The sequence below is a fragment of the Streptomyces lothianensis genome, from assembly GCF_047779955.1.
GTDB lineage: Bacteria > Actinomycetota > Actinomycetes > Streptomycetales > Streptomycetaceae > Streptomyces.
The window spans coordinates 1-56,240 of the sequence record NZ_JBLMKT010000015.1 but is presented as its reverse complement, the minus strand read 5'-3'; the positions used below and the strand labels follow the sequence as shown (position 1 = coordinate 56,240).

At 69.6% G+C, this 56,240-nt stretch carries 52 protein-coding genes (1 of these 52 running past the window's edge); 25 read left to right on the top strand and 27 right to left on the bottom strand.

What is annotated here, in order from left to right:
- A protein-coding gene (locus tag ACLF6P_RS02490; protein WP_415947690.1) for an inositol-3-phosphate synthase crosses the window boundary here: on the bottom strand, positions 1–161 show its beginning. Its footprint begins 922 nt before the window's first position; 161 of the gene's 1,083 nt are visible here — the first part of the coding sequence; its start codon is at positions 159–161; its stop codon lies off the left edge, out of view.
- A gap of 45 nt (positions 162–206) precedes the next feature.
- The gene (locus ACLF6P_RS02485) at positions 207–884 is read right to left on the bottom strand and encodes a PadR family transcriptional regulator (protein WP_415947689.1); all 678 of its coding nucleotides are present in this window, start codon (positions 882–884) and stop codon (positions 207–209) included.
- A gap of 534 nt (positions 885–1,418) precedes the next feature.
- Here ACLF6P_RS02485 and ACLF6P_RS02480 point away from each other — a divergent pair.
- Together ACLF6P_RS02480 and ACLF6P_RS02475 are read left to right on the top strand one after the other, a co-directional pair.
- Positions 1,419–3,875 (top strand): transglycosylase domain-containing protein, encoded by a 2,457-nt coding sequence (locus ACLF6P_RS02480; protein ID WP_415947687.1) that lies wholly within the window; start codon positions 1,419–1,421, stop codon positions 3,873–3,875.
- Between the two features lie 139 nt (positions 3,876–4,014).
- Complete coding sequence (locus ACLF6P_RS02475) at positions 4,015–5,574, top strand: glycosyltransferase family 87 protein (protein WP_415947686.1); 1,560 nt, start codon at positions 4,015–4,017, stop codon at positions 5,572–5,574.
- 77 nt (positions 5,575–5,651) lie between these two features.
- Here the strand turns inward: ACLF6P_RS02475 and ACLF6P_RS02470 are convergent, their stop codons facing one another.
- The 3 genes from ACLF6P_RS02470 to ACLF6P_RS02460 form a co-directional block, all read right to left on the bottom strand.
- Positions 5,652–6,683, bottom strand: coding sequence for an alanine racemase (locus ACLF6P_RS02470; RefSeq protein WP_415947685.1), 1,032 nt, complete (start codon positions 6,681–6,683; stop codon positions 5,652–5,654).
- Positions 6,684–6,780: 97 nt separating this feature from the next.
- Positions 6,781–7,902: a lipid II:glycine glycyltransferase FemX gene (locus tag ACLF6P_RS02465; protein ID WP_415947684.1), complete on the bottom strand. Its 1,122-nt coding sequence runs from the start codon at positions 7,900–7,902 to the stop codon at positions 6,781–6,783.
- A gap of 198 nt (positions 7,903–8,100) precedes the next feature.
- A complete protein-coding gene (locus ACLF6P_RS02460) occupies positions 8,101–8,418 on the bottom strand; it encodes a hypothetical protein (RefSeq protein ID WP_415947682.1) in 318 nt (105 codons plus the stop codon).
- Between the two features lie 281 nt (positions 8,419–8,699).
- Between ACLF6P_RS02460 and rpsF the strand changes: the two genes are divergently transcribed.
- The 4 genes from rpsF to rplI all read left to right on the top strand — a co-directional run bounded on the left by rpsF (position 8,700) and on the right by rplI (position 10,420).
- The gene (gene rpsF / locus ACLF6P_RS02455; protein WP_028804085.1) at positions 8,700–8,990 is read left to right on the top strand and encodes a 30S ribosomal protein S6; all 291 of its coding nucleotides are present in this window, start codon (positions 8,700–8,702) and stop codon (positions 8,988–8,990) included.
- A 73-nt stretch (positions 8,991–9,063) separates the two neighbouring features.
- Positions 9,064–9,660 carry a single-stranded DNA-binding protein gene (locus ACLF6P_RS02450; protein WP_415947680.1) on the top strand — a complete coding sequence of 199 codons (597 nt, stop codon included), beginning with the start codon at positions 9,064–9,066 and terminating at the stop codon, positions 9,658–9,660.
- Between the two features lie 58 nt (positions 9,661–9,718).
- Positions 9,719–9,955, top strand: coding sequence for a 30S ribosomal protein S18 (gene rpsR / locus ACLF6P_RS02445; RefSeq protein ID WP_006381652.1), 237 nt, complete (start codon positions 9,719–9,721; stop codon positions 9,953–9,955).
- Between the two features lie 18 nt (positions 9,956–9,973).
- Positions 9,974–10,420, top strand: a complete 447-nt coding sequence (rplI, locus tag ACLF6P_RS02440; RefSeq protein WP_415947679.1) for a 50S ribosomal protein L9 — start codon at positions 9,974–9,976, stop codon at positions 10,418–10,420.
- A gap of 187 nt (positions 10,421–10,607) precedes the next feature.
- Here the strand turns inward: rplI and ACLF6P_RS02435 are convergent, their stop codons facing one another.
- Complete coding sequence (locus tag ACLF6P_RS02435; RefSeq protein ID WP_415947678.1) at positions 10,608–11,945, bottom strand: MATE family efflux transporter; 1,338 nt, start codon at positions 11,943–11,945, stop codon at positions 10,608–10,610.
- A gap of 424 nt (positions 11,946–12,369) precedes the next feature.
- On the opposite strand from ACLF6P_RS02435, the gene dnaB reads away from it, so the two are divergent.
- The gene (dnaB, locus tag ACLF6P_RS02430; protein ID WP_415947677.1) at positions 12,370–13,845 is read left to right on the top strand and encodes a replicative DNA helicase; all 1,476 of its coding nucleotides are present in this window, start codon (positions 12,370–12,372) and stop codon (positions 13,843–13,845) included.
- 204 nt (positions 13,846–14,049) lie between these two features.
- Here the strand turns inward: dnaB and ACLF6P_RS02425 are convergent, their stop codons facing one another.
- Positions 14,050–14,388, bottom strand: coding sequence for an HAD family hydrolase (locus ACLF6P_RS02425; RefSeq protein ID WP_415947676.1), 339 nt, complete (start codon positions 14,386–14,388; stop codon positions 14,050–14,052).
- 249 nt (positions 14,389–14,637) lie between these two features.
- Here ACLF6P_RS02425 and ACLF6P_RS02420 point away from each other — a divergent pair, with 249 nt between their 5' ends.
- Entirely contained in the window at positions 14,638–15,234 is a 597-nt protein-coding gene (locus ACLF6P_RS02420) for a hypothetical protein (protein ID WP_415947674.1), read from the top strand.
- A 94-nt stretch (positions 15,235–15,328) separates the two neighbouring features.
- Here ACLF6P_RS02420 and ACLF6P_RS02415 read toward each other — a convergent pair whose 3' ends face one another.
- Entirely contained in the window at positions 15,329–16,297 is a 969-nt protein-coding gene (locus tag ACLF6P_RS02415) for a helix-turn-helix domain-containing protein (protein WP_415947672.1), read from the bottom strand.
- A gap of 128 nt (positions 16,298–16,425) precedes the next feature.
- Between ACLF6P_RS02415 and ACLF6P_RS02410 the strand changes: the two genes are divergently transcribed.
- The 5 genes from ACLF6P_RS02410 to ACLF6P_RS02390 all read left to right on the top strand — a co-directional run bounded on the left by ACLF6P_RS02410 (position 16,426) and on the right by ACLF6P_RS02390 (position 20,472).
- Entirely contained in the window at positions 16,426–17,463 is a 1,038-nt protein-coding gene (locus ACLF6P_RS02410) for a saccharopine dehydrogenase family protein (protein ID WP_415947670.1), read from the top strand.
- A gap of 236 nt (positions 17,464–17,699) precedes the next feature.
- Complete coding sequence (locus ACLF6P_RS02405) at positions 17,700–18,035, top strand: hypothetical protein (RefSeq protein WP_415947669.1); 336 nt, start codon at positions 17,700–17,702, stop codon at positions 18,033–18,035.
- A gap of 58 nt (positions 18,036–18,093) precedes the next feature.
- On the top strand, positions 18,094–18,396 hold the full coding sequence (locus ACLF6P_RS02400; protein ID WP_415947843.1) for a hypothetical protein: 303 nt from the start codon (positions 18,094–18,096) through the stop codon (positions 18,394–18,396).
- A gap of 39 nt (positions 18,397–18,435) precedes the next feature.
- On the top strand, positions 18,436–18,876 hold the full coding sequence (locus ACLF6P_RS02395; RefSeq protein WP_415947667.1) for a hypothetical protein: 441 nt from the start codon (positions 18,436–18,438) through the stop codon (positions 18,874–18,876).
- A 189-nt stretch (positions 18,877–19,065) separates the two neighbouring features.
- Complete coding sequence (locus ACLF6P_RS02390) at positions 19,066–20,472, top strand: serine hydrolase domain-containing protein (protein WP_415947665.1); 1,407 nt, start codon at positions 19,066–19,068, stop codon at positions 20,470–20,472.
- Positions 20,473–20,572: 100 nt separating this feature from the next.
- Here ACLF6P_RS02390 and ACLF6P_RS02385 read toward each other — a convergent pair whose 3' ends face one another.
- The 8 genes from ACLF6P_RS02385 to ACLF6P_RS02350 all read right to left on the bottom strand — a co-directional run bounded on the left by ACLF6P_RS02385 (position 20,573) and on the right by ACLF6P_RS02350 (position 26,489).
- On the bottom strand, positions 20,573–21,025 hold the full coding sequence (locus ACLF6P_RS02385; RefSeq protein WP_415947663.1) for a GNAT family N-acetyltransferase: 453 nt from the start codon (positions 21,023–21,025) through the stop codon (positions 20,573–20,575).
- Between the two features lie 59 nt (positions 21,026–21,084).
- Positions 21,085–21,954: a GNAT family N-acetyltransferase gene (locus ACLF6P_RS02380; RefSeq protein WP_415947661.1), complete on the bottom strand. Its 870-nt coding sequence runs from the start codon at positions 21,952–21,954 to the stop codon at positions 21,085–21,087.
- Positions 21,955–21,959: 5 nt separating this feature from the next.
- On the bottom strand, positions 21,960–22,529 hold the full coding sequence (locus tag ACLF6P_RS02375) for a DUF2269 domain-containing protein (protein ID WP_415947660.1): 570 nt from the start codon (positions 22,527–22,529) through the stop codon (positions 21,960–21,962).
- A gap of 185 nt (positions 22,530–22,714) precedes the next feature.
- Complete coding sequence (locus tag ACLF6P_RS02370; protein ID WP_415947658.1) at positions 22,715–23,197, bottom strand: NUDIX domain-containing protein; 483 nt, start codon at positions 23,195–23,197, stop codon at positions 22,715–22,717.
- Positions 23,198–23,266: 69 nt separating this feature from the next.
- Positions 23,267–24,172 carry a LysR family transcriptional regulator gene (locus tag ACLF6P_RS02365; protein WP_415947657.1) on the bottom strand — a complete coding sequence of 302 codons (906 nt, stop codon included), beginning with the start codon at positions 24,170–24,172 and terminating at the stop codon, positions 23,267–23,269.
- A 221-nt stretch (positions 24,173–24,393) separates the two neighbouring features.
- Positions 24,394–25,572 (bottom strand): cystathionine gamma-lyase, encoded by a 1,179-nt coding sequence (locus ACLF6P_RS02360; protein ID WP_415947656.1) that lies wholly within the window; start codon positions 25,570–25,572, stop codon positions 24,394–24,396.
- Complete coding sequence (locus tag ACLF6P_RS02355) at positions 25,569–26,012, bottom strand: low molecular weight protein-tyrosine-phosphatase (protein WP_415947654.1); 444 nt, start codon at positions 26,010–26,012, stop codon at positions 25,569–25,571. The genes ACLF6P_RS02360 and ACLF6P_RS02355 overlap by 4 nt, the downstream gene beginning before the upstream one ends.
- A 99-nt stretch (positions 26,013–26,111) precedes the next feature.
- Entirely contained in the window at positions 26,112–26,489 is a 378-nt protein-coding gene (locus ACLF6P_RS02350; RefSeq protein WP_415947652.1) for a phage holin family protein, read from the bottom strand.
- A 94-nt stretch (positions 26,490–26,583) separates the two neighbouring features.
- On the opposite strand from ACLF6P_RS02350, the gene ACLF6P_RS02345 reads away from it, so the two are divergent.
- The 4 genes from ACLF6P_RS02345 (at position 26,584) to ACLF6P_RS02330 (ending at position 29,030) form a co-directional block, all read left to right on the top strand.
- Positions 26,584–26,901 carry a cupin domain-containing protein gene (locus ACLF6P_RS02345; protein WP_415947651.1) on the top strand — a complete coding sequence of 106 codons (318 nt, stop codon included), beginning with the start codon at positions 26,584–26,586 and terminating at the stop codon, positions 26,899–26,901.
- Positions 26,902–27,127: 226 nt separating this feature from the next.
- Positions 27,128–27,343 carry a DUF5326 family protein gene (locus ACLF6P_RS02340; protein WP_415947649.1) on the top strand — a complete coding sequence of 72 codons (216 nt, stop codon included), beginning with the start codon at positions 27,128–27,130 and terminating at the stop codon, positions 27,341–27,343.
- Positions 27,344–27,697: 354 nt separating this feature from the next.
- Positions 27,698–28,423 carry an IclR family transcriptional regulator gene (locus ACLF6P_RS02335; RefSeq protein WP_415947841.1) on the top strand — a complete coding sequence of 242 codons (726 nt, stop codon included), beginning with the start codon at positions 27,698–27,700 and terminating at the stop codon, positions 28,421–28,423.
- A 175-nt stretch (positions 28,424–28,598) separates the two neighbouring features.
- Positions 28,599–29,030 (top strand): SsgA family sporulation/cell division regulator, encoded by a 432-nt coding sequence (locus ACLF6P_RS02330; RefSeq protein ID WP_415947648.1) that lies wholly within the window; start codon positions 28,599–28,601, stop codon positions 29,028–29,030.
- 21 nt (positions 29,031–29,051) lie between these two features.
- Here ACLF6P_RS02330 and ACLF6P_RS02325 read toward each other — a convergent pair whose 3' ends face one another.
- Positions 29,052–30,485: a YibE/F family protein gene (locus tag ACLF6P_RS02325; RefSeq protein ID WP_415947839.1), complete on the bottom strand. Its 1,434-nt coding sequence runs from the start codon at positions 30,483–30,485 to the stop codon at positions 29,052–29,054.
- A gap of 207 nt (positions 30,486–30,692) precedes the next feature.
- On the opposite strand from ACLF6P_RS02325, the gene thiC reads away from it, so the two are divergent.
- Positions 30,693–32,489, top strand: a complete 1,797-nt coding sequence (thiC, locus tag ACLF6P_RS02320; protein WP_415947647.1) for a phosphomethylpyrimidine synthase ThiC — start codon at positions 30,693–30,695, stop codon at positions 32,487–32,489.
- Between the two features lie 209 nt (positions 32,490–32,698).
- Here thiC and ACLF6P_RS02315 read toward each other — a convergent pair whose 3' ends face one another.
- The 3 genes from ACLF6P_RS02315 to ACLF6P_RS02305 all read right to left on the bottom strand — a co-directional run bounded on the left by ACLF6P_RS02315 (position 32,699) and on the right by ACLF6P_RS02305 (position 36,676).
- The gene (locus tag ACLF6P_RS02315; RefSeq protein WP_415947645.1) at positions 32,699–33,631 is read right to left on the bottom strand and encodes a hypothetical protein; all 933 of its coding nucleotides are present in this window, start codon (positions 33,629–33,631) and stop codon (positions 32,699–32,701) included.
- A 184-nt stretch (positions 33,632–33,815) separates the two neighbouring features.
- Positions 33,816–34,826 carry a metallophosphoesterase gene (locus tag ACLF6P_RS02310; protein WP_415947837.1) on the bottom strand — a complete coding sequence of 337 codons (1,011 nt, stop codon included), beginning with the start codon at positions 34,824–34,826 and terminating at the stop codon, positions 33,816–33,818.
- A 737-nt stretch (positions 34,827–35,563) separates the two neighbouring features.
- Positions 35,564–36,676, bottom strand: a complete 1,113-nt coding sequence (locus ACLF6P_RS02305) for a LacI family DNA-binding transcriptional regulator (protein ID WP_415947643.1) — start codon at positions 36,674–36,676, stop codon at positions 35,564–35,566.
- Between the two features lie 476 nt (positions 36,677–37,152).
- On the opposite strand from ACLF6P_RS02305, the gene hisC reads away from it, so the two are divergent.
- Positions 37,153–38,235, top strand: a complete 1,083-nt coding sequence (gene hisC, locus ACLF6P_RS02300) for a histidinol-phosphate transaminase (protein ID WP_415947641.1) — start codon at positions 37,153–37,155, stop codon at positions 38,233–38,235.
- A 34-nt stretch (positions 38,236–38,269) separates the two neighbouring features.
- Here hisC and ACLF6P_RS02295 read toward each other — a convergent pair whose 3' ends face one another.
- A complete protein-coding gene (locus tag ACLF6P_RS02295; protein WP_415947639.1) occupies positions 38,270–38,644 on the bottom strand; it encodes a cyclophilin-like fold protein in 375 nt (124 codons plus the stop codon).
- Between the two features lie 249 nt (positions 38,645–38,893).
- On the opposite strand from ACLF6P_RS02295, the gene ACLF6P_RS02290 reads away from it, so the two are divergent.
- From ACLF6P_RS02290 to ACLF6P_RS02270, 5 genes are all read left to right on the top strand, one after another.
- On the top strand, positions 38,894–40,402 hold the full coding sequence (locus ACLF6P_RS02290; RefSeq protein WP_415947638.1) for a cytochrome ubiquinol oxidase subunit I: 1,509 nt from the start codon (positions 38,894–38,896) through the stop codon (positions 40,400–40,402).
- A gap of 15 nt (positions 40,403–40,417) precedes the next feature.
- Positions 40,418–41,422, top strand: coding sequence for a cytochrome d ubiquinol oxidase subunit II (cydB, locus tag ACLF6P_RS02285; protein WP_415947637.1), 1,005 nt, complete (start codon positions 40,418–40,420; stop codon positions 41,420–41,422).
- Positions 41,423–41,506: 84 nt separating this feature from the next.
- A complete protein-coding gene (gene cydD, locus ACLF6P_RS02280) occupies positions 41,507–45,019 on the top strand; it encodes a thiol reductant ABC exporter subunit CydD (RefSeq protein WP_415947635.1) in 3,513 nt (1,170 codons plus the stop codon).
- 58 nt (positions 45,020–45,077) lie between these two features.
- Complete coding sequence (locus tag ACLF6P_RS02275; RefSeq protein ID WP_415947634.1) at positions 45,078–46,934, top strand: sensor histidine kinase; 1,857 nt, start codon at positions 45,078–45,080, stop codon at positions 46,932–46,934.
- Positions 46,935–47,240: 306 nt separating this feature from the next.
- Positions 47,241–48,308, top strand: coding sequence for a M23 family metallopeptidase (locus ACLF6P_RS02270; RefSeq protein ID WP_415947632.1), 1,068 nt, complete (start codon positions 47,241–47,243; stop codon positions 48,306–48,308).
- A gap of 21 nt (positions 48,309–48,329) precedes the next feature.
- Here ACLF6P_RS02270 and ACLF6P_RS02265 read toward each other — a convergent pair whose 3' ends face one another.
- Entirely contained in the window at positions 48,330–49,211 is an 882-nt protein-coding gene (locus tag ACLF6P_RS02265) for an HAD hydrolase family protein (RefSeq protein WP_415947630.1), read from the bottom strand.
- Between the two features lie 180 nt (positions 49,212–49,391).
- On the opposite strand from ACLF6P_RS02265, the gene ACLF6P_RS02260 reads away from it, so the two are divergent.
- Positions 49,392–50,237 (top strand): hypothetical protein, encoded by an 846-nt coding sequence (locus ACLF6P_RS02260; protein WP_415947629.1) that lies wholly within the window; start codon positions 49,392–49,394, stop codon positions 50,235–50,237.
- 89 nt (positions 50,238–50,326) lie between these two features.
- Here ACLF6P_RS02260 and ACLF6P_RS02255 read toward each other — a convergent pair whose 3' ends face one another.
- The 5 genes from ACLF6P_RS02255 to ACLF6P_RS02235 all read right to left on the bottom strand — a co-directional run bounded on the left by ACLF6P_RS02255 (position 50,327) and on the right by ACLF6P_RS02235 (position 55,876).
- Positions 50,327–51,238, bottom strand: a complete 912-nt coding sequence (locus ACLF6P_RS02255) for an LLM class flavin-dependent oxidoreductase (protein WP_415947628.1) — start codon at positions 51,236–51,238, stop codon at positions 50,327–50,329.
- Between the two features lie 56 nt (positions 51,239–51,294).
- Entirely contained in the window at positions 51,295–51,852 is a 558-nt protein-coding gene (locus ACLF6P_RS02250; RefSeq protein ID WP_415947626.1) for an RNA 2'-phosphotransferase, read from the bottom strand.
- A gap of 177 nt (positions 51,853–52,029) precedes the next feature.
- Positions 52,030–52,968: a MerR family transcriptional regulator gene (locus ACLF6P_RS02245; protein ID WP_415947624.1), complete on the bottom strand. Its 939-nt coding sequence runs from the start codon at positions 52,966–52,968 to the stop codon at positions 52,030–52,032.
- 44 nt (positions 52,969–53,012) lie between these two features.
- Entirely contained in the window at positions 53,013–54,893 is a 1,881-nt protein-coding gene (locus ACLF6P_RS02240) for an SDR family oxidoreductase (RefSeq protein WP_415947835.1), read from the bottom strand.
- 140 nt (positions 54,894–55,033) lie between these two features.
- The gene (locus tag ACLF6P_RS02235; protein WP_415947622.1) at positions 55,034–55,876 is read right to left on the bottom strand and encodes a M24 family metallopeptidase; all 843 of its coding nucleotides are present in this window, start codon (positions 55,874–55,876) and stop codon (positions 55,034–55,036) included.
- Between the last annotated feature and the right edge of the window lie 364 nt (positions 55,877–56,240).

The following is a 56,240-nucleotide window of genomic DNA, read 5'->3' as shown; positions in this document are numbered from 1 at the left end:
GCGACGAACTCCACGTCACCGACGTGGTAGTCGCCGAACTGCACGTGCATCAGACCCGGGACTTTGGTGTCCTTGTCGGCGTCCTTGTAGTACTCGACGCCCTGCACCAGCGAGGCGGCGCAGTTGCCCACGCCGACGATGGCTACGCGAACCGAACCCATTCCGGTTGCTCCCTGTGTGTACGAGGTGAGACCCACTTGCGGGTCTCACTTGGTGGTGTCGTCGGACGGATCCGGCCGGGTACTGCCCCCGTGCCGGGGCAGGCCGCCCGTCTCTCCTGATGTGTCCTGCTGAGCGCTGCTCCCGGGCGCGGACCTGCGGTCCCGCCCCGCTCGCTCGCTCTCGATGAGCTCGTTCAGCCAGCGCACTTCGCGCTCCACGGACTCCATGCCGTGCCGCTGCAGCTCGAGTGTGTAGTCGTCGAGACGCTCGCGGGTGCGGGCGAACGAGGCGCGCATCTTTTCCAGACGCTCCTCGAGCCGGCTGCGGCGCCCTTCCAGGACGCGCATGCGTACATCCCGTTCCGTCTGTCCGAAGAAGGCGAAGCGGGCGGCGAAGGTCTCGTCTTCGTACGCATCCGGGCCGGTCTGCGAGAGCAGTTCCTCGAAGCGTTCCTTGCCGTCCGCCGTGAGCCTGTAGACGATCTTGGCTCGGCGGCCGGTGAGGGACGCCGCGAGGGCGTCCTCCGGAGTGCTGCCCGGTTCCTCGATCAACCAGCCGTTCGCGACCAGCGTCTTGAGGCAGGGGTACAGCGTCCCGTAGCTGAAAGCCCGGAACACCCCCAGCGAGGTATTGAGTCGTTTACGCAGCTCATAGCCGTGCATCGGGGATTCCCTGAGCAGCCCGAGGATGGCGAACTCGAGGATGCCGGAGCGTCTGCTCACACCTCGCCACCTCCGCACATTCCGGGTCCCGACGGACTGTCTATGCCGTGCTGATGTATCGACTCGATACATCAGCACGATAGAACGACCCCTCGGATGCGACAAGAGGGGGGTGGGTGAACGGCGTCACATCACCGATTCGCCGTAGGTAACTTGCCTGTTTTGGGGTGAACTTCAGGTCCTGGCAGGTTTTGACGGTGCGTAGTCTGTGCGCCATGCATCTCACCGAGAGCCACGAGACCCCGGGGGGTCCGGTGACGCCGGAGGGCGTCGTGGCACCGGATGCTGTGCGGAGCAGCCCGGGGAGGGGCCCATCCGTACTTCGGGGGGACTGGAACTCACCTGCCGCCTTCAGGCGTGGGACGCCACGCCTGCCCGAGGAGTAGTCGTTCGATGAGCGAGCACCGTCGCAAACCTCCGCAGTCACACGGTGGTGGACGTGCAGCGGCACGGCGCGGCACCACCGGTTCATCCGGCCGCCGCGCAGCGCCACGGTCAGGTTCTTCCTCCCGCGGGCATTCCGCCTCGCCGGGTATGCCGGACACCTCCGGTGCTCAGGGCCGTCCGAGGGGCGGTCGCGCCGAGGTGCGCCGTGCCGCGCAGCGCTCGGCGGGTGCGGGCGGCGGACGGCGCCGGGTACCCGAGGGCCGTGGTCGCGGTCGCGGACGTCAGGAGCCGGTCAAGAAGCGGTGGCTGGACTACCCGCGTGCGGGCAAGCACGGGCTGCGGCGCTTCGTGCCCTCGTGGAAGCAGGTGACAGGCTGCTTCATCGGCTTCTTCGGGCTCATCTTCGCGGCCGCCGGCATCGCGTACGCATGGGTGGACATCCCCGAGGTCGACAAGGTCAAGGACAACGAGAGCAACGTCTTCTACTGGGACGACGGCAAGACGCAGATGGCGTCGACCGGTGGCACGACCAACCGTCAGATCGTCGGCATCGAGAAGATCCCCAAGCACATGCGGAACGCCGTGATCTCCGCCGAGAACGACACGTTCTACGAGGACAGCGGCATCGATCCGATGGGCATCACCCGCGCCGTGTTCAACATGGCCACGGGCGGCGAGACGCAGGGTGGCTCGACCATCACCCAGCAGTTCGTGAAGAACACCTACCTCGACCAGAGCCAGACCATCTCGCGGAAGGTCAAGGAACTCTTCATCTCGCTCAAGGTCGACACCAAGATGTCGAAGAACGAGATCCTGGCTGGCTACCTCAACGCGGCCTGCTACGGACGCAACGCCTGCGGTATCCAGGCCGCATCGCAGGCCTACTTCGGCAAGGACTCCCTCGACCTGACCCTCGGCGAGAGCGCCTTCCTGTCGGCGGTCCTCAAGGGGCCGAACCTGTACAACCCCGACGGCGGAGTCGGCACCACGCCGCAGGCCAACCGGAAGCGCGCCGTGGAGCGCTGGAACTGGACTCTCGACCGGATGGTCGAGACCGGCAATCTGAGCCAGAAGGAGCGGGACGAGGTCGGGGAGTTCCCGAAGCTGGTGAAGCGGAAGTCGACCTTCGACGGACAGGTCGGCTACCTCGTCGACATAGCGAAGAAGGAAGCCGCCGACAAGCTGGGCATGTCGCCCGATGAGCTCGACAAGGGCGGCTACAAGATCTACACGACCTTCAGCAAGAAGAAGGTCCAGGCCATGGAGAAGGCGGTCGCCAAGACCCGCAAGGAGCAGGGCAAGCGCTTCGACGACAAGGTCCAGTTCGGCGGCGCCTCCATCGAACCGCAGAGCGGCAAGATCAAGGCGGTGTACGGCGGGGCCGGCTACAACAAGGGCTACTACGTCAACAACGCCAAGGGCACGCGGGTGCCGGTCGGTTCGACCTGGAAGCCGATCGTGCTGGCCTCCGCCATGGAGTACGGGACGTACAAGAGCAACGGCGAGGGCATCTCCCCGAAGAGCCTCTACAACGGTGATGACAACAGCATCATCTTTGACCAGAACGGCGACCCGATGCCCAACGGCAAGGGCGGGCCGTTCCGGCAGCAGAACGAGGCCGATAACGTGAAGTACGGGATGGTCACGCTGAAGTACGCGATGCAGCTGTCCATCAACGTCCCCTTCGCGCAACTCGGTGTCGACGTCGGTCTCGACAACACCCGCAAGACGGCCTTGGCCCTCGGTGTCCCCGAGAGCAGCTTCGACACCGGCAATATGAACAACGTGTCGTTCTCGCTCGGAACCTCCACTCCGGACGCTCTCTCCCTGTCGAGCGTGTACGCCACCTTCGCGGCCTCAGGGAAGCGCTACGAGCCCTACTCCGTCACCAAGGTCATGAAGAACGGCGCGGAGCTGGGCGGCTTCGAGAAGCCCACGGCCAAGGAGGCGCTCGACCCGGAGATCGCCGATGCGGTGACCGACGTCCTGGAGAACGTCGTCGAGAATGGCACGGCCAAGCGCGTCAACGACGTGGGCTTCCCGTCCGCCGGCAAGACCGGTACCACCGATGACAACATCTCGGCCTGGTACGTCGGATACACGCCCGAGCTCTCCACGGCGATCGGCGTGTTCCGCTCCAACCCGGAGACGCACGAGCTCATGCCTATCACCGGCAACAAGAGCGATTCGATCCACGGTGGTGAGGTGCCCGCGCAGGTCTGGGAGGACTACATGCGCGTGGCCACCAAGGGCGAGGAGCACAGCGACTTCCCGGAAGCCACCGACGTCGGCAAGATTGTCGGCAAGCCCAGCCCCTCGCCGACGCCCTCGCCGTCGCCGAGCGAGGAGGAACCCGAGCCCACCCCCTCGCAGCCGGAGGTCACGCCTTCGCGCCCGGCGAAGCCGTCCAAGTCCTGCTCGCAGTGGGATCCGGCCTGCTGGGACGACGGCGGCAACAACGGCGGCGGTGACGGCGGCGGCGACAGCAGCGGTACGGATATCGGCGGGACGACCGGAGGCGAATCCTCACCGGCGCCCACGGAGACGGAGTCGAATACCGGCGGAAACGGCAACGGCAACGGAAACAACGGCGGCTGGTTCTGAGAACCATCGGCCGACCGCGCGGTGTGTTTCACGTGAAACACACCGAGGTCGCCCGTTTCACGTGAAACATCGGGCCGCCACACCTCAGGGTGTGGCGGCCCCCACGGTTTCCACCGCCTCGTACGGCAGGATGAGCTCCATGACATACCCGCGCACGAGCACGCGCCAGGAACCCAGCGAGGAGCCGGTGGCGCCGACGCGGCAGGATGAGGTCGCCGCCGCCGGGAGCGAGCTGATCGGCGGTCCGCTCGGCCGCAGAGCCCTGCTCGGGACCCACTGGTGGACGCCGGTGCGCATCATCGCCCTGGTCGCCATCGGGATGTTCGCACTCGGCATGGTGCAGAAGCTGCCCTGCTACAACGGCGGCTGGTTCTTCGGGGCGGGCTCGCAGTACACGCATGCCTGCTACTCGGACATCCCGCACCTGTTCCAGGGGCGCGGATTCGCGGCGGACCTCGTGCCGTACTTCGATGCGATCCCGAGTGAGATCTCGGGTGGCATGGATTACCTGGAGTACCCGGTGCTGACCGGGGTGTTCATGGAGGTCGCCTCCTGGATCACCGGTGTCCCCACCGATGCCTCCGACACCCTCCAGTACCGCGAGCAGGTCTACTGGCTGGTCAACGCCGGGATGCTGATGGTCTGCGCCGTCGTCATCGCCGTCTGTGTCGCCCGCACCCACCGTCGCAGGCCCTGGGACGGGCTGCTCGTGGCGCTCGCCCCCGCGGGTGCGCTCACCGCGACGATCAACTGGGACCTCCTGGCGATCGCGCTGACCGCTGCCGCGATGCTGATGTGGTCGCGCTCGCGCCCGCTGGCCTTCGGCGTGCTGCTGGGTCTTGCGACCGCCGCGAAGCTCTATCCGGCGCTCCTGCTCGGGCCGCTGTTGCTGCTGTGCTGGCGGGCTGGGCGCTGGCGGGAGTTCTCTCTGGCCCTGACGGGTGCCGTGGGCGCCTGGCTGGCGGTGAATCTGCCGGTGATGATCGGAGCCTTCGACGGCTGGTCGAAGTTCTACAGGTTCAGCCAGGAGCGCGGTACGGACTTCGGCTCGTTCTGGCTGATCCTGCAGCAGCGGATGACCACGCCGCTGAGCACCGAAACCGTGAACACGCTGGCCGTGCTCCTCATGCTGGTCTGCTGCGGTCTGATCGCCGCACTCACCCTGGCGGCGCCGCGCAGGCCGCGCTTCGCGCAGCTGGCCTTCCTCGTGGTCGCGGCGTTCATCCTCACCAACAAGGTCTACTCGCCGCAGTACGTGTTGTGGCTGATCCCGCTGGCCGCGCTGGCCCGGCCGCGCTGGCGCGACTTCCTGGTCTGGCAGGCCTGCGAGGTCATGTACTTCCTCGGGATCTGGATGTACCTCGCGTACACGACCAGCGGCGACAAGCACCAGGGCCTGCCGCAGGATGGCTATCAGCTGGCCATCCTGGTCCATCTGCTGGGCACGATGTACCTGTGCGCCGTCGTCGTCCGCGACATCCTGCTGCCCGAGCGCGATCCCGTACGGCAGGACGGCTCGGACGACCCTTCCGGCGGGGTCCTGGACCGTGCCCCCGATGCCTACGCCCTCGGCCGTGCCGCGCACCCGCCGCGGCATGCGGCGCAGGCCGAGGACGGGACGTATGTGCAGTGGGGCGTGGAGCACGAGAAGAAGGTGTCGGCCGGACCCGTGGAGGACAGCACACCCAGCTCACCCTGAGAGAAGGGTGGAGACGGCGAAGGGGCGGCCCACAACCTGAGTTGTGGGCCGCCCCTTCGCTGTACGGGACCGAGAGCTCAGCGGTCGACGAGCCGGTCGTACTGCGTGGTGGTGTGCCGCAGATGGGCCACCAGCTCCTCGCCGACCTTGGGTTCCGTGGAATCGCCCGGGACGAAGAGGATCGAGACCTGCATATGCGGCGGCTCGGCGAACCAGCGCTGCTTGCCCGCCCAGACGAAGGGCGAGAGGTTCCGGTTGACGGTCGCCAGGCCCGCACGGGCCACGCCCTTGGCGCGCGGCATCATCCCGTGCATCGCCTTGGGTGCTTCGAGGCCCACACCGTGCGACGTACCGCCGGCGACGACCACCAGCCAGCCGTCGGAGGCCGCCTTCTGCTGGCGGTAACCGAAGCGGTCGCCCTTGACCACGGGCGTGACGTCCAGGACCGAGCCGCGGTACTCCGTGGCCTCGTGGTCGCCGAGCCACAGCCGGGTGCCGATCCGGGCGCGGAAGCGGGTCTGCGGGAACTGCTGCTGCAGCCGGGCCAGTTCCTGCGCGGACAGGTGGCTCACGAACATCGTGTGCAGCGGGAGGCGTGCGGCGCGCAGTCGGTCCATCCAGCCGATGACCTCCTCGACGGCATCGGAGCCGTCGGTGCGGTCGAGCGGCAGGTGGATGCCGAAGCCTTCCAGGCGGACGTCCTCGATCGCCGCGTGCAGCTGGCCGAGGTCCTGCTCGCTGACGCCGTGCCGCTTCATCGAGCTCATCACCTCGATGACCACACGCGCGCCCACCAGGCCGTACACCCCCTCGACCGAGGAGACGGATCGGATGACGCGGTCCGGCAGCGGCACCGGCTCCTCACCGCGGCGGAACGGGGTGAGGACGAGCAGGTCGCCGCCGAACCAGTCCTTGATCCGGGCGGCCTCGTATGTGGTGCCGACGGCGAGCATGTCCGCGCCGATGCGGGTGGCCTCCTCGACGAGCCGCTCATGGCCGAAGCCGTACCCGTTGCCCTTGCAGACGGGGATGAGGCCCGGGAACTCTTCGAGCACCTGCTTGTGGTGTGCACGCCAGCGGGCGGTGTCGACGTAGAGCGTGAGCGCCATGGCCGGACCCGGAACCTTTCTCGTGTCTGCGGATATCAGAGATATGAAAGCTAATTGTGCTCGCTCGGACGTTCTGATGCCGATGCGATACGGGAAATCAGCGGCGCGACATGTACATGTCGAGAGCCTTGTGCAGGAGCTTGTTCAGCGGGAAGTCCCACTCGCCGATGTACTCGACGGCCTCACCGCCCGTGCCGACCTTGAACTGGATCAGGCCGAAGAGATGATCGGTCTCGTCGAGCGAGTCGGAGATGCCGCGCAGGTCGTAGACGCTGGCGCCGAGCGCGTAGGCATCGCGGAGCATCCGCCACTGCATCGCGTTCGAGGGCCGGACCTCGCGGCCGATGTTGTCGGAGGCGCCATAGGAGTACCAGACGTGCCCGCCGACCACGAGCATCGTCGCGGCAGCCAGGTTCACCCCGTTGTGCCGGGCGAAGTACAGCCGCATCCGGTTGGGGTCCTCGGAGTTGAGGGCCCGCCACTGCTGCTGGAAGTAACTGAGCGGACGAGGACGGAACTTGTCGCGAACCGCCGTGATCTCGTACAGGCGCTGCCACTCGGCGAGATCCTCGTAACCGCCCTGGACGACCTCGACGCCTGCCTTGTCGGCCTTCTTGATGTTCCGGCGCCACAGCTGGTTGAAGCCCTTCTGGACCTCGTCGAGCGAGCGGCCGGCGAGCGGCACCTGGAAGACGTACCGGGGCTGCACATCACCGAAGCCGGCGCCGCCGTCCTCGCCCTGCTGCCAGCCCATCCGGCGGAGCTTGTCGGAGACCTCGAAGGCGCGCGGCTCGATGTGGGTGGCCTCGACATCGCGCAGGCGCTTGACGTCAGGGTTCTGGATACCGGCCTTGATCGCGGGAGCGTCCCACTTCCGGATCACGACCGGCGGGCCCATCTTCACGGAGAAGGCGCCCTGCTGCTTGAGATGGGCGAGCATGGGCTTGAGCCACTCGTCCAGATTCGGGGCGTACCAGTTGATCACCGGGCCCTCGGGGAGGTACGCGAGGTAACGCTTGACCTTGGGGAGCTGGCGATACAGAACAAGACCCGCGCCGACGAGTTCGCCGGTGCGGTCGTCGAACCAGCCGAGGTTCTCCGCGCGCCACTCGCTCTTCACATCAGCCCACGCCGGGACCTGGCAGTGGCTCGCCGAAGGCAGGCTCTGAATATATGCCAGATGCTGCTCTCGGCTGATGGTCCTCAGGGTCAGGCTCATGCGTGGCGCTCCTCGGCTGGTGTGTCCCCCCGGTCGAGGGGTTCCGGCTCTCGCGCCGAAGCCTACTGCGCCGCCCCCGCGCCCCGAATGGGCGCATGGAAGCTCGGCCCTCCGGTGCGCACACCGCAGGGCCGAACCCGGGGCAGGGGCGTACAGCAGGCCGGGAGCAGCCGCGGGGCGGCTCAGCCGAGAGTGGGCTCAGCCGCCGATCACGCCGCCGAAGAGGCCTCCGTGGGCCATGCCCAGGAAGAAGCCGACCGCCGAGGCACCGAGCCCGATGATCAGCGCCGTCCGCTCGCGGGTCGTCTCCGAGATGAACTGCCCGTAGCCGCCCGTCAGGATCCCGATGAGACCCGCCCAGGAGCTGAGCAGGTGGAGGTTGTGGAACATCGCCGAGACGAAAGCCGTGATGCCGAGCACCAGGGTCACCGCAAGCAGCGTGTCCTGGAGCGGATGGGGCTTGCCGTCCGTCGCGAAGAGCGAGGTCGCGGTCTTGGGTCGCATTGCCTGTGCCATGGGAGGCACCTCCTGGCATGAGCGGCGCGCATCGTAGCGCTGGGGACACCCGATGTGTACAGATTGCGGCTCCTTGGCACCGGATTTCAACCGGAAGCCATCAGGCAGGTACTCTGTAACGTCTGCAGCGGCGTCTGCCCAGTTCGACTGGGCCTCCACGGCCGGCCTCCCGCCCAGGCGGGACCCGATTGTCAGTGGCGACCGATACCGTTGCGAACGCATCGCAACCCTCCTGCCACGGAACGACCGTGGCCGCTGAGTCCAAAGGAGGTGGGTTACACATGCGTCACTACGAAGTGATGGTCATCCTCGACCCCGATCTCGAAGAGCGTGCCGTTTCGCCGCTGATCGAGAACTTCCTCTCCGTTGTCCGTGAGGCCAACGGCAAGGTGGAGAAGGTCGACACCTGGGGCCGTCGTCGTCTCGCGTACGAGATCAAGAAGAAGCCCGAGGGCATCTACTCGGTCATCGACCTGCAGGCCGAGCCTGCGGTCGTCAAGGAGCTCGACCGCCAGATGAACCTGAACGAGTCGGTCCTCCGGACCAAGGTCCTCCGCCCCGAGACCCACTGAACCCCCGGTTCAGCGGTATCGGGATCTGAGTAGCAGCAAGCAGCCAGCAGCAACCCGCCGAGAGGTATCCCCCATGGCAGGCGAGACCGTCATCACGGTCATCGGCAATCTCGTCGATGACCCCGAGCTGCGCTTCACCCCCTCCGGTGCGGCGGTCGCGAAGTTCCGTGTCGCGTCCACTCCCCGCACCTTCGACCGCCAGACGAACGAGTGGAAGGACGGCGACAGCCTGTTCCTGACCTGCTCGGTCTGGCGTCAGGCGGCGGAGAACGTCGCGGAGTCGCTCCAGCGAGGCATGCGCGTCATCGTGCAGGGCCGGCTGAAGCAGCGGTCCTACGAGGACCGCGAGGGCATCAAGCGCACGGTCTACGAGCTCGACGTCGACGAGGTCGGCGCCAGCCTCCGCAATGCCACCGCCAAGGTCACCAAGACCAGCGGCGGCGCCCGTCAGGGCGGTGGCGGTTACGGCGGCGGTGGCGGCGGCCAGCAGGGCGGCGGCTGGGGCGGTGGCCCCGGCGGTGGTCAGCAGCAGGGCGGCGGAGCTCCCTCCGACGACCCCTGGGCGACCAGCGCGCCGGCCGGCGGTGGCCAGCAGGGCGGCGGCGGTGGCGGCTGGGGCGGAGGCTCCGGCGGCAACAGCGGCGGCTACTCGGACGAGCCCCCCTTCTAGGCCTCGCGGCCCGGGGTGGGGCTTACCCCACACTTCTTGATCACACAGGAGAAACACCATGGCGAAGCCGCCTGTGCGCAAGCCTAAGAAGAAGGTCTGCGCTTTCTGCAAGGACAAGGTCCAGTACGTGGACTACAAGGACACGAACATGCTGCGGAAGTTCATTTCCGACCGCGGCAAGATCCGTGCCCGCCGCGTGACCGGCAACTGCACGCAGCACCAGCGTGACGTCGCCACGGCCGTCAAGAACAGCCGTGAGATGGCGCTGCTGCCCTACACGTCCACCGCGCGATAAGGGAAGGGTGACTGAAACATGAAGATCATCCTCACCCATGAGGTCTCCGGCCTCGGCGCCGCCGGCGACGTCGTCGACGTCAAGGACGGCTACGCTCGCAACTACCTGATCCCGCGGAAGTTCGCTATCCGCTGGACCAAGGGCGGCGAGAAGGACGTCGAGCAGATCCGTCGTGCTCGCAAGATCCACGAGATCCAGACCATCGAGCAGGCCAACCAGATCAAGGGCCAGCTCGAGGCCGTCAAGGTTCGCCTTGCCACCCGCTCCGGCGACGCCGGTCGTCTCTTCGGCGCCGTGACCGCGGCCGACATCGCCACGGCGATCGAGGCTGCCGGTGGCCCGAAGGTCGACAAGCGTCGTGTCGAGCTGGGCGCGCCGATCAAGGTGCTCGGCGCCCACGAGGCGTCCGTGCGTCTGCACCCCGAGGTCGCCGCCAAGGTGAGCATCGAGGTCGTCGCCGCGTAAGCGCAGCGCTGGCTTTCAGCGTCAAAGGGGCCGTACCCGTCTCGGGTACGGCCCCTTTGTGTTTGTGCCGGCCCGGTCCTTTGGAGCGGGTGTTTCACGTGAAACATGACCGGCTGGGTGGCGACAGCGGACCGGCGTGGAGCGCAGGACGCGGCGTGCGGGGCCGGACTCCGCGTGGCGGCCGGATTCAGCGTGTCGCGCCCGTGACGATCCAGCGGCCCGAGCGGGTACGGAGCCACAGGGTGAGCATGCGGACGGTCATCATCAGCGTCATGGCCAGCCACAGCGCCGTCAGGCCGCCGTCGAGGACGGGCACGAGCAGGGCGACCGGGGCGAAGGCGGCCAGCGTGGCGAGCATGGCCCAGGCCAGATACGGACCGTCGCCCGCGCCCATCAGGACCCCGTCCAGGATGAAGACGATCCCGGAGACCGGCTGGGAGACGGCGACCACGACCAGCGCGGGCAGCGCGACGTCATGCACGGCGGTGTCGCCGGTGAACAGGGGGAGGATCAGCGGGCTGGCCGCCACCACCAGGACCCCGAGCACCACACCCGAGGCGATCCCCCACTGCACCATCCGACGGCAGGCCCCGCGCGCGCCCTCCTCGTCGCCCGCCCCCAGATACCGGCCGATGATGGCCTGGCCGGCGATGGCGATGGCGTCGAGGGCGAAGGCCAGCAGGCTCCACAGGGAGAGCACGATCTGGTGCGCGGCGATTTCGGCGTCCCCGAGCCGCGCGGCCACCGCCGTGGCGATCATCAGGATCGCGCGCAGCGAGAGCGTACGGACCAGGAGCGGGGCACCCGCCTGGGCGCAGGCGCGGATCCCGGCGGCATCGGGCCGCAGCGAGGCATGGTGCCGCCGGGCCCCGCGCACCACGACCAGGAGATAGACGGCGGCCATCGCCCACTGGGCGAGGACGGTGCCCCAGGCGGAACCGGCGATGCCGAGGCCGGCGCCGTAGACCAGGCCCGCGTTGAGGGCCGCGTTGGCCGTGAAGCCGCCGATGGCCACGTACAGCGGGGTTCTGGTGTCCTGGAGCCCGCGGAGAACGCCGGTCGCGGCGAGGACGACGAGCATCGCGGGGATACCGAGCGCGGAGATGCGCAGATAAGCGACGGCATGGGGCGTCGCGGTCCCGGAGGCGCCGATGAGGTCGACGATCGTGGGGGCGGTGGGCAGGATGACGGCGAGGGTGGCCGCGCCCAGCAGTATCGCGAGCCAGATGCCGTCCATGCCCTGGCGGATAGCAGCCGGGAGGTCGCCCGCGCCGACCCTGCGGGCGACGGCCGCCGTGGTGGCGTAGGCGAGGAAGACAAACACGCTCACGGCGGTGAGTAGCAGGCTCGAGGCGACGGCCAGACCGGCGAGCTGGGCGGTGCCGAGATGCCCGACGATGGCGCTGTCGGCCATCACGAAGAGCGGCTCGGCGACGAGTGCGCCGAAGGCCGGGACGGCGAGCGCGATGATCTCGCGGTCGTGCGCCCGGCGGACCGCCTTGGGTGTCGGGGGAGCCTGTGTCATGGGCATCAATCTAATCTTCCACAGGTAAGAGACGCAAGCGATCAGTGACTATTACTCGACCGTGCGGACGGTGGACGGTGGTGCGCCGTTTGCGCTGATCTTGGGCCGACCGGGGAAGTTTTTCCCATGCACAGCGGGTGGATAAGGAACCTGCAGGTCAGATGGTGTTTGTGGTGGAGCCTGAGGGCTTGTTCACAGCGCTGTCCACCGGGCCGTGCACAGGATTGGCCGAGTTCTCCACAGCCTGGGGGCCACTATCCACAGAGCCTGTGGATAACCAGATTGGCTGACGGTGCCCGGAGCCCTAACGTGGTCCGGCGCACCGTCCCGCCGGAAGCGGAGTCGGGCCATCGATTTGTCAGTGTCGTGCCGTAGGAATGAGGGCATGGCGAGGTCCGCTCGGCGGACGGGAGGAGGTGGCCCGGTGAGTATCTCCGAGCCTTTGGACGACCCCTGGGCCGACAGCGGTCCGGGGGATCGTCTGCCCGTCTCCCGGCAGCGCGCGGGCCGTGGCCAGGGCCGCGAGGAGCAGCACGAGCGGGGCCGCGACGGTGGGTCCTGGGAAGGCGGTTCGGCCTTCGAGCGAGTGCCTCCGCAGGACGTCGACGCCGAACAGTCCGTGCTCGGTGGCATGCTCCTGTCCAAGGATGCGATCGCCGATGTCGTCGAGGTCATCAAGGGCCACGACTTCTACCGGCCCGCCCACGAGACGATCTTCTCGGCCATCCTCGACCTGTATGCCAAGGGCGAGCCGGCCGACCCGATCACGGTCGCCGCCGAACTGGTCAAGCGCGGCGAGATCACCAAGGTCGGCGGTGCCCCGTATCTGCACACGCTCGTACAGACCGTGCCGACCGCGGCCAATGCCGAGTACTACGCGGAGATCGTCCACGAGCGCGCGGTGCTGCGCCGCCTGGTCGAGGCCGGCACCAGGATCACCCAGATGGGATACGCGGCCGACGGCGATGTCGACGAGATCGTCAACGGCGCGCAGGCCGAGATCTACGCGGTCACCGAACAGCGCACCAGCGAGGACTACCTTCCCCTCGGCGACATCATGGAGGGCGCGCTCGACGAGATCGAGGCGATCGGCTCCCGCAGCGGCGAGATGACCGGTGTGCCGACCGGCTTCTCCGATTTCGATTCCCTCACCAACGGTCTGCACCCGGGCCAGATGATCGTCATCGCGGCCCGTCCCGCCATGGGTAAGTCCACGCTCGCCCTGGACTTCGCGCGTGCCGCCTCGATCAAGAACAACCTGCCCAGCGTCATCTTCTCGCTGGAAATGGGCCGCAACGAGATCGCGATGCGTCTGCTGTCCGCCGAGGCGCGGGTGGCGCTGCACCATATGCGCTCCGGCACGATGACCGACGAGGACTGGACGCGGCTCGCGCGCCGGATGCCCGAGGTCTCCGCGGCACCGCTCTACATCGACGACTCGCCGAACCTGTCGATGATGGAGATCCGCGCGAAGTGCCGTCGGCTCAAACAGCGCAACGACATCCGGCTCGTGATCATCGACTATCTGCAGCTGATGCAGTCCGGAGGCTCCAAGCGCGCCGAATCCCGGCAGCAGGAAGTCTCGGACATGTCGCGAAACCTCAAGCTCCTCGCCAAGGAGCTCGAGGTCCCGGTGATCGCGCTCTCGCAGCTGAACCGTGGCCCGGAGCAGCGTACGGACAAGAAGCCGATGGTCTCCGACCTGCGCGAATCCGGCTCGATCGAGCAGGACGCCGATATGGTCATCCTGCTGCACCGTGAGGACGCCTACGAGAAGGAGTCCCCACGCGCGGGCGAGGCGGACATCATCGTCGGCAAGCACCGAAACGGCCCGACCGCGACGATCACTGTGGCCTTCCAGGGTCACTACTCGCGCTTCGTGGACATGGCCCAGACCTGATCCGGGCTTGATGTGGGATCCCAGATCCCGTGTCCTTTTCCCACCGGTGATGTCCACCGCGTGGCCAATAGGACAGGGGACTGGGATTCATGGTTCCTGCCGCACTGAGCCTGTCGGATTCTTACCGCTTATCGTTCGTGCTGTCGGATTCTCATTGCGTCGCACGCTGAGCGGTGGCGTTTGCCCCTTACGTAGGGTTTGATCTCATTTTTGGGATCCGGTTCTCGCGGTACCTGTCAAGGTCGTACGCGATGCCCACGTGGCGTCCTGGCTCCCCCTGGACACATACGCGCCGAGTACAGAGGTATCGAGATCCTTGAGGGACTCCAATACCTGACTGGCAATCGCAAAGTGCGGATCGCAGCGATCAGCGGTCTCGGGAACGGCGACGACCGTCATCTGGGCTGACACGCCAGCGAGGACGCCGTTGAGCGAGTCCTCGATCACGATGCATTCGTCGGGTGACGCGCCGAGGGCGGCGGCTGCGCGGAGATAGGCGCCCGGGTGGGGCTTGCCGTGTTCGTCGTCTTCGGCCGAAAACACGGCATCGAAAGATCAGTCAAGGCCGGTGCTCGCGAGCGCATGTCGAGTCACCGACTCCGGTGAAGATGACACGACGGCCATCGCCCTCTCAGGCGAGCTGGTTCACAGGACAGGGAAGCGTCGGCGCACGACCACACCCACCGCCTTCGGAGGCCAAGTCATCCAGGCCGTCCACGATCTTGAACGCGCGACGGGGGGCCCGTGAGGCCCTGGGTGACGCAGCCTGACAACGTCGTCGACAATCACCCCATGGATGTCACCGAGCTGCTCGAATCGGCTTCCCTTCTGGTCCCGGAAGAGATCGCTACCGAAAACGACGTCACAGTGCGAGACGTCTGGGACTACCTCGCCCATGACGAATGGCAGATCGCCCTGAGCCTGCTGGAGGAGCTCGGGGACGGGCATCCACTGCCCTTGTCGTTCTGGGAGCAGCTGGCTGAGGCAGCTGAGCAACTCCTTCTTGAGCGGAGCGCAGCTTGGTGCCACTGGCGGTGTTCTGAGATTCGAAACGGGATGGTCCGGGCGGATCTGACACTTCGTCCGGCCGCAGAAGCACGACGCAGGACACCGATCGCTGGCCACGGTGTTTTGCGGCCCATGTGGGACATCGGGAACCTCTCACCCGCTGGGGGTGCTTCGGTGAGCATTGCCGGGCTCTGGGTCGAGGGCATGCCCTTTCTGGAGCCCGGCGGCCGGGCCACTGTTCGCCTCGCGCCTCTCACACCGTCTCATTGGAAGCACGTCGAAGCCGGTCAAAGGATCAACATGCATGAGGACCGGACCGTGGCCGGCACTGCAGTCGTGCTTGAGGTTTGTCTTCCTGCCGCCACCATGTCCACGGGCTGACGTCGACTGTCTGACAGTGGCCAGTTGAAATTCCCCATCGGAGGCCAGTAGGTGGGGAGCTAACTGGCCGCCGATGGCTACTGACCGTGAAGTGTCAGCTTCCGTGATGCGGGCTTGGGACTGGCTCTTGGGGGCGGAAGGTGCGGCGGTAGGTGTCGGGCGGGACGCCGACGCTGCGGTGGAAGTGGCGGCGCAGGGTGGTGGCGGTGCCCATGCCGGTGGCCGTGGCGATGGTGTCGACGGTGGCGTTGGTGGTTTCCAGGAGTTGTTGGGCGTGGCGGATGCGCTGGGTGTGGAGCCACTGCAGTGGTGTGGTGCCGGTGAGGTGTTTGAAGTGGCGGGCGAGGTGGCGTGAGCTCATGCGGGCCTGGCGGGCCAGGTCCTCCACGGTGAGCGGTTGGTCCAGTCGTTCCAGCGCCCAGGGGAAGAGTCCGCCCAGGGGGTGGTTGCCGGGCTCGGGCAGGGGGGTGGCGATGAACTGGGCCTGGCCGCCGTCGCGGTGGGGCGGGATGACCAGACGGCGGGCGATCTTGTTGGCGTTGGCCGAGCCGTGGTCGAGGCGGACCAGGTGCAGGCACAGGTCCATGGCGGCGGCCTTGCCCGCGGAGGTGAGGACGTCGCCGTTGTCGACGTAGAGGACGTCCGGATCCACGGTGGCCGCCGGGTGGCGTCGGGCCAGTTCCTGGGTGTGGGCCCAGTGGGTGGTGGCGCGCCTGCCGTCGAGCAGTCCGGCCGCGCCCAGGACGAACGCGCCCGTGCACAGCGAGGCCACGCGGGCGCCGGCCTCGTGGGCGGTGCGTACCGCCTGGACCAGGTCGCTGGGTGGTTCACGGTCGGTGTCGGCCCAGCCGGGGACGATCACCGTGTCGGCGTGCGCGAGATGGTCGAGTCCGTGGTCGGGCGCCAGGCGGAAACGGTCGACGTGTACCGGACCGCTTCCGCAGACGGAGAAGTCGTACCAGGGGTCCACGATGTGGGTCAGATCGGCGCCGAAGATCTCGATCGCCACGGACAGTTCGTAGTGGAGCATGCCGTCGGTGACGGCCAGCGCGACGGTAGGCATGTCCGAAACTGTACGTGTCATGTCGTTTCCGACGCTCGTGCGGGGTGCTGCCACGAGGACAGGATGTGCGTGTCAGGCCGCGGCGGATCGACATCGCGGCGGGTGTTCCAGTGCACGGGGGCAGTCTCATGGGGTCAGGTCAGCAGGTGGCGGTGTTCGGCGCGTACGGTCACACCGGGCGGTTCGTGGTCGCGGAGCTGGCCGCGCGCGGATACGTCCCGGTGTCCTCCGGGCGCAACGCCCGGGCGCTGCGGGAGCTGGCCCAGGAGCACGGCCTTGAGGCCCGGGTGGCGTCGGCCGAGGATGCGGCGTCGCTGGACCGGGCCCTGGCGGGCGCGGTGGCGGTCATCAACTGCGCGGGCCCCTTCGCGACGACCACCGGTCCCGTGATCGAGGCCGCGCTCCGTGCGAAGATCCCGTACCTGGACGTGGCCGCCGAGCTTGAGGCCAACCTCGACACCTTCGCCCACTACCAGGAGCGAGCCCGGGAAGCGGGAGCGGTGATCGTCCCGGCCATGGCCTTCTTCGGCGGCCTCGGCGACCTGCTGGCCACCGCAGCGATGGGCGCCTGGACCGCAGCCGACGAGGCCCACATCGCCTACGCGCTCAGCAGCTGGCACCCCACCGCCGGCACCCGCCTGTCCGGTGCCGTCTCCCGCGAGCGCCGCGGCGACGTCCGCCTGCGCTACAACGGCGGCCAGTGGGAGCGCCGCACCGACGCCGCGCCCGCCCTTCAGTGGACCTTCCCGGAACCGATGGGAGTCCGGGAGGTGATCGGCGAGTTCACGATGGCGGACGTCGTCACCGTTCCCCAGCACCTGTCCATCCCCGACGTGACCACCTACATGACCGTTGAGGCGGTCCGTGATGTCGCCGCCCCCCACACACCGGCCCCGACCGCCGCCGACCGGAGCGGGCGCTCGGACCAGACCTTCCTCGTCGACGCCGTCGTACGCTCCGGCGGAGTCGCACGCCGGGCCACGGCCAGCGGCCAGGACATCTACGCCGTCACCGCACCTCTCGTCGCCGAGGCCCTCGAACGCGTCCTGACCGGCCGCACCAAGACTGTCGGCGTCGCCTCCGCCGGCGAGATCTTCGACGCACCGGACTTCCTGCACGCACTCGCCCCGTACATCGCACTCGACCTCCACCCGCAAGATGCCTGACCGCGACGCTCCACGACACAAGACCATTTCCGGATTGGAAGCCGACTCCCCCCACGACTTCTGAGCGCACGCACGTACGCACTCCCGGAGATTCGCCGAGTCTCCGCTACGATTACCGAGAGTCACATTCCAACTGGCCCTACGTGGGGAATCTTTGGCGGCCGCCCACAACTGTCCCAGACCTCTCACTGGCGCAGATGATCTCCGTATCTCGTGGAGCACACACAAGGGGGAGGATGGCGCTGAACAAGAAGGGCTCCCGGCGCATAACCGTTGACGGGACCGAGTACCGCTGGCGGATCCGCAGGAAGCCCTCCTACCTGCAGGGACTCTGCTGGACACCGATGACCTACGCGGTCGAAGCGGCCAGCGGCAGCCAGCCGGGCACGATCTTGATCGTCACCAGTGGCCAGGCCCATCCCAGTAACTGGGTGGGAATCGAGACAGAGCCCATTCGCCCAGCTCACGTTGCTGCCGGCATTCGCCAGGCACGGGATCAAGGCTGGGATCCAACCCGGGTCGGCTCTCCGTTCGAGCTCGACCGATCCGCAGGATTCATCGCTCGACCATGAGACGAAGCGGAGTGGCGCGATGCATCTGGCCCGGCATCATGGCCTGGTGACCACATGGATGCGCTGCTACTGGGACGAGGAAGACACCTGGTTCTACTTCGAGGTCGACGCCGAAGGCTGGGTGGTCCGGCAGGTTGAACTCGAAGGGCCTGAGCTGATCCCGATCGCAGCTGCTTCCCTCGCCGAGAGGCAGCGGGCCCGCGACGCAGGCCGCCTCGGTGATTACGACAGCAGATTCGGGATCACCGCCGAGCTGCCCGTCTCGGAATGGGAAGGCCACGACCCCGAACAACTCACCTTCGAGGAGTTCGAGGATGTCTGGGGCCCTGCCCGTCAGCAGATCGCATCCCGGCCCAGCTGACCTCTCGGCGCCGCACTGGCTTCTTGGCATCATCGCGACATGACCCCGACCCTTCCCCGCACTGTCCGAGCCGTCGACACCGCTCAGCTCCTGGACCTGGCCCAGGAGGCCGCCATGCACAGCTTCAGCCAGCGGCTCCCGGTCGACTGGCTACGAGATCACCTCGCCGCAGAAGCGACGCACTACCTGTTTCCGACGCTCGTGCAGCGGCTCACGCATCGTCCCGAGATGCCGTTGCAGTGGAGGTGCCAGCAACTGTTGACCGTCAGCACCGGCGAACAGATCTTGGGTCTGCTCGACGTCCTTCCCGACACCTTCGACAAGATCCCGGAGACCTTGGACACAGCGTCCAAGAAGGACGTCGTCAGCCGCATCGAGCGAGCAGTGTCCGTGCGTGAGTGGGTGGAACGGATGGCTGCCGATGCAGGTTCGTGCCCCCCTGGGCAGCGGTGCATCCCGCTGGACAGTCTGAGGAAATGACACCGATCTGAGACAGCCGGCGGCCGACACGTCGTGAGACCGAAGAGGGACGTCCAGGTCACAGCGTCGGCGCATGACACCGAAAGTGAGAACCTACACCTGACCCGGGGCCCGGTCCCGGCGGCCGTGCGCCGCCCGGAGAGGGAATTCCGCTCGACCGGGCCCCCTCGGCGCGATGGACTGGCCCGTATGACTTCATCCGGATCCAGTTCAGACTCCGCGGCCGACCGTCACGCGCTGCTCGACTCGACCCGTCGTGCTCTCGATCGCCGGGTGGCCCTCGCCCAGGCGCAGGGCCGGACGCCCTCCGTCGTGGCCGCGGTCGTGCGGGACGGCGAGTTGGTGTGGGAGGGGGCCGCCTCCTCGGTCGACGGGCATGGTCCCGATGGTGATGTGCAGTACCGGATCGGTTCGATCACCAAGACCTTCACCGCTGTGCTCGTGCTGCGGCTGCGCGAGGAGGGGCTGCTCGAGCTGGGGGACCGGATCGAGCAGCATCTGCCGGGCACGGGCCTCGGGGAGGTGACCGTCGGACAGTTGCTCGCGCACACCAGTGGACTGGCGGCGGAGACACCCGGTGCCTGGTGGGAGCGGACGCCGGGCAGCGAGCGGCCGACTCTGGGGCACGTACTGGGCGAGGCGCCGTTCCGGCATCCGGTGGGGCGCCGGCATCACTACTCCAACCCCGGCTATACGGTGCTCGGCGCCCTCGTCGAGAACCTGCGCGGTGCGCCGTGGGAGGACGTGCTGCGGCGTGAGGTGCTCGAACCGCTGGGCCTGAGCCGTACCTCCGCCCAGCCGCAGGCGCCGTCCGCGGGCGGCTGGGCGGTCCACCCCTGGGCCGATGCGCTGCTGCCCGAGCGGGTCGAGGATCTGGGGCTGATGGCTCCGGCCGGGCAGCTGTGGTCCACGACAAGGGACTTGGCGCGGTTCGCGGTCTTCCTCGCGCAGGGCGATGACCGGGTGCTGTCCGCCGAGGCCGTACGGGAGATGCGGGAGCCCGCCGCTCCGGCGGAGGACGGGGCAGGCGCGGGCGGGTACGGACTGGGGTTGCAGCTTCTGCGGCTGGGGGAGCGCTCGCTGGCCGGACACTCGGGATCGTTGCCCGGCTATCTCGCCTGTCTGGTGTTCAGCGTCGATGAGGGGCTCGCGGCGGTGACGCTCACCAACTGCACCTCGGCCCCGCTGATGGGCCCGCTCGCCACCGACCTCCTGCACATCGTGGGCGAGGCGGAACCGCGTTTCCCCGAGCCGTGGCGGCCGATGCCCGAAGTCGACCCGCGGGTACTGGAGTTGGCCGGGCCCTGGTACTGGGGGACCAGCGGCTTCGGGCTGCGCGTCGGCGCCGACGGCATCGAGCTGGGGCCGCTGCAGGGCGTGGGGCGCTCCGCGCGATTCCGGGCCGAGGAGGATGGGACCTGGACCGGGCTCAACGGGTACTACGCGGGCGAGACACTGCGGGCGAGACGGCGGCCGGACGGCACACTGAGCCACCTCGACCTCGGCTCCTTCGTCTTCACCCGCGAGCCGTACGAGGAGGAGGCGCCGGTACCGGGCGGGGTGGATCCCAAGGGGTGGCGCGGCCTGAAACAGTAGGGGAGTGATGCCGCGGGGTCATGTTTCACGCGAAACATGACCCCGCGGCACACGCGCCGCAGGCCCCGTGTGGCTCACGGCCGCTCGTTCAGCAGATGCCTCACAGCGGGAGCTTGAAGCCCACGTGGGAGGCGACGAAGCCGAGCCGCTCGTAGAAGCGGTGGGCATCGGTGCGGGTGGCGTCCGAGGTCAGCTGTACCAACTGGCACCCCTGTCGCCGCGATGTGTCCACCGCCCATTCGATGAGCCGAGTGCCGAGTCCGCTGCCTCGCTCGTCGGAGTGGATCCGTACACCTTCGATGATCGCGCGGGTGGCGCCACGGCGGGAGAGTCCCGGAACCTCGGTCAGCTGCAGGGTGCCGACCACGCGGTCTGCGCGGACGGCGACCATCAGATGCTGATTCGGATCCTCGGCGAGGCGGTCGAAGGCAGCGCGGTACGGGGCGAGGTCGTCGGAGGACTCGCGCCGGGCGCCCAGCGGGTCGTCGGCCAGCATCGCGACGATGGCCGGGATGTCCTCGGCGGACGCGGGCCGGATCTCAAGATCGTTCATGCCCACGACCGTATGCAGGGGGTGTGAGGACCGTGTCCGCCGGGCCGGGCCGCCTCACCTCAGCCCGCCGCCACCGTCAGTGGGGCGAAGCGGTGGGTCCAGTCGCCCGGAAGGTCCGGGATCCCGTAGGTCATCACCGCGTTGAAGGTCACCGATTCCAGGCCCCGGGACTTGAGCCAGTTAAGGAGTTCCTCGTGGCGTACGTCGATGTCCGTGCGCAGCGGGCGGTCCGTATGTGAGGCGAGTGAGGCGACCAGGGACTTGGCCGTGTCCGTGTCGCGGGCGATCAGCGGGCCGATCACATGGGTGTCCATATTGGGCCAGGCCGCCGCATATCCGCTGATCTCCCCGTCCGGGGACTCGGCGAGCCGCAACTGGTCGGCGAACGCGGGCAGTCGGGTGAGCATGTGGGTGCGGTCGGGGCCGAAGACCTCGGCGTCCAGACGCAGCAGTGCCGGGAGATCCTCCGCCGTCGCCGCTCGGGTGGGGACGGCCGGCGCGGGATCCGCCGCGCTGAAGTGGCCGCGCACCATCTCCGCCCGGCCGACGGTCCGGAAACCGAGCTCCTCGTACAGGGGCTGTCCGAACGGCGTGGCGTGCAGGGTGATCGGCATGCCGTCCAGGAGCGCGAGGACCTCCCGCATCAGGCGCCGACCCACCCCCTTGCGCGCGTGGCGCCCGGCCACGAGGACCATGCCGATCGCGGCAAGTTCGGGCTTCTCGCCTGCGCCGTACGAGGTGACGGTGCAGGCGGCCACCAGACCGCCGGCAGGGTCGTCGATCCCGTACCCCTGTCCGGCGGCGAGCAGCAGCCCCCATTTGTGCTCTTCGCGGGGCCAGCCGCGGTCCTCGGAGAGGTCCGCGCAGAGCTTCACATCATGCGTGGTCAGACGGCGTACGGGCAGGTCAGCAAGGGAAAGTGTCGACACGGAGGTCAGGCTGGCCGACGGACGGGCTTCGCGTCCAGTGCTTTCCGGGCGCCGATGGAGTGCTTTCGGCCACGCTCGGCCGCGGCGGTGCGCAGCCGTCGGCCTCGCCTGGTGAGCCCCCAGGGTTTGAGGATCGAGATCACCGTCATGAAAACATACGCGGTGAGCGAGACGATCGGTCCCATGATCAGGTCCGTGGCGTCGGGGAGTGCTCCACCGGCCGAGACGATCTCGGCGTTGTGGTTCACTCCGGGGCGCAGTGCGAAGGTGGAGGCCGCGGTCGTGGCCAGGGTCAGCCAGAACTTGACGTAGACCCAGCGGTGCCGGGCCAGTCCCCACTGGGTGCCCAGGGACAGCAGGAGTCCACTCAGCAGTGTGAGCAGGGCCAGCGGGATGACCAGCCAGTCCGCGAAGAGCTTCATTGAGCGGACCGCGGCCTCCGTGGTGGCGGCGGAGTCGGTGGTGATCGCCGCGGCGGCCAGTGCGAGCAGCCCGAGCGTGAGCCCGAGCCAGCCGGCGGCGGCGGTGACATGGACGACGAGGGTGGCCCGGCGAGCGGGGCGATTGAGTTTCACGTGAAACACGGTGCCCGCGCGGGCCCGGCTCCCGCGTCTGACAGCAGGAGTAAGTCCGCGTACTGACCTCGGCGTACGTCCACGGCACGCGGCTGCTTCCGGACGGCACCACCGCAGCGTCAGGCCCTGCAGCAGCTGCCCGGCCCCGCAGCTGCCCGGCCCCGCAGGCGCCCGGCCCGGGCCGCTCAGCCCAGGTCGGGCGCGTGCATCGCCCGTACCCCTTCGATGTTCCCGTCCAGATAGTGCCGCAGCGACAGCGGTACGAGGTGGACGGAGGCGATCCCCACACGGGTGAAGGGCAGCCGGACGATCTCGTACTCGCCGATGCCTTCCTCCATCTCCGGGCCGTGCCGCAGCGAGGGGTCCATGGATTCCAGGCGGCAGACGAAGAAGTGCTGCACCTTCACCCCGGTCGCCCCGCCATCGGCCCCGATGTGCTCGACGGTGTCGACGAAGCAGGGCACGACATCGGTGATCTTGGCGCCGAGTTCCTCGTACACCTCGCGGTGCAGGGCATCGACGACGGTCGCGTCCTCGGCCTCGACTCCCCCGCCGGGCGTGACCCAGTAGGGATCGACGCCGGGCTTGGTGCGCTTGATCAGAATCAGGTCATTGCCGTCGAGCAGGACGGCGCGTGCGGTGCGCTTGACCACGGGTCGGACGGTCATGGTGGAAATGTGGCCCGATATGTTTCACGTGAAACACGGCGTAGGTCCGGAAGGCTGCCGGGACTCACCTCAGCACCAGTCGGCGCCCGCACTGAGCAGCCATTCGTGTGCCCGTGCGATATGCGGCATGGCGAGCGTTCCGGTACGTACCACCAGGAAGTAGGTACGCAGCGGAGGTACCGGCGGTTCGAGCAGGGCGACCAGCTCGCGCCGCTCCAGCGCGTTCTCGCAGAGATAGCGCGGCAGCACCGCGACCCCGGCCCCGGCGATGGCGCAGGAAAGCACCGCCCTCAGATCCGGCACGACCACGGTGCCCGCGGTGGAGGGCCGGGAATCGAAGACGGCCGCCCAGTAGCGGGCGACCAGCGGCAGCGATTCATGCACCTCGACGACCGGCAGCCCTTCCAGGGCCAGAGCCCCGTGGCGGCGCAGCGCGCCGAAGCCGATCTTCCGCTGCCAGGACGGCGCCGCGACCAGGACGTGCTCCTCGTCGCAGAGCGCGGTGGCGGTGAGCAGTCCGCCGCGCGGGCGGGCCGCGGAGATCGCGAGATCGTGATGGCCTGCCGCCAGGCCCTCCAGAGCTTCCTCGGCCGTGCCGAAGGAGGCCCGCAGTGTGAAGCTCTGGCCGTCGGATCCGGTCAGTCCGGTGAGCGCGGGCAGCGCACGCTCGGCGGTGAACTCGGGCGGCCCGGCCAGGTGCAGGGTGCGTACGGAGGACTCCTCGGCGATCCCGCTCTCGGCAATCTCGACGAGCGCGTCCAGATGGGGCGCCGCCTTGTGTGCGAGTTCGTCGCCGATCGTCGTGGGCGTCACGCCCCGGGCCTGGCGCAGGAACAGCGGACGGCCCAACTGCCGCTCCAGGGTGCGGATCTGTGAGGTGACCGCGGGCTGGGAGAGACCGAGGAGTGCGGCGGCGCGCGTGAAGGAGCCGGCCCGGTGCACCGTGACGAACGTGCGCAGCAGAGCCAGATCCATCCGTCCCTCCCTCCCCGGGATGCGAACGGTCCAACTATAAATAAGTCGATAGGTCGCTGTCGCTACCGTGATTGGACACTGACACAGAGTCAACTAGCCTTGTTCATGCGGTTCTTGGCGCGTAGAACCGGAGCGGTCCGAGCCACGAGGGGGGAGGCTCGGACCGTTCGTCGTGCGTAGCGGAGTCACCTCCGCGCACCGAGCCGACCCGGGGGCGACGGTCATGCCGCCGGACCCCCCAGGCCTTCGCGCGACTCCTCCAGCGCACGCAGCACATCCGCCACCAGATCGGCCGGGTCCTCCGCCCCCACGGAGAACCGGATGAACCCCTCCGCGACCGCATCGCCGCCCCATCGTCCACGCCGCTCGGCCGTGGATCGCACACCGCCGAAGCTGGTGGCCTCGTCGACGATCCGGAGCGCGGCGAGGAACCGCTCGGCGCGGGCACGGGAGGCGAGCGTGAAGGAGACGATGCTGCCGAAGCGCCGCATCTGCCGTGCGGCCACGGCGTGCGCGGGGTCGTCGGGCAGCCCCGGATGACGCAGCCCCGTCACCTCCGGATGGGTGCGCAACGCCTCGGCCAGGGCGAGCGCGCCCGCGCACTGGCGTGCGTGCCGCAGGTCGAGTGTGGCCAGTGAGCGGTGTGCGAGCCAGGTCTCCATCGGACCCGCGACCGCCCCGACGAGCTTGCGCCACCGCCGTACCGGCTCCATCAGCGCCGCGTCGCGCACGGCCACGTAGCCGAGCACCAGATCGCCGTGCCCGGTCAGGCCCTTGGTCGCGGCCGCCACCGAGAAGTCCGCGCCGAGGTCGAGCGGCCGCTGGCCGAGCGGGGTGGCGAGCGTGTTGTCGACGGCGACGAGGACCCCGCGCTCGTGCGCCGCCGCGATGAGGGCGCGTAGATCGCAGACGTCGAGCCCGGGGTTCGACGGGGTCTCCAGCCACAGCAGCCGCGCGCCGTCGAGCAGTTCGCCCTGGGTATCGCCGCCGGTTGGGGCGGTGCGGGCCGTGATGCCGTACGCGTCCAGCTGCTCCCGTAGGAGTGGAAGCGCCTGGTAGCCGTCCGAGGGCAGGACCACCGTGTCGCCGGCGCGCAGCTGGGAGAAGAGGACGGCGGAGATCGCGGCCATTCCGGAGGCGAAGACCAGCGCCTGGGCCTCGGGCGAGCCGGGCGACTCCAGTTCGGCCAGGGCCTGTTCGAAGAGAGTCCAGGTGGGGTTCTCGTCGCGCCCGTAGGTGTAGGGGCCGGAGGGATCCCCGGCCAGGTGGTAGTGCGAGGTGAACACCGGGCCCGGGAACGGCGGCTGGAACTGGACCGGCTCGGGAAGCCCCGCGTGCAGCGCCCGCGTGCCCTCCCCGAGCCCGTCCCGCGCCCTGCGGGCGCCCTCGGGTGTCGTCACGCCCAGCCTCCTTCCCCGAGCGCGCCCCGTACCTCGGTGAGCAGTCCCGGGCAGGCAGCCTCGATCAGCTTCAGGCAGGTGTCGAAGCCGTCCCGTCCGCCGTAGTACGGATCGGGGACCTCCCTGTCGTCCTGCGCATCCGGGTCGTACGAGCGCAGCAGCCGGATCTTCCCGGCGGCTGCCGGGGTCGGGGCGAGCCGGCGCAGGGCGCGCAGATGCCCCTCGTCGAGAGCGATCACGAGGTCGAGCCGGTCGAACCACGAGGCCCGGAACTGCCGCGCGGTGTGCGCGCTGCCGTATCCGTGCTCCTCGAGGACCGCGACCGTACGCGGATCGGCGCCCTCGGCCTCGTGCCAGCCGCCCGTGCCCGCGCTGTCGGCCTCGACGAGGTCATCGAGGCCCGCTTCGGTCACGTACGCACGGAAGACGTGCTCGGCCATCGGGGAGCGGCAGATGTTGCCGGTGCAGACGAAGCAGACCCGGAAGCGCCCGCCCCTCCCCGTCGCGTTTGTGCCTGCTGTTCCCACTGCGGGCACCGGTCAGTTCTTGTCGGGCAGGACCACGTTCATCGCCCAGGACACGAGGCTGATGATCAGACCGCCGACGACGGCTGTCCAGAAGCCCTCGACATGGAAACTGAGATCCAGTTTGTCCGCCAGCCAGGAGGTGAGCAGCAGCATCAGTGCGTTGATCACCAGGGTGATCAGGCCGAGCGTCAGGATGAACAGCGGGAAGGTGAGCAGCTTCACCAGCGGCTTGACGAGGAAGTTGACCAGGCCGAAGACCAGCGCGACCAGAACCAGCGTGAGCACCTTGCGAGGCGTGCTGTCGCCGGTGAGCGTGATGTCGTTGATGAGCCAGATGGCCACCGCGAGGGCGGCCGAGTTGGCGATCGTCTTGACTACGAAATTCTTCATGTGTCTGATCGTGGCAGACGTGATCGCCGCCGGGCACCGGCGTGCAGCACCGGGTATACGGCGGGCAGAGGAGCAGGCAGGGATGAAGGCAGGGATGAAGGCGTTCCGACTGGATGAAATCGACGCGGAACGGGCCGCCAACGACGGCGCCTACCTGCAGTTCCTGCGCGAGCGGAACATGTCCGTCGGTCTGTACGCCCTCGATGCGGGCCGGAGCGACCCGCAGCAGCCGCACGGGCAGGACGAGGTCTACTTCGTGGTCAGCGGACGGGCCTCGATCACGGTCGGCACGGAGACGACGACGGTGGGGCGCGGCAGTGTCGTGTACGTGCCCGCCGGGACCCCGCACAAGTTCCACCACATCACCGAGGACCTGCGGGTTCTGGTGGTGTTCTCGCCGCCGGAAGGCTGACCGGAAGCCGTGCGGACCGGCGGCCCGGGTCCGCGGGTCGGGTCCGCGGGCCGGGTCCGCGGGGTCAGGTCCCCGGGGGAACCCTAGGGGCAGACTCAGGGAAGGACGAGGGCTACGCGGCCTCCGGCGAGCCCACCTGTCCGCATAGCATCGGGTGCAGGAGCTCACAGGGAGGTCCGACAGACTCGGGTCCAGGAATCGACCGGGACGGAAAGGCAGGGACGCCATGAACGAGATACTCGCGGGGATGCCGTGGTGGGTGAAGTGGATCGCGATCCCGGTGATCGCCCTCGTGATCTTCGGGAGCGTGCTGTGGACGCTCGTCACCTTCGTGGTCGGGCTGCTCTTCAAGGTGCTCGTGTTCGCGGCGCTGGTCGGCGGACTCGTCTACTTCGTGCGGAAGTACAAGGACGGGAGCTCGTCCTCGAACAGCGGATGGTGAGTTCCAGGAGCTTCACGCGTCGCACGACTTTCACGCGTCGCACGACCTTCACCCATCGCACGAGCTCCACGCATCGCACGAGCTCCACGCACTCCACAGGGCGGTGAACCGCATTCCGGTTCGCTCGCCCGAGGGAAGTTTCCGGCCAAGGGCTGCACACAGGGTTCCGGGCCGTTAAAGTCCGGACACCGACGCGGGGCGCGCACCCCGCGCGTTCGGACCGCTCACCCCCGCACCTCTACGGGCGGGGGTTCCCTCGCGCCTGGGGAGTGCACCGTGGCCACGGCAGAATCCGTCACCGCCCCGTCCCCCACTGCCCCCGCCGCCGCGCCCGCGCCGACCCTCATCGGGTCCGTGCAGCGGGCGTTGCGGCTGCTGGAGGCGGTCGCCAGGCATTCCAGGGGTGCCCCGGCCAAGCAGCTGGCCCGCGAGACCGGAATGCCGCTGCCCACCGCGTACCACCTGTTGCGCACCCTGACCCACGAGGGCTATCTGCGGCGCGAGAAGGGGGTCTTCCACTTCGGTGAGGCGGCCGAGCGGCTCGCGAGCGGCGGGGCCGTGGAGAAACGTCGCACCATGATCGGCGAGGTCATGGAGCACTGGCGCGATGTGATCGGTGTGCCCACGTACTTCGCCATCTACCGCGACGGCGAGGTCGCCGTGGAGGCCGTCGCCGACAGCCAGGGCGCCAGAGCCGTCGAGGAGTGGGCGGACTTCCGGCAGACCGCGCATGCACATGCCATCGGGCAGTGCCTGCTCTCGCAGCTCGACGACGAGGCGCGGCGGGACCACCTTTCGCGTCATCGCGTGCAGTCGATCACCCCTTACACGGTGCGCGACGAGCGTGCGCTCCTGCGGCGCCTGGCGGGGGTGCAGCGGATGCAGCCGGTGGTGGAGCGGCAGGAGTACGCGCTCGGGCAGGTCTGTGCGGCGATTCCCATCACGGTGGGGTCCACGGCCGCGACGATGGCGATCTCGCTGCCCGCCCATCAGGCGGACCGGCTGCTGCCCGCCGCACGGCGGTTGCAGGTGGAGGTGGGGCGGAAACTGGGGACGCTGGCGTTCTCCATCACCCTGTGAAGTGCCTTGGTGAGTGCTTGTACGGGTGTGGCGCACGGTCTATCAGTATCTGAAAACTCACTCCTTGTGATCCGATGAGCACGTTCAGCAAACTGCCAGGAGGATCGGGAACATGGTTCCTGATCAGGGTTTAAAACGTCTCGAACTCAACACGCGGCAGACGACGGGGTAGACGATGCGCGAGTCCGTACACGCAGAGGTCATGATGAGCTTTCTCGTCTCCGAGGAGCTCTCCTTCCGCATCCCGGTGGAGCTCCGGTACGAGACATACGACCCGTATGCCGTGCGCCTGACCTTCCATCTCCCCGGCGATGCGCCGGTGACCTGGGCGTTCAGCCGTGAACTCCTGGTCGACGGGGTCAACGAACCCTGCGGCGACGGCGATGTGCACATCGCCCCGCACGGCGGCGACCGGCTCGGCGATGCGCTGATCCGGCTTCAGGTGGGCGGTGAGCAGGCGCTGTTCAAGGTGTCCATCGCACCGCTGATCGCCTTCCTCGACCGTACGGACCGGCTCGTCCCGCTCGGGCAGGAGCGCGCGCTCGCCGGCTTCGACACCCACCTCGACGAGGCACTCGGGCAGATCCTGGCGGACAGCACCGGCTGAGGAACGGCCGGCCGTACGGCCTCAGCGCTTCCGTCGGCGCCCGCGCCCGCCACCGGCGCGCCCACCGGCCCGTGCGCCCCCGACTCCGACTCCGACTCCGACCCCGACTCCGACCCCGCCCGCGGTCTGGGTGCCCTCCGGCCCCTTGTCCCGGGCCACCACCAGCGCCGCCAGCGCCGTCGTGACGGGCACCGAGGCCACCAGTCCGATCGATCCGATCAGCGTACGGACGATTTCCTCCGCCACCAGCTCGCTGTTCGCCACCGTCCCCACACTTGCCTGCGCGATCGAGAACAGCAGCAGCAGCGGCAGCGCCGCACCCGCATACGCCAGGACCAGCGTGTTGACCACCGAGGCGATGTGATCGCGGCCGATCCGGATGCCCGCGCGGTACAACTGCCGTGCGTTCATCGACGGATCGGCCTGGTGCAATTCCCAGACCGCGGAGGTCTGGGTGACCGTCACATCGTCGAGCACACCGAGCGAACCGATGATCACACCCGCGAGCAGCAGACCGCTCATGTCGATCCCGGGGTAGAGCCCGTGGATCAGTCCGGTGTTGTCATCGGTGTTGCCGGTCAGCGAGGCCCAGTCGATGAACAGCGAGCCGAGCAGCCCGATCAGCAGCAGCGAGATCAGCGTGCCGAGCACCGCCACCGACGTACGGGCCGTCAGCCCATGGCACAGATACAGCGCGAAGAGCATGATCGCGCTCGCCCCGACCACCGCCACCACCAGCGGATTCGAGCCCTGCAGAATCGCCGGCAGGATGAAGAGCGTGAGCACCGCGAAGCTCACCACGAGCGCGACGAGCGCCATCACCCCGCGCATCCGGCCCACCAGGACCACGGCGACCGCGAAGATCGCGGCGAGCAGCCACATCGGCGTTCCGCGGTCCACGTCCACGACCGAGTACTGCAGTTCCTCGGGGGCGTCGGGCGCGTAGGCGACCACCACCTCCTGGCCCTCGTCGAGCTGGCGGGGCGCGTCCGGCTGGATGATCTCGGTGAACTCGCGCCCCTGGTCGGGGCCTTCGGTCACCTCGATCGTCGCCCGGCCGCAGTCCCCGGCGGCCCGCTGCTGCGCCGTGTTGCCCTCGGCGGTGGAGGTGTCGCCGGTCGGCGGGACCTGGGCGGCGTTGACCTCCGCGCAGTCGACCCGCTCGACGTCCACCACCTTCGCCGCGTACATCTGCCGGTCGAAGCCCACGCCGGTGCGCTTGTGGTCGGGCGCCCCGCTCGGCCAGAGCACCACGAGGCCCGCGAGCACCGCCGCCGCGAACGGGATCAGCACCGCCGCGATCACCCTGCGCAGATGCCGCGAGACGGGGGCGGCGGGGCCGTGGCTGTGCGCGTGCGCGTGACTGTGCCCACCCCCGGGACCGTGCTGGTCATATGGCGGCCGGGATGGCTGCTGCGGCGGTTCCTGAGGGGGGTGCTCGGGCGGCGGAGGCATGGCACTCATGGACCGATCATCGCAACAAGAAAGGGGCCCTCTGGTCAGCGTGGCCGAGAGGACGCTAGCGTGGGGGCACCTTTGCACACGCGGGAGCTCGGAGCACCGGGCTGAGAGGGCGCTGACCTCCGTACCGAAACATACGGATCTGGCTGCGTCGACCGCCGAACCTGTTACCGGGTAATGCCGGCGTAGGGAGTAGGTCTCATGACCACACAGGACACACGCACGCCTGCCTCCGTTCCCACCGAAGGCGCGGAGGCCGGGAAGTCCATCGGCTGGCACAAGGCATACGTCCAGGGCTCACGCCCCGACCTGCAGGTGCCGGTGCGCCAGGTGCATCTCACCAACGGCAAGTCGGTCACGCTGTACGACACTTCGGGCCCGTACACCGATCCGCACGCCGAGACCGACGTCCGCCGCGGCCTGCCGCCGCTCCGCGAGAACTGGATCATCGCGCGTGGTGACACCGAGGAGTACGCGGGCCGCCCCGCGCGCCCCGAGGACGACGGCATCAAGCACACCTCGCCGCGCGGCGGGAACCTCCGCAACCTCGACGCGGTCTTCCCCGGCCGCCCCCGCCTGCCCCGCAGGGGTCGTACGGGCCAGGCGGTCACGCAGCTCGCGTACGCCCGCCGCGGCGAGATCACGCCGGAGATGGAGTACGTGGCTCTCCGCGAGAACCTCGCGCCCGAGGTCGTACGCGACGAGATCGCCGCGGGCCGCGCCGTGCTCCCGGCGAACGTCAACCACCCGGAGATCGAGCCGATGATCATCGGCAAGCGGTTCCTGGTGAAGGTCAACGCCAACATCGGCAACTCTGCGGTCACCTCCTCCATCGAGGAGGAGGTCGACAAGATGACCTGGGCCACCCGGTGGGGCGCCGATACGGTCATGGACCTCTCCACCGGCCGCAACATCCACACCACCCGCGAGTGGGTGCTCCGCAACTCCCCGGTCCCGATCGGCACCGTGCCGCTCTACCAGGCGCTGGAGAAGGTCGACGGCAAGGCCGAGGAGCTGACCTGGGAGATCTACAAGGACACGGTCATCGAACAGGCCGAGCAGGGCGTGGACTACATGACCGTCCACGCCGGCGTCCGCCTCCCCTACGTGCCGCTCACGGCCAACCGCAAGACCGGCATCGTCTCGCGCGGTGGCTCGATCATGGCCGCGTGGTGCCTCGCGCACCACAAGGAGTCCTTCCTCTACGAGCACTTCGAGGAGCTCTGCGAGATCCTGGCCGCTTACGACGTCACGTACTCCCTCGGCGACGGTCTGCGCCCCGGCTCGATCGCGGACGCCAACGACCGTGCGCAGTTCGCCGAACTGGAGACCCTGGGCGAGCTGAACAAGATCGCCAAGGCGCATGACGTACAGACCATGATCGAGGGCCCGGGCCATGTCCCGATGCACAAGATCAAGGAGAACATCGACCTCCAGCAGGAGATCTGCGAGGAGGCGCCGTTCTACACGCTCGGCCCGCTGACCACCGACATCGCTCCTGCCTATGACCACATCACCTCGGGCATCGGCGCCGCGATGATCGGCTGGTGGGGCACGGCGATGCTCTGCTACGTCACGCCCAAGGAGCACCTGGGCCTGCCCAACAAGGACGACGTGAAGACCGGCGTCATCACGTACAAGATCGCGGCCCACGCGGCGGACCTGGCCAAGGGCCACCCCGGCGCCCAGGAATGGGACGACGCCCTGTCGGACGCACGCTTCGAGTTCCGCTGGGAGGACCAGTTCAACCTGGCGCTCGACCCGGACACGGCCCGCGAGTTCCACGACGAGACGCTGCCCGCCGAACCCGCCAAGACCGCGCACTTCTGCTCGATGTGCGGGCCGAAGTTCTGCTCGATGAAGATCAGCCGGAACATCAACGAGCAGTTCGGCGGCGAGGAGGGCGCGAGCTCGGAGGAGATCGAGGCCGGGATGCTGGCGAAGTCGAAGGAGTTCGCGGCCTCCGGCAACCGGGTCTACCTGCCGATGGCCGACTGAGCCGGAAGCCCACGGGCCAGGGCGGTCGGGCCTGCGCCACGGGGGAGCGCGGGCCCGCCGACCTTGGGCTGGCGGGGTGGTGAGCACCCCGAAGGGGTGGTCGGGCGTGAGGCTGTTTCACGTGAAACATCGCCCGGTCGGTGCTGTTTCACGTGAAACAGCACACGGTCCGCCGGGGCACGGGAAGCCGGCCCGCCCACCAGGCGCCGCTAATCCGGCTGATGCTCCGGCCCCCCGAAGTCCGGACTGGTGAAATCAGGGCTGGAGAAGGTGGGTTTCGAGCTCGGAGGTGGGCCGATATCCGGGCTGCTGAAGTGCGGGCTGTCGAAGCCCAGATGGGGCATTCGGTCGCCGGGCGCGCCCGGCGTGCTGTGCTGCGGGGGAGCCGTCGGGTCGGCGAGGGCATCGCGGAGGAAGGGGAGCAGGCCACGCTCCAGGAGAGCCTCGCACCAGGCCTGCCTGGCGCGGGCAACCTCCTCGGTGAGTTCACGGGAGCCGCCCGCCCGCAGGGAGTTCGCCCCGTTGCGCAGCGCGGTGACCAGCAACCCCGTCCCCGCGACCATGATGCCCGCCGCGGTGAGCGCGCCGAAGAACCAGCCGGCTGCGAGGAGTGTGTCGGCGAAGGCCGGCTCGGGGCTGATCATCTTGAGGACGTAGCCGATGATCAGGAAGATAACGGCCGCGGTTCCGGCCAGCAGGGGGGCGAGGACCGCGAGGATGGCGGTCAGTCCGGCGCCCGCGGCCTCCCCGGCCTCGCCCACCGATATGGCGAGCCCCATCGGGCCGGAGGACGGTGCGGGAGTGGGTGAGTGGTCCGGGTCGGTCTCGGGTGAGATCTGTTCGGAGGCGGAGGCGGAGGCGGAGGCGGAGGCGGAGGACGAGGCGGAGGACGAGGTCGCGGGGCGGGACGGATCGCGCAGTTCCTCGCGGATCTTGACATAGCGCGCGTACTCCGGCGCGGCCGCCGCGGTGATGAGCGGGGTCGCGTCGAGTGCCATGGTGCGCAGCTGCTCCGGGTTCAGCCGTCGGCCGGCTGAGGTCAGTTCAGGGTGGTGCGGCGCGGAGCGCAGCGCTTCATCGAGGATCCGCTCGTAGTCCCGGCGGTCCTCGTTCAGCAGGTGCGGAGCGCTGTTCATGTGCATCCCCCGATGCTCCGTAGGGCCTGGACTCCCGCTCGATGACGGGCGGTCGGGGCGGAAACGGAGGAGAGCCTGCTACGGATAAGCCGATGGTAGAGCGGCTCAGGCACGCGGTGACAGGGGGTTTCCGGAAATTGGCCCGTCGGACGGCGGGGATGTGGGTGCTGTGCACCTGCCCAGGAGCGGCTCAGATATCCAGGGGCAGTCGGCGGACCAGCAGCTTTCCGGCCATGGTCACTCCGCCGTCCATCGCGACGGCGAGCCCGTCCGCATAGACGTGCGGGCCTTCGACCTGCGGTCCGTTTCCGTCCTCGCCGTCCTCGGAGCCCACTTCGCCGAGGAGATACGGGATGGGGCTGTGGCCGTGAACCGCCTTGCTGCCGCCGAATGCGGTGAGCAGTTCCCGTACGGCATCGGGCCCCCCCTTGTCGCGGAAGGCGAAGCGCTTGGTGAACTTGCGGAAGAGGTCCCAGCATTCGTCCGCGTCGTGGTGCGTCAGCGCCTCGCGGATCGTGTCGTTGACCGAGGTGATCGAATCGCCGTAGTCGAGATAGACCGTGGTGTCGGAGTGCATCAGGAGGTGGTCGTCCTCCAGCGCGAGCGCGTCGAGCCGGGACATCCACTGCAGATGGTGCTCCTGGAGGCGGTCCATATCGGACTTCTGGCCGCCGTTGAGCAGCCAGGCCGCTTGAAAGGTCGCGGTGCCCGCACCGGAGTTGACGGGGGTGTCGCCGTAGCGCTTGGCGCCGAGCAGCAGCAGCTCGTGGTTGCCCATGAGCGCTTTGCAGTAGCCGCCGACCGCGGCGGCCTGGGCGGAGAGCCGCATGACGAGGTCGATGACGCCGATTCCGTCGGGACCTCGGTCGGTGAAGTCGCCGAGGAACCAGAGCCGCGCATGGCCCGCGCACCAATCGCCCTCGGCGTCGACGAGGCCCTGCTCGCGCAGCGCGAGGAGCAGTTCGTCGAGATAGCCGTGTACATCGCCGACGACGTACAGCGGGCCGGGTTCGTCGGAGCCGGAGCGCTCGGTCGGGGCCGCGGGGGACGGCATCGGGACCTGCACGGTGTCCCCGCGGTTGATGACGGGGAGGTCGCGGTGCGTGGGCGTGTAGCCCTCGGGCTCGTCCTCCTGACCGAAGCGGCCGCCGTCCGTGCCGTGTCCCGTCTCCTCGCCGAAGTGACCGCTTCCCTCGCCCAGGCGGCTGTTCCCGTCGCCAGGGTGGCCGTTCGCCTCGCCGTAGTGCCCGGGGGCGTCACCGAACGGGCCGGGTGCCGCGCCGAAGGCGCCGGGAGCATCGCCGAAGCGGCCCGCGGGCCCGCCGATCGGGCTCGGGGCCGCGGCCTCGCCGATTCGGCCCGGGCCTGCGGCCTCACCGAAGCCACGAGGGTCTTCACCGGGGTGGTGAGGGGCCTCGCCGAGCGTGCGGGGGTCCTCGCCGAAGCTGTGCGGGTCGCCGCTCAAGCCACGGGGGTCGTCGCCGAGGGCCCGGGGATCTTCGCCGGGGCCGCGAGGATCCTCGCCTGGGCGGCCGCTGTCCTCGCCGGAGCCGCGGGGGTCCTCGCCGTTCTGGCCGACCTGATGCACGTACGCGGGCACGCGGAAATCGCGGACCGTGTCCGTACGCACCACGGGTCCTCGACCGGCCCCCTGAGTCATCGACCCCTCCACCACCATTGCGCCGCATTCCGCCACCGGTCCGGACTGCCTGGTCGCGGCCGTCCGCGGTGTGGTGCGCCCATCATAGGAATGCGTTCGGCCCTCTGTGATGCACCAGGGGTGGTGAATCCTGTCAGGACTCGGGCAGGGGGCCGATTTCTCCGGAATTGCACGTGTCTCTTGGCCACTTCCGGCCAACCGCCCGCCGCCGGAGGTGCACGGCTCGACGCGGCCGGTCAAGGCATCGCCGAGCCGGTGCGAGGCATCGGAGCCGACGGTCACTGCTCGGGCGTACGCGGCGGACTCACCGTCGTGCGCGGGTGACGGCGCTGTGAGGAGGTGCGGACGATCATCTCGGTCGGTATCACCTGTTCGAGCGGTCCGGTGGCGGCGACGCCCTCGATGGCGTCGATGAGGAGCTGGACCACGGCCGTGCCGATGCGGCGCGGCTTGAGGGAGAGCGTGGTGATGGGCGGTTCGGTGCTCGCGTATACGGAGGACTCGCTGCAGCAGACGAGCAGCAGGTCGTCGGGTACGCGCAGCCCGTAGCGCCGGGCGGCGGCGAGCAGATCGGTGCCGTTGGGGTCGAAAAGGCCGTAGACCGCGTCGGGCCGGTCGGGCCGGGCGAGCAGCCGGTCCGCGGCGACGGCGCCCGCGCAGGGGTCGTGCGCGGGATAGGCCTCGTACACCGGGTCCTGGCCCACGCGCTTGCACCAGCGCAGATAGGCGGTGGTCGACAGATGGGTGTACGTATCCGTGGTGGTGCCGGTGAGCAGGCCGATCCGGCGGGCGCCGGCCGCGGCGAGGTGGTCGAGGATCCCCATTACGGCGGCCTCGTGGTCGTTGTCGACCCAGGCGGTCACCGGGAGCGATCCCGCGGGGCGGCCGTCGGAGACCACGGGCAGGCCCTGGCGGACGAGTTCGGAGACGACGGGGTCCTGGTCGGAGGGGTCGATGACGACGGTGCCGTCGAGTGCCACGTTGGACCACACGTCGTGCCGGGAGGTCGCGGGCAGGATGACCAGGGCGTATCCGCGGGCGAGTGCCGCGGAGGTGGCCGCGCGGGCCATCTCGGCGAAGTAGGCGAACTCCGTGAAGGTGAAAGGTTCATCCCCGTAGGTGGTCACCGTCAGGCCGATGAGGCCCGATTTCCCGGTACGGAGCGTCCGGGCCGCGGCGGAGGGGCGGTAGCCCAGCCGGTCGGCGACCTCGCGGACATGGCTGCGGGTGGCGTCGGGTAACCGACCCTTGCCGTTGAGCGCGTCGGAGACGGTCGTGATGGAGACACCGGCGGCGGCGGCCACGTCCCGGATGCCTGCCCTGCCCTGCCGGCTGCCGCCACCACGGGGGGTGCCCGCCCGGCTCACCTGGTGCTTCCCTGCTGCTGTCATGGCGAGCCGATAGTAGGGCTCATGAGTGGGGTCGACGTGAATGCATATGCGCGCGTTGACAGGCACGTTTCTGCAAGGTCGACTTCGATCAACTGCCGTGGATCCCAAGGGGCGTAAGGGGTCTCGGCGTGATCACCATGGCGCGTGCATGTGTGCGCCTGGCAAGTGGTGCAGGTTGCGAACAGGTCTCAACTCACCTTCACGGGGGATGCGCGCCACGGCGCAAGCCACCGGCGCACGCCAGTCCGGAGGGCGCCCCCCTCTCGCGCACGCCTTGGTGCACCGGCTTGTGCGCCTCGGTGCACCGGGCACCGTACGTGCGGGCCTGACGTGTCCACAGGCGGGACGTGGCCGGGTGCGGCGGGACATGGCCGGGTGTGGCGGGGCGAGCTGGTTGTCCACAGGCCATTCGCAGGCGGACCGAATCCTCTTAGAGTGAGGAGTATTCGCACCTGATTCGTACGAGAGGACCTGCGGTGAGCGAGATCAGCGGCCCGAAGCTGCGCCCTGAGCTGGACGGCGTCCCGACCTACAAGCCGGGCAAGCCTGCCGCGGCCGGCGGTCCGGTGGCCTACAAACTGTCCTCCAACGAGAACCCGTACCCGCCGCTGCCGGGCGTGATGGAGCAGGTGACGGCCGCGGCCGGGAACTTCAACCGCTACCCGGACATGGCGTGCACGGGCCTGATGAGCGAGCTGTCGGAGCGCTTCGGCGTCCCGCTCACCCACCTCGCCACCGGCACCGGATCGGTGGGCGTGGCCCAGCAGCTGATCCAGGCGACCAGCGGCCCGGGCGACGAGGTGATGTACGCCTGGCGCTCCTTCGAGGCGTACCCGATCATCACGCAGATCAGCGGCGCGACCTCCGTGCAGGTGCCGCTCACCGACGGCGAGGTGCACGACCTCGACGCGATGCTCGCGGCGATCACCGACCGCACCCGGCTGATCTTCGTCTGCAATCCCAACAACCCCACCGGCACCGTGGTGCGCCGGGCCGAGCTCGAGCGCTTCCTCGACCAGGTGCCGGCCGACGTCCTGGTGGTGCTCGACGAGGCCTACCGCGAGTTCATCCGCGACCCCCAGGTGCCCGACGGCATCGAGCTGTACCGGGACCGGCCCAATGTCTGCGTGCTGCGCACCTTCTCCAAGGCGTACGGGCTCGCGGGCCTGCGCGTCGGCTTTGCGGTGGCCCATGAGCCGGTCGCGGCCGCGCTGCGCAAGACGGCCGTGCCCTTCGGCGTGAGCCAGCTCGCGCAGGACGCGGCGGTGGCCTCGCTGCGCGCCGAGGACGAGCTGCTCGGCCGGGTCGGCTCGCTGGTCTCCGAGCGCGCGCGGGTCGTCGAGTCCCTGCGGACGCAGGGCTGGATCGTGCCCGAGACCCAGGCCAACTTCGTCTGGCTGCGCCTCGGGGAGCGCACGGTCGACTTTGCGGGTGCCTGCGAGCAGGCCGGCGTCGTGGTGCGGCCGTTCGCCGGCGAGGGGGTGCGGGTGACGATCGGCGAGGAAGAGGCGAACGACCTGTTCCTGCACGCGGCACAGGCCTTCCGCAAGGAGCTGTAGCTCCGGGCCCGTCGCCGCAGGGCGCCGGGCCGCGCTACTCCGCGACGAGTTCGACCCGGATCGGGTCGCCGCCGCGTACGGTCGCGAGGCGACGGGGGTCGCCGTCGAGCGAGCCGAGCAGATTGCACGGGCTCGCGAGACGGCACTCCTCGCCCCGCGAGATCGGCGTCGGGCCGTACGGCAGGGCGAGGGCGTCGCCGTCGGTCCAGAACGCGACGGTGCCCGGGGCCACCACCTGCTCGGCACCGTCCTCGATATCGACGTTCAGTCCGGTGTCGAAGTACACCTCCTCGCCCCAGGTGTTGGCCGAGGAGACGATCGGGAGGGCCTTGGCCAGCGCACGGCTGGTCGGGGTGTCATCAAGGGTCGCGGTCAGATGACCCGCGGGCCAGGAGATCCGTATCTGCATGGAGCGGATTCAACAATATGTTGAAGTTCTTGGGAACCCCCGTCTCGCATGTCACGCCGCGGGCCGCCTGTACGTCGTAAGGGTGGAGGCCCAAGAGGGGGCCCCTGCCGGAAACCGGCGAACAGCGGTACGACATAATGCTTGTGAATGTGAACGCGTTCACAAGCGTGTCCTGCTTCGTCCCGGAATGCTCCGGATCAACAGGGCAAACTGCCGCTGTGACCACGGCGACGTAAGGAGACTGACGACGTGGACCTGGCTCTGGCGCCGGAAACCCTGGCGCGTTGGCAGTTCGGCATCACCACCGTCTACCACTTTCTCTTCGTCCCCATCACGATCTCGCTCGCCGCGCTCGTAGCCGGCCTGCAGACGGCTTGGGTGCGGACCGAGAAGGAGAAGTACCTCAGGGCGACGAAGTTCTGGGGGAAGTTGTTCCTGATCAACATCGCGATGGGTGTCGTCACCGGCATCCTGCAGGAGTTCCAGTTCGGCATGAACTGGTCCGACTACTCGCGCTTCGTCGGTGACATCTTCGGCGCGCCCCTCGCGTTCGAGGCGCTCATCGCCTTCTTCTTCGAATCGACCTTCATCGGCCTGTGGATCTTCGGCTGGGACAAGCTGCCGAAGAAGATCCACCTCGCCTGCATCTGGATGGTCTCGATCGGCACCATCCTCTCCGCGTACTTCATCCTCGCGGCCAACTCCTGGATGCAGCACCCGGTCGGCTACAAGATCAACGAAGAGCGTGGCCGGGCCGAACTCACCGACTTCTGGCACGTGCTGACCCAGAACACCGCGATCGCACAGATGTTCCACACCCTGACCGGCGCGTTCATGGTCGGCGGTGCGTTCATGGCGGGCATCGCCGCCTACCACCTGATGCGCAGGAAGCACGTGGCGACCATGAAGACCTCGCTGCGGCTCGGCCTGGTGACTCTGGCGGTCAGCGGCCTGCTCTCGGCGGTCAGCGGCGACCACCTCGGCAAGATCATGTTCGAGCAGCAGCCGATGAAGATGGCCGCGGCCGAGGCGCTGTGGGACGGCGAGGAGAGCGCGCCCTTCTCGATCTTCGCCTACGGCGATGTCGACGAGGGCCACAACAAGGTCGCCATAGAGATCCCGGGCCTGCTGTCCTTCCTCGCGCACAACAACTTCGACGAGTACGTCCCCGGCATCAACGACCTCAACGCACAGATGCAGGAGACCTACGGCCCCGGCGACTACCGGCCCAACATCCCCGTCGCGTACTGGGGTTTCCGCTGGATGATCGGCTTCGGTATGGCCTCGCTCGGCATCGGGCTGCTCGGGCTCTGGCTGACCCGGAAGAAGTTCCTGCTGCCACCACACCTGCGGGTCGGTGAGGACGAGGTGCCGCATCTCGTCCTCTTCCGCGGCAAGCCGCTGAGCCCGAAATGGGGCAAGTGGTACTGGCGACTGCTCCTGTGGACCATGGCCTTCCCACTGATCGCCAACTCCTGGGGCTGGATCTTCACCGAGATGGGCCGCCAGCCGTGGGTGGTCTTCGGCGTCATGCGGACCTCCGGTGCCGTCTCCCCCAACGTCTCGCAGGGCGAGGTCATCACCTCGATGGTGATCTACACACTGCTGTACGCGGCGCTCGCGGTCGTCGAGGTGAAGCTGCTGATGAAGTACGCCAAGGCCGGGCCGCCCGAGCTCACCGAGGACGACCTCAACCCGCCCACGAAGATCGGCGGGGATTCCAAGGACTCCGACCGGCCGATGGCCTTCTCGTACTGAGGGAGCGACCGAGACATGGAACTCCACGACGTCTGGTTCGTGCTGATCGCCGTCCTGTGGACCGGCTACTTCTTCCTGGAGGGCTTCGACTTCGGCGTCGGCGTCCTGACCAAGCTGCTCGCCCGCGACCGCACCGAGCGCCGCGTCCTGATCAACACGATCGGCCCGGTCTGGGACGGCAACGAGGTGTGGCTGCTCACGGCCGGCGGCGCGACCTTCGCCGCGTTCCCCGAGTGGTACGCGACGCTGTTCTCCGGCTTCTACCTGCCGCTGCTCCTCATCCTGATCTGCCTGATCATCCGCGGTGTCGCCTTCGAGTACCGGCACAAGCGGACCGGCGAGACGTGGCAGACCAACTGGGAACACGCGATCTTCTGGACCTCGCTGATCCCCGCGTTCCTGTGGGGTGTGGCCTTCGGGAACATCGTGCGGGGCGTGAAGATCGACCAGGACATGGAGTACGTGGGCAGCTTCTGGGATCTGCTCAACCCGTACGCGATCCTCGGCGGCCTGGTCACGCTGAGTCTCTTCACCTTCCACGGTGCGGTGTTCACGGCGCTCAAGACCCTCGGAGGCATCCGGGAGCGGGCTCGCACCCTGGCGCTGCGGCTCGGGCTGGTCACCGCGGTGCTCGCGCTCATCTTCCTGGTCTGGACACAGGCGGCCAACGGCGACGGCAGCTCCCTCGTCGCGATGATCGTGGCGGTGCTCGCCCTCGTGGGTGCGCTCGCCGCAGTCAAGATGGGGCGCGAGGGCTGGTCGTTCGCGCTGTCCGGGGTCACCATCGCGGCCGCCGTCGCCATGCTGTTCCTGACCCTGTTCCCGAACGTCATGCCGTCCTCGCTGAACGAGGAGTGGAACCTCACGGTCACCAATGCCTCGTCCAGCCCGTACACCCTGAAGATCATGACCTGGTGCGCGGCGATCGCCACCCCCGTGGTGCTGCTCTACCAGGGCTGGACCTACTGGGTGTTCCGTAAGCGGATCGGCACCCAGCACATTGCTGCCGACGCGCACTGAACCGCACTGAGCCGTGCAGAGTGGGGGCGTTGTCATGGAACAACGCCCCCACCCACGGATCGATGAATCCGGAGGCTGTTTCACGTGAAACCGGTCGACCCCCGTCTGCTCCGATACGCACACGCCACCCGATTCTTCCTGGCCGCGGTGGTGCTCCTCGGACTGGCGGGGGCCGGCCTGGTGATCGCCCAGGCGATGCTGATCGCCGAAATCGTGGTGGGCGGCTTCGAACAGGGGCTCTCCGTAGCCGAGCTGGGCACCCCGTTGCTGCTGCTCGCCGCGGTGGCCGCGGGCCGCGGTCTGATCGGCTGGCTCACCGAACTCGCCGCGCACCGGGCGAGCGCCTCGGTGAAATCCGAACTGCGGGGCAGGCTCCTCACGCACGCGACCGCGCTGGGACCTGGCTGGCTGAGTGGCCGGCGCTCCGGTTCACTGGTCGCGCTCGCCACCCGCGGTGTGGACGCGCTCGACGACTACTTCGCGCGCTATCTACCGCAGTTGGGCCTCGCCATCGTGGTGCCCGTGGCGGTGCTCGCGCGGATCGTGACCGAGGACTGGGTCTCCGCGGCGATCATCGTGATCACCCTGCCGCTGATCCCGCTCTTCATGATCCTGATCGGCTGGGCGACCCAGGCGCGCATGGACCGCCAGTGGACGCTGCTCTCCCGGCTCTCCGGGCACTTCCTCGATGTCGTCGCCGGACTGCCCACGCTGAAGGTGTTCGGCCGGGCGAAGGCGCAGGCCGAGTCGATCCGGAAGATCACCGGCGAGTACCGGCAGGCCACGATGCGCACCCTGCGCATCGCCTTCATCTCCTCCTTCGCCCTGGAGCTCCTCGCCACCCTCTCCGTCGCACTGGTCGCCGTCACCATCGGCATGCGGCTCGTCCACGGCGAACTCGACCTCTACATCGGCCTGGTCGTCCTGGTGCTCGCCCCCGAGGCCTATCTGCCGCTGCGGCAGGTCGGGGCGCAGTACCATGCGGCCGCGGAGGGCCTGGCGGCCGCCGAGGAGATCTTCTCAGTACTGGAGACCCCGCTGCCCGCGGCAGGCAGCGGTCCCGCGCCCCACGGCGAGTTGAGCGTCGAGGACGTCACCGTGCGCTATCCCGGGCGGGACACGGCCGCCGTCGAAGGGGTCTCGTGCACGGTCCGCGAGGGCGAGACGGTGGCGCTCGTCGGACCCAGCGGCGCCGGCAAGTCCACCCTGCTGCACACGGTGCTCGGTTTCGTACGCCCCGACGAGGGCCGCATCAGCATCGGCGGCACGGACCTCGCCTCCGTATCGCCCGAGGCCTGGCACCGGCAGGTCGCCTGGGTGCCGCAGCGGCCGCATGTCTACGCGGGGACGCTGGCGGAGAACGTACGGCTCGCGCGTCCGGACGCCACCGACGCACAGGTACGCGAGGCACTGCGGGACGCGGGCGCGCTGGAGTTCGTCGACGCCCTGCCCGAAGGGCTCGCCACCCTGCTCGGCGAGGACGGGGCCGGGCTGTCGGCCGGACAGAAGCAACGGCTCGCGCTCGCCCGGGCGTTCCTCGCCGACCGGCCGTTCCTGCTCCTCGACGAACCGACCGCGGCGCTCGACGGCGGCACCGAGGCACAGATCGTGGACGCGGTACGGCGGCTCGCGGTGGGCCGTACCGTGCTCCTCGTGGTGCACCGGCCCGCGCTGCTCGCGGTCGCGGACCGGGTGGTTCGGATCGAAGGCGGCGCGCCCGCCGGTGAACTGACGCCCGCCTCGGCCGCCGTGGCCCTGCGGGAAGGAGCGGCCGAGGCGGCCGCCGGGGGCGAGGGGCTCGTCGCGGCCCCCGCGGAAGCGGACGGCACCGCGGCGCCCACACGGGCCGGAGCGCTCGCCCGCGTCCGCGGGATGGCGGGGCAGCGGCGCGGTCGGCTGCTGCTCGGGCTGCTCCTCGGCAGCCTGGCGCTCGGCAGCGCCGTCGGTCTGATGGCCACCTCCGGCTGGCTGATCTCCAAGGCCTCACTGCAGCCGCCCGTCCTGCACCTCATGGTGGCCGTCACCGCGACCCGCGCCTTCGGCATCGGGCGTGCCGTCTTCCGCTATGCCGAACGCCTGGTCACCCATGACGCCGTGCTGCGGATGCTCGCCGACACCCGGGTCGCCGTCTACCGGCGGCTCGAACGGCTCGCGCCCGCCGGGCTGCGCACCACCCGGCGCGGCGATCTGCTCGCGCGCCTCGTCGGCGATGTGGACGCGCTGCAGGACTACTGGCTGCGCTGGCTCCTGCCCGCGGGCGCCGCCCTGCTCGTCGGCGTGGTCGCGGCCGGCTTCACGGCCTGGCTGCTGCCCGAGGCCGGGGCGCTGCTCGCCGCCGGGCTGCTGCTCGCCGGGGTCGGGGTGCCGTGGCTCAGCGGCCTCGTGGCCCGCCGCGCCGAGCGCAGGCTCGCGCCCGCGCGCGGGGTTCTGGCGACCCGGGTGGCCGATCTGCTCACCGGAACGGCCGAGCTGACGGTCGCGGGCGCCCTTCGGGCCCGTACGGACAAGGCGCGCCACACCGACGCCGAACTGACCCGGATCGCCTCGCGGGCCGCCGGGGCGACCGCACTCGGGGCCGGACTCACCGCGCTGATCTGCGGACTCACCGTCGTCGCCGCCGGGGCCGTCGGTGTCGCGGCGGTCGGCGAGGGACGGCTGAGCGGGGTCGCCCTCGCCGTTGTCGTACTGACCCCGCTGGCCGCCTTCGAGGCGGTGACCGGGCTGCCGCTCGCCGTCCAGTACCGCCAGCGCGTCCGGCGCAGCGCGGAACGGGTGTACGAGGTGCTCGACGCACCCGAGCCCGTGCACGAGCCCGCCACCCCCGCGCCCGTGCCCGCCGACCCCTTCCCGCTGGAACTGCGCGGCATCACGGCCCGCCACCCCGGGCAGGACCGGGACGCCCTGTCCGGCATCGGCCTGAGCCTGCGGCAAGGGCGGCGGATCGCGGTGGTCGGCCCCTCCGGATCCGGCAAGACGACCCTGGCCCAGGTGCTGCTGCGGTTCCTCGACGCCGCAGACGGCACATACACACTCGGCGGGATCGACGCGTACGGCCTGGAGAGCGACGGAGTGCGGCGGCTCGTCGGACTGTGCGCGCAGGACGCGCACCTCTTCGACTCCTCCGTACGAGAGAACCTGCGGCTCGCCCGCCCCGAGGCCACGGATGCCGAGCTGCGCGAGGCGCTCGGGCGGGCACGGCTGCTTGCCTGGGCCGATTCGCTGCCCGAGGGCCTGGACACGCTCGTCGGCGAGCACGGGGCGCGGCTGTCCGGCGGGCAGCGGCAGCGGCTCGCGCTGGCCCGTGCGCTGCTCGCCCGCTTCCCTGTGCTCGTCCTCGACGAGCCCGCCGAGCACCTCGACCTGCCCACCGCCGACGCGCTGACCGCCGATCTGCTTGCCGCGACGGAGGGGACGGCGACCGTGCTGATCACCCACCGGCTCGCCGGGCTCGAAGCGGTCGACGAGGTGCTCGTCCTCGACGGCGGGCGGGTGGTGCAGCAGGGCCCGTACGCCGAGCTGGTCGAGGCGGAAGGGCCGCTGCGGGCCATGTGGGAGCGGGAGTGCGAGGCGGAGGCGCTGGTGGGAGCGGCTCACTGAAGGATGCTCGGGGCGTATCCGACTTTCTCTGATAATTCGGTCTCACTACGCTCAAGGCATGCCAGCCCCCGCCGACCCCGAAGAGCAGCCCGAAGCCTTCCCGGCCGGGCAGCCGCCCGCGGCGCCGCGGCCCACAGAACCGCCGGCCGCGGAACCGCCGGCCACAGAGCTGTCGGTCACAGAGCTGCCGCCTGCGGAGCCGCCGCCCTTCCCGGAGCGGGACGTGACCGGGACTGCCGCCGCCGAGCAGGCCGCGCGCAGCCTGCAGTCGCTGCCCGAGGAGCTCGCGGCCCGGCTCCCCCAGCTGCTCGAAGCCATGGTCTCGGTGGGCAGCGGGCTCGATCTGCACAGCACGCTCGACCGCATCGCCGAGACCGCGGCAAGCCTCACCGCGGCCCGGTACGCGGCGATCGGCGTGATCAACGACGAGGGCGACGGGCTCGCCGACTTCGTCACCTACGGCATCTCACCCGAGCAGCACGAGCTGATCGGTGCGCTGCCCGACGGCCGGAGCGGTTTGCTCGGCGCGCTGATCAAGGATCCGTCGGCCGTACGGCTCGACGACCTGAGCCGGGATCCGCGCTCCGTCGGCCTCCCGGCACACCATCCGCCGATGCGAAGCTTCCTCGGCGTACCCATCCGGGTGGGCGGCGAGATCTTCGGCAATCTGTATCTGACCGAGAAACGCGACGGCGGCCGTTTCAGCATCTACGACCTGCACATGGTCAAGGTGCTCGCGACCGAGGCCGGCATCCAGATCGGGAACGCCCGGCTCTACGAGGCGACCCGACAGCGCGAGCGGTGGATCGACGGCTCGGTGGCCGTGACCACCGCACTCCTGTCCGGCGCCGACGCCGATGAAGCGCTGACCGTCGTCGCCGAGCAAGCACGCAAACTCGCCGCATCGGCCGCCGCCTTCGTGCTGCTCACCGCCGAGGAGGGCGGGCTCGAGATCGTCGCCGAGTCCACCGAGAGCGGGCCCTCCTCCGCGCTCGGCCGACTCGTACCGCCCGAATCACCCGTCGTCGATCTGGTACTCGCGGGCGAACCCGTCTTCGTCGACGACGCCGCCACCGACCAGCGTCTGATCACCGACCTCGCCCGCGCCTACGGACCCACCCTGTTCCTGCCGCTGGAGAGCGGCGGCCGGGTCCTCGGAGTGCTCGCCGTGCCCCGCATGCCTGGGGCGCCGCAGTACACCGAGGGCGAGCGGACGCTCGCCGTGCAGTTCGCGGCGCAGGCCGCGCTCGCGCTGATGATGGCCGAGGCCCAGCGCGACCGGGAGCGGCTCGCCGTCTTCGAGGACCGCGACCGGATCGCCCGCGATCTGCACGATCTGGTGATCCAGCGGCTCTTCGCCACCGGGATGATGCTGGAGAGCGCCGAGCGGCGCGCGGTGGTCCCCGAGGTACGGACCGGGGTGGGCCGGGCGGTCGACGAACTCGACGTGACCATCCAGGAGATCCGTACCGCGATCTTCGCGCTGCAGCAGGGGCCGACCGAAGTGCCGTCCGGGCTGCGGACCCGGGTGCTCAGGGAGATCAACATGGCTGCGGTGCCCCTGGGGTTCACGCCCTCGCACCGCTTCCTCGGCCCGGTGGACAGCCTCATCGGCGAGCTGACCGGCAAGAATCTCATCGCCGCGCTGCGCGAGGCGCTGTCCAATGCCTTCCGGCATGCCCGGGCCACACGGATCGAGGTCGTGCTCGACGCGCGGGCCGCGCTGCCGGACGGCCGGGAGGGCGTACGGCTGACCGTGGCCGACGACGGCATCGGGATTCCGCCGGACGGCCGCCGCAGCGGGCTGCGCAACCTCAAGCGGCGGGCCGAGTCCCTGGGCGGCGACAGCTGGTACGGGCCGGGGATCGGGCCGGAGGGGGCGGGGACGACGGTGGTGTGGCAGGCGCCGCACTGAGGGCGCGGGGTGGTGTTTCACGTGAAACATGGCGGGTTATCAGCCGTTTCACGTGAAACAGGGCTGAGTTCGGGGTGTTTCACGTGAAACACCCCGCCGGACGGTCCGCGGGCCTTCCCTCCGCGTCCGGGGCCTTCCCTCCGTGTGCCCGGGCCTTCCCCACGCGCCCGGGCCTTCCCTGCGCGCCCGGGCCGCCCCTTCGCGGCCCCCTGACTGGCTCAACCCCCCGACCCCGTATGGGGCAAGCATCACCCCTGTGCCCTGCTCGGACGGGCGTGGCGTCAGGCAGCGGGTGACGATCCGTGCATGGTCCTGACGCCGCGTCGATTTCCGCCCGTACTCCTGGTGGGCGCGCTGTTGCTCATGCTTGCCGGCCCCGCGGCCACCACCGCCACCGGCGCCGACGGGGACGGGCCGGGCGGCCACGACCACGCTTCCACGAGTGCCGAAGTGGCCGCGCTGCTCGAAGAGGCCGCGCAGGCCACGCAGAAGTACGAGGAGGGACGGCGGGCCGCCGAGACCCAGCGCAAGAAGGCCGAGCGCCTCGAAGGCCTCGTCGCGAAACAGCGCAAGGAACTGAAGCTGCTGCACGCCGAATTGGGGCGGATCGCACGCGACCAGTACCGCAAGGGCAGCGGACTCCCCTACACCGCGCAACTGCTCCTCGCCGACGACCCCGACCGGCTGATGCAGGGCCAGAACCTCGCCCTGCAGGCCAACCTGGCCATGAACCATCTCATCGAGAAGACCCAGCAGGCGGCCCGCCGCCTCGACGAGCAGCAGCAGCGGGCGACGGCCGCCTGGCACTCGCTCGACGCACGCAAGGCGAAGCTGGCCGATCTCAAGCGCGGGATCACGAAGAAGCTCGAGGACGCCCGGTGGACGCTGCAGGGCCAGGCGGACGCACAGGTCGCGGCGGGCGCCTGCCGTGGCGCGGTACGGCTCGACCAGCCGTCCCTGCCGCAGGGCCGCGCCTGGGTCGCGCCGGTCACCACGTACGAACTCTCCGCGGGCTTCGGCAGCGGCGGCGACCGCTGGGCCCACCGCCACACCGGGCAGGACTTCGCCGTCGGCATCGGCGAGCCGGTCCGGGCGATCGGGAAAGGCCGCGTGGTGCGGGTCTCGTGCGGTGGCGCCTTCGGGATGGCGGTCGTGGTGCAGCACCCGGGCGGCTACTACTCCCAGTACGCCCACCTCGCCTCCGTCACCGTCGACCAAGGCGAGAAGGTTCGCACGGGCCAGTGGCTCGGCCAGGCGGGCACGACCGGCAACTCGACCGGCCCCCACCTGCACTTCGAGGTACGCCTCACCCCGGACCTGGGCTCGGGGGTCGATCCGCGGGCGTGGCTCGCCGAGCGGGGCGTGAAGCTCTGAGCCGACCTGACGCGAGGCCCGTCAGCCGCGGACCTCGTCGAGCAGCTGCTCGATGATCACCGCCACGCCGTCCTCGTTGTTGGCCACGGTGTGGCCGGAGGCCGCGGCGACGACATCCGGGTGTGCGTTGCCCATGGCGTAGGAGCGGCCCGCCCAGCTGAGCATCTCCACATCGTTCGGCATATCGCCGAATGCCACGACCTCCTCGGGCCGGATGCCGCGCTCCTCGCAGCACAGCGCGAGCGTGCTGGCCTTGGAGACGCCCGGAGCGCTGACCTCCAGGAGCGCGCTGGGGCTGGAGCGGGTGGCCTCGGCGCGCGGCCCCAGGGCGGCCCGCGCCAGGCCGAGGAACTCGTCCGGTGCCAGCTCCCCGTGGTGGGCGAGCAGCTTGAGGACCGGCTGTTCGGACCGCTCGGAATCCTCGGCGAGCAGCTTCTCGGCCGGAGCGATCGCGATCACCGGGTCCATGTGCATCGGCGGATAGGCGAGTTCATGGCAGATCCCGCCGGTGCGCTCGACGGCGAACGAGGTGCCCGGGGCGGCCGTACGCAGACTCCGGACGACGTCCAGGGCGGTCTCGCGCGCCACGGGCCGCAGCTGCACGAAGCGGTGCTGCCCCGCCCCGCCGTGCAGATCGACCACTGCGGCACCATTGCCGCAGATCGCCAGGCCGTGCCCGTGCACATGATCACTGACGACGTCCATCCAGCGCGCCGGACGCCCGGTGACGAAGAAGACCTCGATCCCCGCCTTCTCGGCGGCGGCGAGCGCCGCGACCGTACGCGGCGAAACTGACTTGTCGTCCCGCAGCAGCGTTCCGTCCAGGTCCGTGGCAATGAGCCGGGGGCGGGGTCGGGCGGGCGCGGGGCCGGGGGAGGTCGTCACACCGGCATTCTTTCGCATATGCCCCAGGGGAGTGCGCTCGGGTGCGCACCCGAGCGGCCGGGAGCACGCCCGATTGCCGGAACCCGGCAGGAATCACCGGCCCAGGTTGTGCCCCCTCTCCCTGTCCCACCCCGCGGACGTCGTCATATCGTCCGTCTCCGGGAGCCGAGCCGAATCCGCTCGGGCTGGAGGGCTGGCATGTCCGGCAAGGTGAGGACGAAGAAGAAGGCAAGGCGGCGCAACCGGCTGCGCAAAGCCGGACAGCTGGGCTCCGCGCCCCGCCGCCTCGGGCTGCCGAAGCCTTCACGGCGCGCCGAACAGCAGGCACGGCAGCTACGGCGCAAGGGGCTGATCGCCGTTCCCGTCGGTCTGGTGGTGTTCCTCGTCGGAGCCGTCATGCTCTTCGGCCTCGTGCCGGACGCGGTGGCCGAGGAGCGCGCGTACAAATCGGCCGTGCCCTGCGCGTTCCCCGACCCGGGCAGATGGCAGGACTGCCTGCAGACCGCGTGGTTCACGGTGCAGGACACGAAGACCGTCGACGGCAAGAACTCCGCATACTGGGTCGATCTCTCCGGCCACGAACTGGGCAGCGGACGCGCGCATCTGCACCGCGATGCCGAGGCATTCCTCGACGCACTCGAGCGGGGCGAGCTGGTGCCGGTCACCGTCTGGCGCGGCCGGGTTGTGGCCGTGCACGACGGCGACCACGTCTGGGCGACCGGGGAGGACCCCCGGGGCGACCCACTGCTGTTCGCCGCCGGCGGCGGAGTGTTGCTGCTGATCGCCGGCTACGCGTTCTTCGCCGGCCCCCGGTGGCTGCTGCGGCCGTGGAGCTGCATCCCGGAGCCCCCACGCTCGCTGACCGCGGGAGCATGGCTGATCACGGCACTCATCGCCGAGGTCGTCCTCGCCGCCTTCGTCCAGTCCCTGGTGACCGACGCGAGCCTGTGGCTCATGGCGGGCGTATGGCTCGTGAGCGCGCTGGTGACCGTAGTGGTGGCCGGGATGCTGCTGCACCGCTCGCGAGGGACGGCGACCGGATGAGGCAACCCGAGTCGTGCGGCCGCCAGGACGCTCCGCTCACCGTCCTGCGCTGAACCCGCCGGTTCCGGACGCTTCCGCGGCCGGGCCGGTCAGGACAGCTGCGCGAGCGCCTCGGTGGCGATCTTCTCGAAGGCGGCCTGGTCGGTGGCGAAGTCCGAGTCCGGGATCGGGGCGTGCACGACGATCTCGGTGAAGCCGAGCTCCGCGTGCCGGCCCGCGAAGTCCACGAAGGCATCCAGGGACTCCATCGGCCGGTTGCCCTCCGGGGTGAAACCGGTGAGCAGGACCTTGTCCAGCTCCGCCACGTCCCGGCCGATCCCGTCGCACGCCGCGCCGAGCTTCTCGATCTGCCCGCGGATCGCCGCGCGGGACTCCTCCGGCGTCCCCTTCTCGAAAAGCTTCGGATCGCCCGTGGTCACCCACGCCTGCCCGTGCCGGGCCGCGAGCCTCAGACCGCGCGGGCCGGTGGCGGCGACGGCGAACGGCAGCCGCGGGCGCTGGACACAGCCCGGGATGTTGCGCGCCTCGGTCGCCGAGTAGTAGGTCCCCTCGTACGTCACCGAGTCCTCGCTCAGCAGCCGGTCGAGAAGCGGCACGAACTCCGCGAACCGATCGGCGCGCTCGCGCGGCGTCCAGGGGGACTGGTCGCCCTGGAGCAGGGTCGTGGCGTCGAAGCCGTTGCCGCCGGCGCCGATGCCGAGGGTGACGCGGCCGCCGGAGATGTCGTCGAGCGAGATGAGTTCCTTGGCGAGGGTCACCGGGTGCCGGAAGTTCGGCGAGGTGACCAGCGTTCCCAGGCGCAGCCGCTCGGTGGCGGCCGCGGCCGCGGTCAGCGTCGGCAGGGCGCCGAACCACGGGCCGTCGCGGAAGGTGCGCCAGGACAGGTGGTCGTAGGTGTACGCGGTGTGGAAGCCCAGCTGCTCGGCGCGTAGCCACTGGTCACGGCCACCCTCGTGCCACCGGCGTACGGGAAGGATCACGGTGCTCAGGCGCAGACTCATGCCCCCGAGCTTACGGCGGCGCGGCAACGCCCACCGGCCGGCCCGGCGCGCGCCGCTCAGTCCGGCAGGCGGAGGTAGCGGGCCGGTACGGCGGCGGTGAGCCACACGCCGTTCGCGCTCACGCGGAAGACATGGCCGTCGCGGTGCATCGCGCCCGCGTCCACGGAGAGGACGACGGGGCGGCCGCGGCGGGCGCCCACGCGGGTGGCGGTCTCCCGGTCGGCCGAGAGGTGGACGTCGTGGCGGGCCATCGGGCGTAGGCCTTCGGCGCGGATCGCGGCCAGATTGCGGGCCACCGTGCCGTGATACAGGTACGCGGGCGGGGTGGCGGGCGGCAGGTCCAGGTCGACGGGGACGGTGTGGCCCTGGCTTGCGCGGATCCGACCGCCCTCGACCGCGAAGCGCCGCTTGTCGTTGCTCGCGACCACGTGGTCGAGCTCGGCGCGGGTGAAGACGAAGCCGTGCTCGGCCGCGGCGGTGATCAGCGCATCGATCTCCACCCAGCCGCCCGGGTCCAGGACGAGGCCGATCCGCTCGGGCTGGTGACGCAGGTGCTTGGAGAGATACTTCGAGACGCGTACGGTGCGCCGCTCGTCGGGTGCTCGGTTGGTCATCGGCACAGCATGCCCAGGCGGGCCCGGGGGCGCATCCGGGTTTCCCGTGGGCGGCCGGCGGGTCTGATCCAGTTGGCTTTGAATTACCGGAAAATTAAGCGGAGTTAGGCATGATCCACAGGTAACCCGACTTATCCACAGGCGTGTTGGCGAATGTGTGGACAACTCACCGATGGCTTAATGCTGTTGATCAACTGATGGTGTGGCCGCGTGCTTTGTGGCCAGGTGATCCAACAACCGCGCCTGCACCTCGCGTTCGGCCGCCGTGGCGATGAACGCGGACAGGCCCTCCGCGCCAACCAGCCCACGCACGGCATCAATAGTCCGAACCGGGAGCGCCACCGGAACGTCATGCGGAGCCGATACGGGGGCGGGTGTGCCGCCGAGGAGATGCTGCAGGTGCCGGGTGGCGAACGTGCGCATCGCGCGGGCCAGTTCGGCATCCACGGTCTGCTGCGCGAGCGGCCGCAGCTTCCTGACGAGCGCGGCCGCCTCGGCGGCATCGGCGTCCGTCGGCGGCTGGTGGGCGAGATAGCGCAGGAAGACATGCTCGGTCGTGAACTGAAGGAAGCGGGCGGCTATATGCTCCACCTGCACCCGCAACTCCCTCAGATGCGCGGATATCGCCCGCAGCGGAACCCCCGCGGCATGCAATTCGGCGGCCACCGAGAGTTCCTGCGGACTCGGCACCAGGAACTCGTCCGCACGGCCCGGAATCCTTTCGAGCACGCCGAGTTCGATCGCCTCCTCGACGGCCTCCTCGTCCGGGGCGCCGCCGAATCTCCGGTCGAGTTCGGCGCGGGTGATCCGGTCCGCCTCCTCGTCCGTCCACGGCCCGTCCACGGCGGCGACCAGGCCGAGGACACCGCCCAGACCGCGGCCGGAGTCCCAGGCCTCCAGGAGTTCCTTGATGGAGGCGAGGGTGTAGCCGCGGTCGAGGAGGTCGGCTATCTGGTGCAGGCGGGCGAGGTGGGCCTCCCCGTACACATTGGAGCGGCCCCTGCGTTCGGGGCGGGGAAGCAGCCCGCGGTCCTGGTAGGCGCGGATGGTGCGGACGGTCGCGCCGCTGTGCTGCGCGAGGTCCTCGATCCGGTACTCCGCCCGCTGCTCCGTCATGCTGCCGCTCCTCTCGCGCGTGCCCGCCCCGCTCGACTGATGGATCACACCGGTGGCTCCAGGCGGGCGACCGCCCGCAGTGCCTTCGGCGTGAAGCGGGACATCAGGTGGGCGCCGCGGGCCTCCGGGGTGACCGGGGCCACCGCCTTGTTCGTGAGGACGGCGTCCAGGATCGCGTCGGCGACCTTCTCCGGAGGATAGTTGCGCAGGCCGTAGAGGCGGGAGCTGCGCTTCTGGCGGCGCTTCTCCTCCTCCGCGTCGACACCCGCGAAACGCGCCGTCGCCGTGATGTTCGTGTTCACGAAGCCGGGGCAGACCGCGGTGACGCCGATGCCCTGCCCGGCGAGCTCGGCCCGCAGGCACTCGCTGAGCATCAGCACCCCCGCCTTCGAGGTCGAGTACGCGGGCAGCGCCTTGGAGGGCTGATAGGCCGCAGCGGAGGCGGTGTTGACGATATGGCCGCCCTGACCGCGCCCGGCCATCTGCCCGCCGAAGATCCGGCAGCCGTGGATGACGCCCCACAGGTTGACGTCGAGGACCTTCTTCCAGTCCTCGGAGCTCGTGTCGAAGAAGGAACCGGAGAGACCGATCCCCGCGTTGTTGACGAGGACGTCGACGATCCCGTACTCGGTGGCGACCTTCTCGGCCAGCTTCTCCATCGCCGCCTCGTCCGAGACGTCCACCTGCTCGCCCCAGGTCTCGGCCGCACCGAGCAGACCCGCCAACTCCGCCGTACGGGCCGCCCCTTCACCGTCCCGGTCCACCGCCACGACCCGCGCCCCCGCCTCCGCGAAGGCGAAGGCCGTGGCCCGACCGATCCCGCTGGCCGCCCCGGTGACGAGGACGAGCTGTCCGCCGAAGCGCTGGGAGCGGGCGGCCGCCCGCCTGGTCCGGCGCGAACGGGTACGCGTGCCCGTCCCGGTGCCGGTCGCCACGGCCCCGCCCGGCTTCCCGGCCGGCGTCTCCACCGTCCGTACGAACTCGTCGATCCAGGCCGCCAGCTGATCCGGACGTGTCCGCGGCACCCAGTGCTTGGCCGCCACGGTGCGCCGGGTCAGCCGCGGCACCCACTGCTCGAGGTCGTCGTAGAGCTTCGGCGAAAGGAAGACATCACCCTCGGGAGTGATCAGCTGCACCGGCGTATGCGCCCGGGCGTCGGGACGCGGGCGGGTCAGCCGGGCCCGTACGTTGTCCCGGTAGAGCCAGGCGCCGTGGGCCGCGTCCGAGGGCAGCGAGGACGTCGGGTATCCGGCGCCGGCCGGCACCTTCTCCAGACGGGCGAGCAGCTTCGGCCACTGCTTGCCGAGCGGCCCGCGCCAGGCGAGCTCGGGCAGCACCGGGGTGTGCAGCATGTACACGTACCAGGACTTCGCGCCCTGGCCGAGCAGCTGGCCCACCTTGCGTGGGGTCGGCCGGGCCATCCGCTGCTTGATCCAGTGCCCGAAATGGTCGAGCGAAGGCCCGGATATGGACGTGAACGACGCGATCCTGCCGCGCGTACGCTCCACCGTCGCGAACTCCCAGGACTGCACCGAACCCCAGTCGTGCCCCACCAGATGCACCGGCTGGTCCGGGCTCACCGCATCGGCGACGGCCAGGAAGTCATCGGTGAGCTTCTCCAGGGTGAAGCCGCCGCGCAGCGGGGTCGGCGCGGTGGAGCGGCCGTGGCCGCGTACGTCGTACAGCGCCACGTGGAAGTGCTCGGCCAGGCGCACCGCGACCTCGGACCACACCTCCTTGGAGTCCGGGTACCCGTGCACCAGGAGCACGGTGGGCCGGGCGGCATCGCCCAGCTCGGCGACGCACAGCTCCACCCCGCCCGTACGCACGAACCTTTCGCGCGCGCCCTTCAGAAGCCCGCTGCCCACCTGCACGAGTCCGCTCCCCACGCTCACGTTCCCTCTCCTGCCGCCTCCGCCGCGCATGCCCGCGACGCCGCGTTCACCCGCACCGCCCGTGACGCCGCGTTCACCCGCACCGCCCGTGACGCCGCGTTCACCCGCGCTGTCCGCCCTGCCCGCGTTGGCTTCACCCGCGCTCTTCGCGCCGTCTTGGCCCGCGCTGCTCACGCCGTCCTCCTCCGTGCCCAGCGCCGCACATGCGGCAGATCGTCATCGAGCCAGAACGCGCTCTCCGCGGGATCCGCCGAGTCCGTCACCACGAGCAGCTCCTCGAACTTCGCGCCCGTCCCCCGGAAGCCGAGATGCGGTTCGACCGCCCACAGGCCCGGCTGCGGCGGATGGTCGGAGAACTTGTACGGCGACCACAGCGGCGACCAGCCGTCCCGGTGCCCGTGCAGGGCGTCGCTCGCGAGGCCCTTGAGGGACTGGGCCCCGAAACCGAACAGATTCGGGTTGAACCGGCGCTCCTTGACCCGGTCCACCTTGTGCGCAATCACCCCGAACGGGTAGGCGCGGTGCCGGTTGGCATAGCCCTGGCGGGCCATCAGGCGTTCCACGTCCTCGTATATCTCCCGCAGCGGCCGCCGCTCGCGGACCTCGGCGAGGATCAGCTCACGGTGTGCTTCGAGGTCGTCCATCAACTTGTCGTGCAGCGGGTTCGGTCCCATGCAGCCCGAGTAACCGATGTCGGCCGTATGGCCGTTGAAGACCGGCGCCATGTCGAGGATGTACGGCATCCCCTCCTCGAGCACCCGGTTGGTGGGGAAGAACTGCAGTGGGATCCTGAAGCCGGTGAACGCCGTGCGGTCCCCGAACCACGCGAACGGCAGATGGAACCAGTCCCGCACCCCGCGGTCACGCAGCCACACCCGCTGCATGCGGGCGGCCTCGCGCTCGGTCACGCCGGGCGTGAGCTGGGCGGCCACCGCCTCGGCGCACTCATACGCGAGGGCCTGGACCTCCCTGAACCCCCGCAACTGCGGCCCTGCAGATACCAATGCGCTCATGCCACCCCGCCTGTCCGTCCGGTCGTGCATCCCGCGTGCTTGTCAGCCCCTCAAGCTCTCGGCTTCGCCGGAGCAGGGGTGTCCCCTTCGCAACTTGACACTGATGAATGTGACAATGCCCGGCGGCGACGTCAAGAGGTGGGCTGCGAGCTGTGGACAACTCGGACGGCGCCGCCCCCGGCCCCTGTGGATAACTTCGGGGGTGTCGGCGGGCGCGGATAGCCTGGAAAGGGGCTCGGCCCCCCGGGCGGGAGGGGTCTGTCACGGGCTGGGTCTGTCCCCGGCAGGGCCCGTCACGGGCAGGGCCGTGCGGCACAGCGCCGGGCGCGCACCCCCTCACCCCCCACCCCCCACCCCTCCCCCC

Bases quoted from the DNA above. Each gene is read 5' to 3' on its own strand.
- ACLF6P_RS02480 (WP_415947687.1), top strand. From the start codon at position 1,419: ATGCCGGACACCTCCGGTGCTCAGGGCCGTCCGAGGGGCGGTCGCGCC.
- ACLF6P_RS02475 (WP_415947686.1), top strand. From the start codon at position 4,015: ATGACATACCCGCGCACGAGCACGCGCCAGGAACCCAGCGAGGAGCCG.
- ACLF6P_RS02470 (WP_415947685.1), bottom strand. From the start codon at position 6,683: ATGGCGCTCACGCTCTACGTCGACACCGCCCGCTGGCGTGCACACCAC.
- ACLF6P_RS02465 (WP_415947684.1), bottom strand. From the start codon at position 7,902: ATGAGCCTGACCCTGAGGACCATCAGCCGAGAGCAGCATCTGGCATAT.
- ACLF6P_RS02460 (WP_415947682.1), bottom strand. From the start codon at position 8,418: ATGGCACAGGCAATGCGACCCAAGACCGCGACCTCGCTCTTCGCGACG.
- rpsF (WP_028804085.1), top strand. From the start codon at position 8,700: ATGCGTCACTACGAAGTGATGGTCATCCTCGACCCCGATCTCGAAGAG.
- ACLF6P_RS02450 (WP_415947680.1), top strand. From the start codon at position 9,064: ATGGCAGGCGAGACCGTCATCACGGTCATCGGCAATCTCGTCGATGAC.
- rpsR (WP_006381652.1), top strand. From the start codon at position 9,719: ATGGCGAAGCCGCCTGTGCGCAAGCCTAAGAAGAAGGTCTGCGCTTTC.
- rplI (WP_415947679.1), top strand. From the start codon at position 9,974: ATGAAGATCATCCTCACCCATGAGGTCTCCGGCCTCGGCGCCGCCGGC.
- ACLF6P_RS02435 (WP_415947678.1), bottom strand. From the start codon at position 11,945: ATGACACAGGCTCCCCCGACACCCAAGGCGGTCCGCCGGGCGCACGAC.
- ACLF6P_RS02420 (WP_415947674.1), top strand. From the start codon at position 14,638: ATGGATGTCACCGAGCTGCTCGAATCGGCTTCCCTTCTGGTCCCGGAA.
- ACLF6P_RS02415 (WP_415947672.1), bottom strand. From the start codon at position 16,297: ATGCCTACCGTCGCGCTGGCCGTCACCGACGGCATGCTCCACTACGAA.
- ACLF6P_RS02410 (WP_415947670.1), top strand. From the start codon at position 16,426: ATGGGGTCAGGTCAGCAGGTGGCGGTGTTCGGCGCGTACGGTCACACC.
- ACLF6P_RS02405 (WP_415947669.1), top strand. From the start codon at position 17,700: ATGGCGCTGAACAAGAAGGGCTCCCGGCGCATAACCGTTGACGGGACC.
- ACLF6P_RS02400 (WP_415947843.1), top strand. From the start codon at position 18,094: ATGCGCTGCTACTGGGACGAGGAAGACACCTGGTTCTACTTCGAGGTC.
- ACLF6P_RS02395 (WP_415947667.1), top strand. From the start codon at position 18,436: ATGACCCCGACCCTTCCCCGCACTGTCCGAGCCGTCGACACCGCTCAG.
- ACLF6P_RS02390 (WP_415947665.1), top strand. From the start codon at position 19,066: ATGACTTCATCCGGATCCAGTTCAGACTCCGCGGCCGACCGTCACGCG.
- ACLF6P_RS02385 (WP_415947663.1), bottom strand. From the start codon at position 21,025: ATGAACGATCTTGAGATCCGGCCCGCGTCCGCCGAGGACATCCCGGCC.
- ACLF6P_RS02370 (WP_415947658.1), bottom strand. From the start codon at position 23,197: ATGACCGTCCGACCCGTGGTCAAGCGCACCGCACGCGCCGTCCTGCTC.
- ACLF6P_RS02365 (WP_415947657.1), bottom strand. From the start codon at position 24,172: ATGGATCTGGCTCTGCTGCGCACGTTCGTCACGGTGCACCGGGCCGGC.
- ACLF6P_RS02355 (WP_415947654.1), bottom strand. From the start codon at position 26,012: ATGGCCGAGCACGTCTTCCGTGCGTACGTGACCGAAGCGGGCCTCGAT.
- ACLF6P_RS02350 (WP_415947652.1), bottom strand. From the start codon at position 26,489: ATGAAGAATTTCGTAGTCAAGACGATCGCCAACTCGGCCGCCCTCGCG.
- ACLF6P_RS02345 (WP_415947651.1), top strand. From the start codon at position 26,584: ATGAAGGCGTTCCGACTGGATGAAATCGACGCGGAACGGGCCGCCAAC.
- ACLF6P_RS02340 (WP_415947649.1), top strand. From the start codon at position 27,128: ATGAACGAGATACTCGCGGGGATGCCGTGGTGGGTGAAGTGGATCGCG.
- ACLF6P_RS02330 (WP_415947648.1), top strand. From the start codon at position 28,599: ATGCGCGAGTCCGTACACGCAGAGGTCATGATGAGCTTTCTCGTCTCC.
- ACLF6P_RS02325 (WP_415947839.1), bottom strand. From the start codon at position 30,485: ATGCCTCCGCCGCCCGAGCACCCCCCTCAGGAACCGCCGCAGCAGCCA.
- thiC (WP_415947647.1), top strand. From the start codon at position 30,693: ATGACCACACAGGACACACGCACGCCTGCCTCCGTTCCCACCGAAGGC.
- ACLF6P_RS02315 (WP_415947645.1), bottom strand. From the start codon at position 33,631: ATGCACATGAACAGCGCTCCGCACCTGCTGAACGAGGACCGCCGGGAC.
- ACLF6P_RS02305 (WP_415947643.1), bottom strand. From the start codon at position 36,676: ATGACAGCAGCAGGGAAGCACCAGGTGAGCCGGGCGGGCACCCCCCGT.
- ACLF6P_RS02295 (WP_415947639.1), bottom strand. From the start codon at position 38,644: ATGCAGATACGGATCTCCTGGCCCGCGGGTCATCTGACCGCGACCCTT.
- cydB (WP_415947637.1), top strand. From the start codon at position 40,418: ATGGAACTCCACGACGTCTGGTTCGTGCTGATCGCCGTCCTGTGGACC.
- ACLF6P_RS02275 (WP_415947634.1), top strand. From the start codon at position 45,078: ATGCCAGCCCCCGCCGACCCCGAAGAGCAGCCCGAAGCCTTCCCGGCC.
- ACLF6P_RS02270 (WP_415947632.1), top strand. From the start codon at position 47,241: ATGGTCCTGACGCCGCGTCGATTTCCGCCCGTACTCCTGGTGGGCGCG.
- ACLF6P_RS02265 (WP_415947630.1), bottom strand. From the start codon at position 49,211: ATGCGAAAGAATGCCGGTGTGACGACCTCCCCCGGCCCCGCGCCCGCC.
- ACLF6P_RS02260 (WP_415947629.1), top strand. From the start codon at position 49,392: ATGTCCGGCAAGGTGAGGACGAAGAAGAAGGCAAGGCGGCGCAACCGG.
- ACLF6P_RS02255 (WP_415947628.1), bottom strand. From the start codon at position 51,238: ATGAGTCTGCGCCTGAGCACCGTGATCCTTCCCGTACGCCGGTGGCAC.
- ACLF6P_RS02250 (WP_415947626.1), bottom strand. From the start codon at position 51,852: ATGACCAACCGAGCACCCGACGAGCGGCGCACCGTACGCGTCTCGAAG.
- ACLF6P_RS02245 (WP_415947624.1), bottom strand. From the start codon at position 52,968: ATGACGGAGCAGCGGGCGGAGTACCGGATCGAGGACCTCGCGCAGCAC.
- ACLF6P_RS02240 (WP_415947835.1), bottom strand. From the start codon at position 54,893: ATGCGCGGCGGAGGCGGCAGGAGAGGGAACGTGAGCGTGGGGAGCGGA.
- ACLF6P_RS02235 (WP_415947622.1), bottom strand. From the start codon at position 55,876: ATGAGCGCATTGGTATCTGCAGGGCCGCAGTTGCGGGGGTTCAGGGAG.